This is a genomic window from Undibacterium sp. Di27W (assembly GCF_049340345.1).
Lineage (GTDB): Bacteria > Pseudomonadota > Gammaproteobacteria > Burkholderiales > Burkholderiaceae_D > Undibacterium.
Map to the genome: position 1 here is coordinate 1 of NZ_JBMPOS010000015.1, position 53,477 is coordinate 53,477.

The following is a 53,477-nucleotide window of genomic DNA, read 5'->3' on the forward strand; positions in this document are numbered from 1 at the left end:
TAGTAATGCCACGTCAATCACTCCTGCTCCCTACTCATCAAGATAAGTAGGATTGTGTGCTAAACGTGGGTCAATTTTAGATGCAATTTATCCAGCAAAGTGGGTCAATTTTCAGTGCAAATCAACACACGTAACACCTCAGTCAATTTTTAAGCTCTCGTAGGGCGATTAGCTGCGCATAATCGCCCGCCGGGTTGGAAATGTATGAATGTCAGACCCGCCCCCTCACCCTGCTTGCACCTACAATTGCGCGATCATCTCGCGAATGAACGTTTTAAAATCTGGGGCAACGATACTGACCCGTTGATCCAACGGGTCGATTTCAACTACACACCAATTTTCATCAATCTTGAAACCAGCGTTGAACCCTTGAAAATCATCACCAAACAAAACAATATTTTCAAGCTGCTGCTGACCATCCCCGTAAACAAAATCTGGATGAATCGGTCCAGAATACAAGGAATATTGACTATCTCCCATAGTCCCCGCACCAATTGAAGTTAAAAACTCCACATAGTCAGACGGCAATTTATTGTGCACAGGTTGCTTCGACTGTAATTCAATTAGATCAACAGGCTTCAATCTACTTAACAGCCCGCCCGCATTTACTAAGTAATGCAAATCAGAATATTGATTCATTTAATCCCTGCCTCATCAATCAACGTTCGCCCGGGCTCACCCATTCTTCGACAGGAATGCCATACTCTACTACTGTGGCGAGGAATGAGACAACCAAATCTAAATCCACCCTACTATTGAGCTTGTACCTAATGTACGAGACTGCCAAAATACCACTGCGGTCCAGCAATTGAAGAAAATCACTCAGGTCTTTTTCTGAAAACTCTGCAAATGACCCGACAGTGCTCTCCTCAATTGGCGAAATATCCCTCCCCATTACCAAACCAATTTTCTGAAGAGTATCCGCTGAAATAACTACTTTGCTCATTGCGTCTCCTTGACAAGAGGAATATACGGATTCAGCCAGTTAGGGAGATCAATTGCGCGTAATCGCCCGCCGGGTTGGAAATGTATTAATGTCAGACCTGCCCCCTAGCCTGCTATTTACTACAGAGTTATCCATTCAATAGTACTACTAACCTCTCCCAATTCAGTTTCGCCAACTTTAAATCCAAGTATTTCTGTTGCTTCTTTTTTGAAACGTAAAAGCCATAAATTCCATTTTTCTTCATCAATATTATTCACAAGAAACTGGAGCCCTGACGGCTCAATTGAAGCAGAAATGAAAGCCTGTTCTTCATCAAAGCTATACCAATACGGAATACCATTCATGCCGTTAGTACCGTCACCAAAACCGAGCCACCCTTCCATTCGTTTATAGAGATCAGGGAGTTTATTCATAATTTCTTTTGGTAAGTCATGTCGAATATTCACGTTTCGGGTTTCACTGATTTGCTTAGTCATGTTTGTTGCCTATACTTGAATGTTTTGAAGCATGTTAGCCAGAATTTGTAATCCAAGTAATTCACTAATTAAACGAGCCTTACGCTTGGGCATGTTGAAATTGACGGGCCGTAGCCGTGAAATTGGCTTTTTTGTTGATGGAAACCTCTTTTCCGTAATGGTCGAAGGCCTCACCTACTGTTTTTTGTATTTATTCCCTCAGAGATCTCGCGCCGGATCTGAGTTTCGCGCTCTGGGGCCCAGGCTACGGTCTCTGCCTTGGTGGAAGAGGACGGAGATTCGCGCACACCTTTGATAACAATTTGGACGCGCCACCTAGCTTCACGCTTACTATAGTTCACCATAGACCACCCACGAAAAATTTGTTGGTGTAATTATGGTGTAATGACTTAAATAACTATTCGGGTTTTATCGGTGTTTTGCGGGTTGCAGATGCGCTACAATAAGCGCGTAACCCTTTGATTTAACTAAATTTTCTACTGCTTTTGGCTATTTACTGTTTGTACAACTGGTCCCGCCGACAGGAATATATTTTTCTTTTAAATCAATACGTTGCATTCTAAGTGTGTAAATTTTGCGTAATACGAAGTGAGGTCCCGGACTTTGGAATCCAAGGAGCATACGCCAATAATACTCAAATAGAGACATCATTAGATACCACAATTTGTCTAGATTCTTTGCAACTCTAAAATAAAGTACCCCTCCGGAAAATGGTAACCGAGGTGATGAAATTTTTAGAAAGCGTGGAAACCGTTGATACATAAGGCTTTCAAGCGAATAGCAAAAGGTAAGAATAAAGTATTTGAAAAGGAATTTGATTACCTGTATGTATAGTATTTTTCACTTTTCAAAATGTCTTTTACTATCAAAGACTTAGATTTTCATTACCTTTTGAGTTACTTTAAATCACTTTAGAAAGTAACTGAATATATCTATATAAATCAGATACTTAGCCATGCTGTTCCGTCCCGCATTCCTTTGGTTACCTTTTCCCCTAGCCACCCCTAAAAATCCCATATGAATATATGCCGGTAGATACGACACCTGGCACCTGTAATTCATGAAAATTTGCGTCAAATTGCGTCATCATTTGAGGCTATCCGGGTGGCCGCAAACGTAAGCTGGACTTGATTCTAAATGGTGACGCATATTTGAGTAAAAAGCGAACTATTTAGCGGGCAGGCGTGGTGGGGGGATGTCTGCGCGCCAAGGGTTCAAACTGCAAAATATTGCAAATAGACAACAATGCCAACATGGTGTGCATGCTTTCGCGTGATATAACTGATTTGGGGTAGAGATGTGAATTAATTGTTATTAAATTACTTTTTACGCATTCTCTAGTCGAAAGAATAATATATTTTCAATGAAACTTGCATTACCCCACGAAGTCGTCAATGATGGATCTGTCGCAATAACTGAGATAACCGCAGTAGGGAAATACGCTGCATTCATTCTGGCCATTTATGAACAACCAATTGACTTCAATTAAACAGGCAAGCCCAGCACCCAAGAAGAGATCCCTCAATTTGCTGGCAATGGGATTTGTTATCTTTGTTTGCGTGTCGCTTATATGCATGGATGGCTGGCGTAGCTGGACAGCAAGAAGGACCCAATTGCGTGAGATGGAAGTTTCCACTGCCAACACGGCACGCGCAATAGCACAACATGCAGACGATACGATAAAAGCAGCGGACACTGCACTATTAGGAATTACCGAACGAATCCAAGTAGATGGTACTAGCCCTGCTGCTTTGGAACGCCTCCACAATTTATTAGTACTCAGGACAGCGGAACTTTCCCAGCTCAAAGGCTTATTTGTTTTAGACGAAAATGGACGGTGGTTAGTCAACTCACTCCCTACCATGCCATCAAATGTCAACAATGCAGATCGTGACTATTTCATTTATCACCGTACTCACGAGGGCAATAGCACCTATTTAGGATCGCCAATCCTTAGTCGTTCTAGTGGCATATGGGTCATAACATTGTCACGTAGGATTAATCACGTAGATGGAAGTTTTGCTGGTGTTGCACTTGCATCGATAGATATTGACTATTTCAATAAATTCTACGACAGATTCAATATTGGCAAGGCAGGAGCAATCGTTCTGGTATCGAACAGCGGCACCATGATTACCCGTCGCCCACTTTTGCCCGATTCCATTGGCAAAAACATGAAGACAACACCCGTTTTTAAAGAAAGCTCGACTAAGGCAACAGGGTCATTCACTGTAAAATCGTCCCAGGATGGTGTCAAACGGTTAAACAGTTTTCAGCGCCTGGATAAATACCCTCTGTTTGTTTCTGCAGCTGTATCAGAAGATGAAATTCTTGCCGATTGGATGACAGATACATATTGGCACTCAGCAGGCGTCGGCTTGCTCGTCATCATATTGAGTTCCGTAGGTTTCTATCTGATTGGTCAGATGAAATTGCGCTTCAATGCTGAAGCTGAGCTCATTAGGGCACGGGACGCAATGATTGATCTCAATAAGACACTAGAGCGCTTGTCTCTTCAGGATGCGCTTACTGAGCTTGCCAATCGGCGTAATTTCGATCTCACTTTAGAAGAAGAGTTTAGCCGGGCGATCAGAAATGCCAGTTCGCTGGCACTCATCATGATTGATGTCGATCACTTTAAACAATATAACGATCTCTACGGCCATGCTGCTGGCGACGAGTGCCTGAGGAAAATCAGTCAGGCGGTTAAATCTTGCCAGAACCGTGCTGGCGACCTGACGGCTCGATATGGCGGTGAAGAACTGGCGGTGATTCTTCCTACCACTGACGTCGAAGGTGCCATATTAATTGCTGAGAAAATACGCCAGGCAATACACAACTTGGGTATTGCGCATGCGGGTAACGAGGCTGGAATTGTTACCGTTAGTGCAGGTGTTGAAGCCGTAACCCCGGTAAGGAACTTGCATAATCCAGTAGAGTTAATAGAAGCAGCAGACAATGCACTCTATGCTGCAAAAAAGAGCGGACGAGATCGTGTCTGCAGCAATATTAATTTGGTACGCGTGGCCAGCTAGGCAAGGCGAGAAACCGTGCAAAAACGACTTCTCGCATTAATTTCTTTTATCCTGTCTGGCGTTAATAAGAAATATTACCTCCATTTCTTTTGATTGCAGCTTGCAACTTCTGATAGTCGTTACGACATTCAATATTGCAGAATAGCTTGCCATGCCCGACTGCCTCATCACAAAACAGGCAATGCATGTCCGGTTCATGCTCTGGGGCGCGTTGCATGTTTTTAAGGGCGTAATCAATATCCAGCTTGATTCTTGCATCTGCGCTGTCAGCTAAATCACTCATTTTGTGGTGCCTCCCGCGTCACCTAAAGAATATGGGGTAAATCGGATTACTTCCTGGCCTATCCACTCGTTGCACTCTCTGAAGCGCGCCTGCAGCGGCTCCAGCTCATGCATAGAAAACACCTTGGCCGCTTTCTCAACATCCCCGAAACCGCCCGTATTGTTCGGCACCAAACCAAGCAACTGGGGAGGTACCCGGTGCGCGGCCAGCATGTCGTCCCGTGTAACGTTCTTGATACTGAAAAACTCATCCTTGGCCGCCACCTCTGACACCGGCAATATTTGGATACCGTCCTTCTTGCCGTTCGGTGCGTACATGAACACATTGCGGAAATTGCCCGGCCCCTTGCTGTCGCGCAGCGCCTGGCGCATGTTGTCCACGTCACTTTGATTCTGTGCCGGGTCTGTCATGTACAGGATGAAACCTGCGTGTGAGCCATTCTTGTAATACTTGCGCCTGAACAGCGTCGCCGCCTCATTCAACCAGGCAGAATGCAAGGCACTCAAATACTCTGGCAGCCCGTACACTTCCTGGTTAATGTCGGGCTCCATCAAATGGAAAATCGCCCCAGACTCAAACACATGATCTTCCTGCCAGCCACGCACGAAGGCGTACTTGTTCAGGTCATCACTGCACCGGCGCATGTACTTGGCCAGCGCAGGTTCAAGCTGCAAAGGCTTGCCGGTGCGGCTCTTACGGTTTTCCAGATAGGCATTGCCAAAGACAAGGAAATCCAGCGCAAAGCGGCTAAACGCCTCGCGTGATAACAAGGCATGAGGCACAAAGGTGGCCGCCAGCAGATTGCGTTTTACGTAGATGGCCGTCGAATGGTGCACGCTGGCCCGGAATGATTTAGCCAGGCCGTCCCAACTGATAGGCGGCTCGTAATACCGCCCATTTGTCCAGCACTCGATATAGTCCAGAATTTCAGACCTGTCTAATACCGGCGTAGGATCGCCAAAGCTGAACACCTCAGCACCCGGCGAGAGGGGCAAAGCCGGTACCTCTTCAGCCTGACTACTTGGCCCAGCATTGAAACTGCCGCGCTGCTTTTTCCTGCTCATGAATACACCTCCATAAATGATTGATTACTGTTTATGCCGCCGTCCAATGGCTCATGGTCCAGCGCGTGCATACACGCCCAGGCAAGGTCTGCATGTCCGGTTTCTTCGCTACGGTCTGCCACATAGGTCACATGCTGGCCGCTGGCCGTCAGCGTCTTTTTAATCGTCATGAATGCTTGCGCCAGATCCGTGGCCCCGGCATCAAATTCCAGACGGCCCTTGCTGATCACATCGCGGGCCTTGATGACCATGCGGCTTTTCACAGCCGGGTCATAGTTGATCTTGGTCACATTGGGATAGAAGTTTTTAACGAGCTGGTGCACACCCTCACCCATGCCAGTGGCATCAATGCCAATAAAGGCAACGTGGTAGCGAATCGTGGATTGCCGTATCTGCTCTGCCTGGGCCGCAAAGTCCATACCCCTGAACTGCATACGCTCCAACACCCGGAATTTGCCGCCAGGCGTGCGCGGCGGCGCAAGGATGACCAGCCCGGCGCTGTCACCCGTAAATGCTGGGTCATAACCTATCCAGACCGGGTTATCACCATAAGGCCGCGTGGTAAATGGCTTAAAGTCTGTCCAATCTACCCAGGCATCGACCATGCACTTTTGCAGCTCCTGCAGCGGGAACACTGAAGCCGTGTCGTCAATAAATTGACACATCAACAGGTTTTCAAACTGATCCGGGCTATATTCGTATGTGCGCAGCTCGTCAATGTCGAACAGATCACAGCCACCGGCCTGGGCGTCCAAGATGGTGACAATTTGCCGCCACATCTTGTCTTCGCCGGTGAAACCAGAGGCAAGCCGCTTGTGGCTGACATCAATATTGACCTGGTCTTTTTTAGGCCGCCGCTTGTTGAACAACTCCCCCGTCCAGAATGGATACGCCTCATGCGTGATGCTTGAAGGCGTAGAAAAGTAAGTTTTGCGCCATTGCTTATGCAGCGCCATGCCTGACGCCACTTTGTTCAATTCCTGAAATTTATGCGTCCAGAAAAATTCATCAAAATAGAAATTGCCGTGATAACCCTGCGCTGTCCTGGCATTGGTACCCAAGAAGTAAAGATGTGCGCCATTCGGCAAGACAATAGGATCACCGGCCAGCTCGATGCCCGCCGCCTCCTTGGCAAACTGAATGATGTATTGCTTAAAAACGTGTGCCTGCGCCTTGGATGCTGACAAAAATATCTGATTGCGCCCGGTCTCCATGGCATCAGCCAAAGCCTCCCGCGCAAAGTACCAGGTAGCGCCAATTTGCCGCGACTTGAGAATTACCCGCGTGCGCTCATGCCCATTGCGCAGCCATCCTTTTTGATAATCAAACAGTGAGTCCCTGAAGGCCTCTAACAACTGGTCGCGCTGATCATCGCTGTAATCATTGCGTGTCGGCTTCTTCTTAGGCCCGGCATTGCGATTAGCCAGCTTAGGATTGAGATCCACTTCATTCCCGCCCGGTGCCTCATAACGCCGCACCCGCGCTGTCTGCACTGCCTGGCGCATCAGCAAATCTATCTCTTTAAAGTCGCCGCCGGTCTTGACTTCCTTGGCAATCAGTTGAACCAGGCGCGTTTCAAGGCTGGCTTCTATCTTTTCTATAAACGGGGTGTCGTCCCACTTCTCACGGTCGCACCAGCTCTGCACGGTTGTGCGTGCAATCTCTAGATGCCGGGCAATGGATGAAATGCGCCAGCCCTGCCAGTACAAGGCCTGGGCGTGTTTCTTCAGGTCGTAAGTAGGCGCAACAGTCGCTCCATCTGTTGGCGCTTCTGTGTCGTTTTCGGGGAAGGTTTCAGACGTGTCATCGTCGGCAAGATCAATCATGTCGCCAGAGTACGGGCATCGCGCCCGCGCAGGCAGTCCGAGCAAGTTGATATAAATCTTATCAACTCCCTGCTGATTGAAGGGAAAACCCACAGAGCAGACTATGCCAACTGCACAGCCAGAAATCAATTCTTGAAACAGACAACCTACACCATCAAACCATGAGCACAAAAAAATTCAAATCAAAATTTTTCCGCGTCGCAGTTGAAGGCGCAACCACTGACGGCCGCAAGATTGAACGCAGTTGGATTCAACAGATGGCTAAAAACTTCGACCCGCAAAAATACGGCGCACGCATCTGGATGGAACACATACGCGGCACGCTGGCAGATAGCCCGTTCCGTGCTTATGGTGACGTAACCGCAGTCAAGGCCGAAGAAGTCACCATAGACGGCAATAAAAAACTGGCGCTGTTCGCCCAAATAGAACCAACCCCTGACCTGGTCGCCATGACCAAGGCCAAGCAAAAAATCTACACCAGCATAGAAGTCAATGACAAGTTTGCGGACACCGGCGAAGCCTATCTCGTCGGCCTGGGCGTCACTGACAGCCCGGCAAGTTTGGGTACAGAAATACTTGCCTTTGCCGCACAAAACCCCACCAATCCCTTTGCCAGCCGCAAAGCCAGCCCCGGCAATCTGTTCTCAGAAGCCACAGAAGCACAACTCGAATTTGAAGAAACCGATACCGAAGCCAGCACCCTGGCTGCCAAAGTCAAAGGCTTGCTCAACAGTTTCAGCAGCAAAAAAACAGGTGACGATGCCCGCTTTGCCGATATCGGCCAGGCTGTAGAAAGCCTGCTCAATCACGCCAGCGAACAAGAAACACGCTTCAGCGAAGCCAGCAAACGTATTTCAGAGCTGGAGAAGGAACTGAAATCTGTCACTGACAATTTCAACAGCCTGAAAGAAAAACTCGACAAAGAACCCGGCAGCCAGACCACCAGACCCACTGCTACAGGCGGCAACGGCGCAGAACAAACCGACTGCTAAATCTGGCACGCCATAGCAAAACACACCACACCAACGCATTCAAAACAACGGAGTAAGCACGCATGAGAAACGAAACCCGCATTGCCTATAACACCTTGGTGAAGCGCCTGGGCGAACTTAACGGCGTAGAAGACGCCTCAAAAAAATTCAACGTTACCCCCAGCGTGCAGCAAAAGCTGGAAACCAAGATACAAGAATCCAGCGAGTTCTTGAAAAAAATCAACATTACCCCCGTCACAGAAATGCAAGGGGAAAAGCTGAACCTCGGTATATCTGGCCCCGTTGCCGGGCGCACCAATACTAAGCTGGCAGAACGCCAAACCCGTGACCTGACTGGCCTCGATGCAAACGGATACAAGTGCACAAAAACTGATTTTGATACGCATATTGGTTATGGAACCCTGGACATGTGGGCAAAATTTCCTGACTTCCAGACCCGCGTCCGTGACACCGTCGTGCAACGTCAGGCGCTAGACCGAATGATGATAGGCTTTCATGGTGTCAGCATCGCTGAAACAACCGATATCAATGCGCACCCGATGCTGGAAGACGTGAATAAGGGCTGGCTCCAGCACATGCGCGAAGATGCACCAGAGCGCGTCCTGAATCATGTCAGTACACCGGGTAAAGTCAAAATCGGTACGGCTGCTGGCTGCGACTATGCCAATCTGGACGCCGCTGTCTATGACGCCATTACCTTGCTCGACCCATGGTTCCGCGAAGATGCCGGTCTTGTCTGCATCGTCGGTCGTGAACTCTTGCACGACAAGTATTTCCCTCTAGTGAATACCAAGCAGGCACCGACAGAAACACTGGCCGCCGATATCGTGATCAGCCAAAAGCGCATCGGCGGTTTGACAGCGGTCAGCGTGCCATATTTCCCGGCGAAGTCATTCTTAATAACTCGCCTCGATAACCTGTCCATTTACTATCAAGAGAGCGGACGCCGCCGTCAGGTCGTTGACAATGCCAAACGTGACCGCATTGAAAACTATGAATCTTCCAATGATGCCTACGTAGTTGAACGCTATGGCATGGCTGCCCTGGTAGAAAACATTGAATTGGTGGCCTGAGCATGAGCAATCATCTCAGCCCAGCCCTGCGCCACGCTGCCCGCGTACTGGCGGCCAAAGCAGCAGCCCAATCCAAGCATGGCGAACATGTGCAAGGCAACGCCTACGAGCTGATGCTTGCCAAGCTCATCAATGACAAGCAGCGCTTAAAGGCCATTAAGTCCATCCAGCGCAAAATCGAACTCAAGCGCGAAATTCTGCCTGAATACGATGACTGGATAAACGGCGCACTAGAGAGCGGCAACGGTGCGCAAGACCAGGTATTAACCACAGTCCTGGTCTGGCATATCGATGCGGGCACCTATGCACGCGCCCTGGACATCGCGCAATACTGTCTGGTTCATAACCTGAGTCTGCCAGACCAGTATGCCCGTGATGTGTCCACACTGCTGCTGGACGAAATCCCAGGCGCATATCTCGAAGGCAGATTTGAAAGCCCGGCCGCAGCCGTGGAGACGCTCAGAGCCGTGCAACTGCTGACCGTCAATGCAGACGTACCAGACCAGGCCAGCGCCAAGCTGTACAAGGCGCTGGGCTATGCCCAGGTAGGCAAGATGGGTAACGGTGACATTGACTTTGACCAGTTGCCGGAAGAAGCGGCCAGCAAGTCACTGGACAACCTGCGGCGCGCCCTGGACCTGTTCCAAAACATCGGCGTCAAGAAAGACATTGAACGGCTTGAACGCCGTCTCAAGAACATCGTAGGCGATAGCGGCACACCGCCTACGTAACCAGGCACCCTCCGGCGCCGGGCGGCGTGGGCCGATCAGGGATTTCTAGCCATTTACCCTGTGAAAGCCCACCCACCGCCCACTTGATTGACCCTATGTAGATCCAGACCCATGCCCTCATTTATTGCCAACGCACCAGGCGGCCCGGCCAACCCAAGCCAGCCAGACAACATCATTACCAATGATGGATTTTTCCCTGACCTCAATGTTGCCGCCATGCGCGACGCCATCAGACTGGATGGCACCGTCACGGATGCCCGCCTGATCGCGGCCACGGTGGACGCAATCATCTTTGTGAATGACCAGGTCAAGGAATTGAAGGCTTCAGCCCTTGGCGCTGGTCATGCCAGTCTGGTGGCTATACCTGCCGACCAGGTCAACCGGCAAAGCGTCCTAATATCCCATTACCTGCGTGCTGTTTATTGCACGGCAAAAGCAGATCTGATTGAACGCTACAAGGACTACGACACCACCGCCACGTCACTGGATGACAAGAAGCTGGTCGGCTTTCTGGCAAATGGCCCAGATGAAGAACGCAGGAATGCACAGTGGGCAATTTCAAACTTGCTGGGCCGCCATCACGTCACGGTAGAGCTGATCTAACAATGATAGTGCGCGCCCAACAGAACGACACCCTTGACTTGCTGATCTGGCGTTACCTGGGCAGCACAACGGGCATTGCTGCAGTGCTGGACCTCAATCCCGGAATTACCAGCTTGGGCGCATTCCTGCCTATGGGTAAAGCCATTACTTTGCCAGACCGCGCACCTGCAGCGCCAACGGTGCAAATGATTAACTTGTGGGACTAACCATGAACGACTACCCCATGGAAACAGTGAAAACTATGCCGCCAATCGCCATCAGTGCAATCACCTTGCTGGGCATTCCCCTCAATGAATGGGTATACATCCTTACCCTTATCTACATCGTGCTGCAGATCACCTTCTTCGTGCGTGAGAAAGTGATTAAGCCATGGTTACACCGCAGAGTTAATGCTCGGAAAAGCAAGGCCCAAGCATGAGCGATATCAAACAAAAGCTCGTCGCTGCTGGCATAGCAGCAGCCTTGCCCATCATCGTCCTATTTGAAGGCACTCGGCAAACCGCCTACCTTGACCCTGTCAGCATCCCCACGATTTGCCGGGGCCACACTGGTGGCGTCAAGCTGGGCCAGACTGCCACCATAGAGCAATGTGACGACATGACGGTACAAGACCTCCTCAAAGCCAAGGCGTCAATGGAAAGCTGTCTTAAAGTCCCACTCAACGACAACCAGCGCGCCGCCTTCACAAGCTTTGTGTTCAACGTGGGACCGGGCCGCAAAGGCGTTAAGGACGGTTTTTGCGTGCTGGACACCGGCAAGCCATCCACCATGATCACAATGCTAAATAGAGGCGACTACACCGGCGCATGCAATCAAATGCAGTTTTGGAACAAAGCCGGTGGTGTGGTGTACGCAGGCCTGACCAAGCGCCGGGCCGCAGAGCGTGCACTCTGTCTGAAACCAGTATAAGGAAGCTACCGCCATGCCCGACTTCATCAAACTGCTGGACCCACGCCCATGGCTTGCCCTGGCCGTGGCCGCAGCCGTCCTGTTCTGTGTCGTCAAATACAAAGACGCCATACACCAGGTAGATAAACTCACCGCCCAGATTGATAAAGACAAAGCAGAAGCCACCGCCACTGCACGTGAAAATGAAAAGCTCATGTCCCGCAGCCTGGCCGCCATCGCCACCACCCATCAAAAGGAAATGCAAGATGAAAAAGACAAACGCGACAAGTTTATTGCTGACGTGCGCACTGGTGCTGTGCGCTTGTCAATCCCCGTCAAAGCTTGCACCGCCCGTACCGGCGCAAATACCACCACTGGACCCGGCAACAGCCCAGAAACGCGAGCCGAACTTACGCCAGAGGCTGGAACAGCTCTTGCAGCCATCGCCGCAGACGGTGACGACGCCATCAGGCAATTAAACGCCTGTATAGACAGCTACCAGGCCATCAAGGCCATTACCAACCGTCAGCAATAATGTACAAACCAAATAGCCTGCGCGCCCACTTAACGGCTGCCATACCCGATTTAAAGCGCAATCCAGACAAGCTGCTCGTCTTTGTGGACAAAGGCAGTTTGCGCACAACGCGCACGGCCTCAAGGTCTTTTGAATATTCTTATGTCTTGAATGTCATTGTGACCGACTACGGCGGCGATGAAGACGCGCTCATGGTTCCCTTGTTGGACTGGGTGACTGTGCACCAGGCAGACTTGCTGGGCAACGAAGACAAAAGCAACAAGGGCATACGCTTTATTGTTGACTTTAACAATCATGACAGCGTTGATATCAGTCTTGAGCTAGACATCACAGAGCGCGTCATAGTCAATCAGACCGGCAACAAGCTTGATATCACCCACGCAGGTGAGATAGCCGCCACGCCTGAATATACAGCGCCATTCTGGCAGCTCTACAACGGCAACAACCTGCTTGCAGAGTGGCAGGTACTCAACCCTGCGCAAGACAATGGCTGACGATCTCAAGGCGCTAGAACAATGGGCAAGCGTCCTGCTTGCCCAGCTTGATCCGTCCAACCGGCGCAAAATCAGTTTGAAAGTCGCCCAGGATTTGCGACGCTCACAGCAACAGCGCATCAAAGCGCAAATGACACCGGAAGGCATTCAATACACGCCCAGGAAGCCGCGCAAGGATTTGCGCCATAAGAAAGACCGAATAAAAAAGCAGAGGGCCGCCATGTTTGCCAAGCTGCGTAAAAACATACACCTGAAAGTGAAAGCCGACAGCAATGAAATCGCTGTCGGCTTCTTTGGACGTGTTGCGCGAATTGCGCGAGTTCATCAGTTTGGATTGAATGATCGAGTTACCAATTACGGGCCTGAAATTAAATACGAAACAAGACAGCTTTTAGGTTTTAGTAACGTTGACCGAGAACTGATAAAAGATGCACTGACTAGATATTTGTTTTAAAAGATTTCAAATTTATTTTTAGAACACTTAATCATGACTAGGTAATAATTCACCTAACAACCCACCTTTTTTTGCAGAATACGCTCTAATCGCTTCGGCAAGTAAATTTCTTTCATTAGCCGCGTACTGCTCCCAATTCCGCTTTGTTTCATAGCCAAAAAGAACCGTAAACCCACTATCACCAGATGCAAGTATCATTCGATTTACACACTCTTCAATAGGAAATGTTTTAAAAAAGAGGTGATAGAAAGTTATATACGCAACAGTCGCATCAGACCAATTTACTTCGCCGCTGTTTCCGACTAACGCCCAAAATGGCTTATCAGCATCTTCATGCATCACCATACGGCATCCGGCACTCCCAAAACAAGAAGACATGCAAATTAGCAACGTTCCATCCATTGCATTTGTTAGGGGTGTTAGTAATTTTCGCAAGTCCTCCCATTTTAAAAACAACCCGTTTGTAAGCGCAACACCTTCATTATTTCCATGCATACTTAAATGAATAATCGGACGACCATTAAATTTAGCCAGCGCATCAATAAGGCGAGATTGCAACGCATCCACTAAAGTTTCAGGGGTAGTGACAAGATTGTAGCAATGTGGAACCCCGGAGAGACTTAAGGCTTCACACAATGTTTTTCCCTCAGTTCGACCAGTCAAGAGGTCTTTATCATTAGGCGATTCAATTATGTGAACAAATCCGTTATTCATTGTCATAAAAGCCCTGGCAAAGTAAGTACGTTTAAGTGAATTAAAGATGTTTAGAAATCAGGTCCGCAATGCGGTCATTGCCCCTCTTTCGGAGTTCTTCAATAAATACTTCCCATGGCGGAATATTGCTTCGGTAAGGTTCTGTATCTGCACCACTGTACATGCCACCGCCCGGCCCGCTGTATAACCCGCCACCTGGTCCAGTGTACAAACCACCCCCTGGTCCAGTGTACAAACCACCACCAGGGCCAGTGTACAAGCCGCCATCCGGACCTGAGTATAGTCCTCCGCCTGGCCCAGAGTATCTGCCGCCGCCCACTCCCGTATACATTCCGCCGCCAACGCCGGTGTATGCACCACCGCCAACCCCTGTGTATAGTCCGCCTCCTACTCCGGTGTAACGCCCACCGCCAACCCCTGTGTGTTGATTGCGTGGCCATGTATTGATAGTCATGTTCAGAGCCTTAATAATAGTTGAAGGAACTTAAAGAAATGATCACAAAATCCATTGTAGAACCCAAATTGGTAAAATGAAGGGTCGAGAAAGACAACAAATGTTAATTTTTGGTCAATTCAATCGAGAATTAATCAATGCTGGTTCCCATGTAGATAATTTTTCGTCTTGTTCAGAACTGACAGGACTCAATGATTCAAAATTCGTCAGTACAATTTCAAATAAAATCAGACCCATTGGCCCCAATTCTCGCCGCCATAAACTATCTGCAGTGTCATCTTTCCTTATAAAGCACCAGTCCTGTGCAATGATCGGCCCTGCATCAGCTCTGTCATCCATCTGATAAACGGTCCCACCTGTCACCGGCTCATGCATGCGTATAGCCCATTTGATCGCATCACGGCCTCGATGCAAGGGTAGCAGGCTGGGGTGATACCCGATTGCCCCGTCCCGCGCCTTTTGCCGTGCTTCAGACGTGATAAAGCAATGTGCGTGTGCCGCGATAATTAAATCAGTACCGTCAAGAACATGATGCCCTTCAAGACGTCCAGCAACGGCAACAGCGTGCGTATCAGTTTCAATTGCCGTTTGAATCAGCCTGTCGTCTGCGGTCGGGGCCACCACTTTGACGACTGTATGCCCCAGGCGTAAGCAGAGTTTCAAAGTCTCTGCCGCAAGCCATTTTTGACCCACTATCATTATTCTCACTCTTCATCCCCTAAATATCTGAAACCTTGCACAGCACGGAAATGGCCGCCGTAACCAGCATTGCCGGTGCTTTCTGTACCTTTGCGCTGCGCTGATCTATTCACCGATTCGATGCACCTGGCTCGGCTTTCGCCTACCAGCTTGCCGGACACTTGTGTCCATTTCAGGCTTCTGCGCAAAGCGGAAGCTAGGCCGGGGTGACTAGTATGAAAAAGCGTGCGCATAGGTTTGGTGTATCTGTTTTGCCCCTGCAGCCACAATTCACAAACAGCATCCATAAAACGCATGCCCACACCAGCGCCTTGCCATTCAGGCATAACCACCAGGCGGCAAGCGCGGGCTTCGATCAAGCCTGGCCGCGTTGATACACCCAAATGCGCGACCAGTTGGCCGTCCACTGTGGCGACGTAGTTGGTGGCCGCAATCATCTTGGGTAATTTCAAATAATGATGTGGCTCAAAGAACGGCCAATGCTGCCAGTTGGTTTCCCACAATTCGACATCGATACGCGGGCGGGGCCGGTCCCACCCCCGTAGAAATTTGCCTGTCGCGGTATCGAATACCCAATCAGGCTGCACCCAATCAAGAATATCGTAGTGGCAAGACAGTAGGACAACCTGTCCGGATGTTCGCCGCCAGGCTTTGGCAAATGCGCCCGCGCCTATCTTGGCAATTTGGCGGTCGACCACACTAGAAAATTCGTCCAGTACGGCCCGCGCCGGTGCTTCAACCACCAGGCGGGCCAGGTTGGCGCGGAACTGTTCGCCGTTTGACAGGACGTGATAAGGGCGCAACCAGGTAGGCACACTACCCAGGCCGACCGACGACAAGGCCGCCGTTACTTCATCAAATTTACCCTTGGGCGCTATCGCATCAACCAGCGGCTTGCGTGATGGCCAGGCGGGGTTATAGATAGCTTCTTCACCCCACAGTTTCTTACCCATGCTTGATTTGCCGCTACCGCTGGGGCCAACGACTACGCCTATTTTCCAGTCGTTACCATCAATGGGTAAGTCAGCATCAAGCGTGAAATTTGCGCCTGACTCGACATTAAAAAGGGATTTGACGCGCTCGGCGCGGTAGCTGCTGAAGTCACTGCACTGATGGTGAATGGCGATTTTCATACCTTCACCACCTTGAGCTTTAAGCCTTGTTGCTTCAGTGTGTTGAATACTTCTTGTTGATGGTTTTCGTCTTTACAAACAACAACGATCCCAAATTGTTCACGGTATTGATAACCGTTCTTTGCTGGTGCTGCTTTGAGTGTTTCGGCCATAGGCGCTTTCTATCCTTGTCGCTCGATGGCGATCAGGTTCGGGGCGCGTGGCTCTCAAGTGGTTCATTGTTTTGCAACGTGTGCATTTGATAGTGAGGGTGACAAATTCACCCTCGCCCAATTTACGGGAGCATGTCCCACAGCGGATATCCTGCATTTTAAAATCACCAAAAACGTGGTAGCCTTGGCGCGCCTGTCGACAGGTGACGCGGTCATCGGCCAATCTGGCAGGTCCTCACTGCTGGTGCGGTGGCGTATTTGATGTTGACGCATCAGGTACGTCGCCGCGTCCTAAAAAGAACTATGCCATATCACGCGTACGCGAGACTGAATCGCCAAGTTGATAAGCCAGATAGCAACCCTAAAATTTTCCTCTACCGCAATCAATGCACATTTTTCAATTGAAATAATTGAAATATTTGCAAATCAATTTGGCATGTGATTGAATGAAATAGTGCATTTTGCACAATTTCATTCAATACACAAAACAGAAAGGAATGCAAAATGCTTAAAGCGATAAAAGTGCTTCTTCTTACCTCATTCGCTGTACTTCACATTGGTGCCATGGCGCAGCAGTGCAACCCACGTGATTTCACTATTGAGGACATAAATAGTTACTCTCTTTCAGACAGCGTAAAGTACTCCGCATATAGCATTTTTAACGAAAATTCAAGCAGCTCTGCGAACCGTCGGGCTGACGCGACAATTCCAATTGCAAACATCCCTGTCAATATCAGCGTAAGTGATGCAAAAGCGATGGCTAATAGCATTTATAGTTCAAGCGGGGTTACTCTTGATAGAGACTATCACCTAAATATTGTCAACAGTGCGTTGTCAGCTGTGGGTGCAAATATGTATAGCAATTGCCTCGCTGCTGAAACAATCAAAGTAACTATCCCACAGGAGGCCTATCAGACCGACGAATTCTTTCTTACAGTTAAGTGGGCTCCCTCAGGAAATATTAGCAGTATTAATTCCAAAATAAAAATTCGAGTTGTTAAGGGATTGATTGAATCAAGTGACATTTTTGAGGGTGACATTAATGTTAATCAAAGCCGAATTTTCAAAATAAAAAATCAAAGCAAATGGAACGAAAACCAGTTTTTGCAAATTGCGATTGAAGTAGACAATCAAGCTCATCCCTCCATTGCTATCCCGCCAGTTGCTCAACTACCAAAGCTTAATTTCGTTCAGCGCCAAGGAAAATCTAAATTTGATGTCAATCTAAAAGGGAATGTTTGTACAAATCAAGCTTACTTGGTAAGTGCTGTCGGCAGTAGCGCAAGCAACAATGCTAAAAGTTGTACTCTATGCGTACAACCATCTGCAAACGGTGTTTTGCTCCAAAGTACAGCGAGAATAACAGCGGGGCTTTCAGCAAAGGGCGCAGCGGCAACACTATCATCAGGAAACTCGGCTTTGGAAATGTGTGCAAAATTTGAAGTGTCGGGAGCTGGGATTGGAAGTGGCAGATTTGAGGTCGGTGAGGGTTCAAATTTCACCGTATATGAAGCCATTTCAAAAAAATAATTTTACAGCCAATTTAAAATAAACTCAGTACGGAAATCGTAATAAATCAGGGGTTACTATCTGACATAGCAACCCCTCCCCACGTGACTGGTTAGCCCGGTTACGTCACCATAGACGGCATGGAATTCACTCTTGCCGACCTCTCTCGCCGCCTGCAAAATCTCCTTCGCCTCGGCACCATCGCCGAAGTAAAGCACGGCCGCGTACCACAAGTACGCCTGCAAATTGGCGATATCAAAACCGGTTTCTTGCCCATGGCAACGGCCCGCGCAGGTAAAACAAAGACATGGAACCCACCCACGGTGGGCGAACAATGCGTTTTGCTTTCTCCCTCCGGTGAATTTGCAGGCGGCGTGGTCTTGCCAGGCATTGCCAGCAACCACAACCCGGCACCAGACACCAACCCAGATAACACCCGCACCGAATACCCAGACGGCGCGACGGCTGATTACAACCACGCCGACCACCACTACATCATCACGCTACCTACAGAGGGCAAGTTTAGTTTTGTCGTCGGTGCGACCACGTTGGAACTGCGCAATGATGGCGTTACCTTACGCACGCCTAAATTTGAGGGCGTCAAATCATGAGCCACGGTATTGCCGTTAAAGCCCTGGACTTTGCAGGCGGCGCGCATCTCGCTGGTGGGCAAAACTTCTTCGCTGTCGATGGCGCGCCTGTCGTCGTCAAGGGTGACCGTGTCACGCCGCATGGCCCGGTACCACATGCTAACCCGGTGATGGTCGAGGGTTCCTCCTGGATGACATTGAACGGCATACCGGCATGCCGCCAGGGCCATCATGCAAGCTGTTCTCATCCCAGCACAGGCCGCGCCTGGTTCGCTATTCCAGATTAAGGAACAGATATGGCAGGCATGAATATCAATACAGGTGAACGTTTGTCAGGCCTGGCGCATCTGCGCCAGAGCATTGCCGACATCCTGACTACGCCTATAGGCACCCGCGTCATGCGCCGCGACTATGGCAGCCTGCTGTTTGAGCTGATAGACCAGCCTTTAAACGGCTTCACACAAGTGCGCCTGTATGTCGCCACGGCTGAAGCCCTGCTTAAGTGGGAGCCACGCATCAAGCTCACGCATGTAAAGCTGTACCGCGCAGACGCGCCGGGCAAAGTCATCATTGAACTCAAAGGCCAACTTGTCAGCGCTTCCAAGGCATTTAACTTGTCCTTGCCGCTGACGATCAAGGGGCAAGCATGATGGACTTGACCAAGTTACCTGCGCCTGCAGTCGTTGAAGAGCTGGATTTTGAAGCCCTGGTCACTGCGCACAAACAAGACTTGCTGCAGCGATACCCGGCAGCCGCCAATGTGCTGGGCTTGCCGTCTGAGCCCTTGGTCAAGCAAGTAGAAGCCTTTGCCTACCGCGAAATGCTGCTGCGTGACCGTATCAACCAGGCAGCCCGCGCCAATCTTTTGGCCTTTGCCACTGGCACGGATCTGGACCACAAAGGCGCGTTCTATAACCTGGCGCGCATGCCTGGCGAAGCAGACGAGCGTTACCGCAGCCGTATTCAGTTGCGCATTGCTGCCCTGGCTGGCAATGGCACAGCAGAGCAATACCGCTTGCTTGCGCTGTCTGCCAGCCTGAATGTCCGTGATGCCAATGTTAGCAGCACCACGCCCGGCACTATCGCCGTGGTGCTGTGGCTGATTGACGCCAGCCAGACACAAACCACCAGCGCCGCCGTGCTGGCGGCCATGAACGCGCCAAACGCCCGCCCGCTGGGTGTGGCTGTCAAAGTGGTTGCAGGTCGGCCGGTGGCTCTGGATGTCACGGCAACCCTGTGGCGCGAAGCCAGCGCCCCGGCGGATATCGTCACGCAAATTCAGGCACGCTTTATCACAGCCATCGCCAGCTATGCCAGCCTGGGCCGGTCAGTGCCACTGTCCTGGGTGACGGCACAACTACAACAGCCAGGCATTGCCCGCGTTGAATTCCCCATTGCAGGCCAGCCCGCTAACAATACTGTGCTGGCTGAAGATAAATACGCGGTCGCTGGTGCTATCAACCTGAATGATGGCGGTGTGGCATGACTGACCTTGCGCAACTGCTGCCACCCAACGCCAGCGAGCTGGAACGCAATCTGGTACGCATAGCGCCGCGTGCGGATCTGGACACGGCAGCAGACGCACCGGCCAACATTGCCAGCAACTTGCCCGCAGCCTTCCAGCCCTGGCTAGCCGCTGAATGGAACCTGGCGCAATTCTCGTTGCACTTCGCCAGCAATGCCGCACTGATCGCCGCTGGCTTGCCCTGGCTGCTGGAACGCGGCAGCGCCGCCAGTGTAGTGCGTGCCTTGTCCTGGCTGACCTATGACCACGTGACGCTGGAAGAAGATGAATTCTTGCTGCACATAGACCCAGGCACGACAGCAGCGGCCCTGGATCTGGCCCGGATACGCGAGGTGGTGAATGCATCCTTGCCAGCACATAGCCGTTTCTATCGCCTGTACCACGGCCTGGACCTGCGTGCGGGCCGCTTGGACGCCACCAGCTTTGATAACTGCCTGTTTGATGATGATTCTGGTATCTGGTCTGGTGACCCAGCAACAGACGGCGTTAAGTTGTCGTTTGGTGAGACGCATACCGGCCTGGTCGATGCGCCGCCAACACTAGCACCCATTACTGCCCACCGTCCGCGCCAACTCAATACCGTCACTGACGATGCCTTGATGCAGTTAGATAGCTGGGTGCTCGATAGTGAGATCCGCTTAAACAGTGTTGTCAGCATCAATGACATCTACACCGGCCAAGTGAATCAACCGGCATTGCAGGCTGTGCGTGGCAATCATCGCGCCACTTACAGCGCCTTGCTGGCTGTACAAAAAGCACCAGCACCCATCAAAGCAATTGCACCAGGCAACGCCACCACCGTCACCAATCCGGCTTTGCCTGTTTATGGCTGGGCTGACCAATGGGCCAGCGGCTGGGCTGTTTGTTACCCATTAATTGCCATTCCACCGACTACACCATAAGGATATTCAAATGGCTGTATTACAAGACCAAGGCCGCATCGAGCTGGCCGAACAGTTTAAAAACCGCCCCCTGCATCTCGCCTGGGGCCATGGCTTGCCCGCATGGGATGCCGCGCCATCTTCTGAGCCCGTCACCGCTACTACCCTCGTGGATGAGATAGGCCGCCGCGTGTCCAGCCAAAAGCAATTCGTGGTACCAGAAACAGATCCTAATGCCCCCAACACCATTCGCGTGCCAGGTGGTGACCTTTACAGGATCGTGGCAACCCCATCCCGCTGGGTATTCATTGAATTTGTCTTTGACTATGGCGACGGCGCAGGCCAAGACATCCGCGAGCTGGGCTTGTTTGTTGGCACTGAGGTGGCCGCAGGCCTGCCAGCCGGGCAGCGTTACTTCACACCAGCGCAAATCACTACGCCAGGCCGTCTTTATATGCTGGACCGTATCCCGCGCCTGATCCGCTCTGGCGCGACTGAGCAAGTCTATCGCTACGTATTGCCATTCTGAACAGGACCCCCATGGATCAAAATATCAACTTACCCGGCTACCTGAACCGGCACAACCCGGCAAAGCAGTTTGATACGGTGCTGTACCGTTCAGACAAAGTTATCCAGTCTGACGAACTCAACGAGGCGCAAAGCCTGCTGCAAGGCCGTATCAAAGGCGTGGCAGACGTGTTGCTGGCCGATGGCGCGGTTATCCGTGATGCCCGCATTGTCGTCAATGCCAGCACCGGCGCGACGACTTGCGAATCTGGCGCGCTGTATGTCGATGGCGCAGTACGTGGCGTGCCGCCTGCAAACCTCACTATTGCCGTGGTGGGTATCGTCATCGTCGGCGTGTACATGCAAGCCCACATTGTCACCGAGCTGGAAGACCCCAGCCTGCGTAACCGTGCGCAAAACACCCGTGGCTTTGACAAAGCCGGTGCAGGCCGCTTACAAAAGCTTTTAGCCTGGGGCTTTGCCGGCGACGGCCAGGAGGGTAATTTTTACCCTGTCTATACAGTAGAAGACGGCACAGTACGCAGCAAAGAACCACCGCCCCAGCTGGATGGCGTCACGCAGGCCATCGCACGCTATGACCGCGATTCGTCAGGCGGTAGCTATACCGTCAACGGCTTAAACGTCACAGCAGCAGACAACCTGCCCACAGGTGAACAGGTGTATACCGTCAGCGAAGGCCGCGCCAGGGTATCGGGCTTTGCGGTGGAACTGCCCACCAGTCGCCGCCTGGTAAGAGCCGTCACACCAGACTTGCGCTATATTGAGAATGAACCGCACCAATCCACAGGCCCTGCAGCCCAGCGCGTGAACTTTGATCGTGCGCCTGCTGCCAATGTTTTAAAAGTTACGATCACCGCGCAAAAGACTATTGATGTAGCGCACGGCGGCTTTACTGGCGCACTCGACCCACTGGAAGATGGTTCTGTACTGGCAGTGCTGTCTGTGAAACAAGGTGCCACCACCTACACCAAGGACGTGGACTGGAAATTCACCGCCCAGCAAATAGACTGGTCTTTGCCAGGTGCAGAGCCGCAGCCAGGCAGCACTTACAAGGTTACTTACCAATACCTTGCCTCTGTGCCTGCAACAGCCATAGATGCCGATGGTTGCACAGTGACCGGCGCTGTGCTGGGTACGGCTATCCTACTCAGTTATAACCGCATGCTGCCCCGCATAGACCGTTTGTGCATGGATAGCGCCGGTGCGCTGGTCTGGCTGCCAGGTGTGGCGGCAGATCGCAACCCAAAATCGCCCAGCGTACCGGCCAATTTGTTGGCGCTGGCGTCTGTCGTACAGAACTGGCGCGCTGGCCCACGCACTGTCATTAACGATAGCGTGCGCGTGGTTCCTATGGATACATTGGCAGCCTACGCCAGGCGCATGGACTTGCTGACCGAATTAATGGCGCAGCAGCGTCTTGAATCCAGTACGCAACTGCGTGACGCCACCGCCAAGCGTGGCTTGTTTGTAGACCCCTTCATGTCTGATGCTGTGCGTGACCAGGGCTTAACGCAGACCGGCGCTATCTATGGTGGTGAACTAAGCTTGCCGGTTACCGTGCAACCTAAATTGCTGTCTGTCACTCTGACAGCACCGGCGACACTGCCTTACAACGTGGTGACGCTATTAGAGCAACCATTGCGCACTGGCAGCATGCGTATCAACCCTTACGACGCATTTGACCCATTGCCGTCTGATGTGGTCTTGAACCCGGCAATAGATCGCTGGACAGATGTTGACACCACTTGGTTAAGCCCCGTCACAAAAAGCGTGACAGAAAACCTGTCCAAGACTGTGCAACGCTCATCAGTCCAGGCAGATGGCGAAGCCTATGAGCGGGTAAATGTCTTGACCAATGAAGTGAGCACGACCAGCAAACCTGCTGAATTCATTCGCCAGATTAGTGTCAGCTTTACTGTTAAGGGCTTTGCTCCAGGTGAGTCTATCCAGATCTTGCGCTTTGACGGTATGGCTGTTGTGCCGGGCAATCTGGCAGCACCGATACCCGGCACCATCAGCGGCACATTCCAGATCCCGGCCAAAGTGCCAGCGGGCAGCAAGCGTGTGGAATTTTTGGGTAACCAAGGTAGCTACGGTGTCGCCATCTATAGCGGCATTGGTCTGGAAGTGCAGGATGTCAGGCAACTGGTTTCTGTTCATACCTCGGGCTGGGTAAGCTATTTTAAAGTGGACCCGCTGGCGCAAACCTTTACCCTGGCCGCTGATAGGCAAATTGCCGGGCTGGACCTGTGGTTCACCGCCAAGGGCAATTCTTTGCTGGCGGTGCAAATCAGGGAAACAACAACGGGCATCCCTAACCAAAAGGTCATCGCCCAGGCGCGTATTCCGGCTGCCTCCATCAATGTGGATGGCCAGGCTACCCGCATTAATTTCGATTACCCGGTAAGTCTGTCCGGTGGTGTGGACTATGCCCTGGTGATTTTATGTGACGACGCCACCACAGCGGCCAGCATTGCCGAGCTGGGAAAGTATGACGACCATAAGGGCCAATGGGTTGCCAGCCAGCCCTATACCGTGGGCGTGCTGCTGTCATCCTCTAATGCCACCACCTGGACCCCACATCAAGACCGCGACCTGGCTTTCCGGCTGCTAGCGGCTGAATACCAGGTCACCACGCGCACCATCGAGCTGGGCAATACCAACCTGGCTAACGTCACTGATTTGATGCTGCTAGGCCTGGTAGAAGCCCCCAGCGCACAAACCCGCGTTGAATATCAAATCACCTTACCCGGTGGCAGCGTATTGAACGTGGATGACGGCCAGCCGGTGCGCCTGGCTGCGCCTATGTCCGGGCAATTCAGTGTGACGGCCAAGCTGACGGGTACAGCCAGCCTGTCACCCGTGCTGTACCCAGGCGTCACGCTACTGGCTGGCACAGTCAGTAACCAGGGCAGCTATATCAGCCCGCTGGTGCCTGCAGGGCAAAACGTGCGCGCCCGCATTGTGGTGGATTGTTATTTGCCTGCAGGTACAAGCCTGGTTGTGAGTGTTGCGCCAGAAGCAGGCGGCGCACCGGTCTACACACCCGCACCCTTTGTATCAAGCCGGGATATTGCCGCTGAATGGCATGAGCTCACTTATGAATTGAACGGCATCAATGCCGATCGTCTACGGGCAAAACTGGATATATCCGGCAATACCGCTGCCAGGCCACGTCACCGCAATTTGCGCGTCATTGTTATTTGAGGATCGCCATGCAAGATCAAAAGACAGCAAACCGGCAATACAAGCTGCCCCACATCCAGAATACCGGCGCGGAAGAAGTAACGCGCCTGCGCGACACCATCACGGCCATCGATGCAGACATCAACACCCTGGGCATGGTGCAAGCGGGCAAGGCAGACAAAACCACTACCGCCAACCTGCAAGCGCAGATTGACGACTTGACCACCCTCATTTACGCAGGATTGATTTGATATGAGCGCAAGTAACTTAAGCGATTTCCGCGACCAATACATAGCCCGAGCCCGCGCTTTATTGCAAAGCGCGGATCTGGCGCAAGCTAATACCAATGCCATGGTGATCAATGGCGCATTGTTTGGCGCACTGGACAAGGTTATTAATGCAGCCTTGATAGGCCGCGACACCTTGGCCTTGTTTGATGCCATGACCAGCGCAGATATCGACATCTGGCTGACAGACGCTAGCCACCGCAGCACCTGGCAACGCCTGTGCACGGACGAAGCACGCACCCTACAAGTGGCCCTGCAGGATGATTTGCTACGCCCTAAGCTCATGGGCAGCACGCTGGCATGGACAGATATCCTTGCATCCAGCGTCATGCAGACATGGATACAAACAAAAGCCGCCTATCTGGCACCGTACATTGCCGCGATACCTGGTTGCCTGGCATTGACAGCGGCCAGCCGCACGACGATGGACAAGTTTGCATCTGTTCAAGCGGCTATGACGCTGATCTATGCAAACACCAACTGGCTAAACGCCATCGCAGCCAATACCCAGGCACAAGACGCCATAGCGGCCAGCCTGATTGCCTTGCGCGAGCTGGGCAAGTCTGGTGTTGGTATGACGGCGCTGTACACCAAACTGACCAGCATCATGGTCTATCTGTTTGCAGATGCCACAGCCTCGGTCGATGCCTGGAACTTTGTATCGAGCGAAATTGCAGCAGGCCGCACTGTCATGCCCGTGACCTTATTTGCTGACGCTGGCATACGCAATGCCTTGCATGGCAATACTGGCATCGCATCTGCACTCACCAGCACGGCAACTGCCCTATATCAATGGCTGTTCGCCAACAAAATGACCGTGGTCCAGCGCAACTACAACGCATCAACCACACAAGCGGGTTCCGGTATAGGCGGCAAATTCCTGACGCTGGCGATGGCTGGTACTTACAACAGCACCGCAGGCAATTTTTACCTGATCAGCACAACCAGCCAATTCGCCGCGACCTCGAACGGTGGCAGCGCACCCACCTTGACCACCGCGCATAAACAAGTCGGCAGCCAAAACGGTGCGATGTACTACACCGACGTCAGCACCGGCATTTTTTATATGTCTATCGGCTATCTCGCAATCTAAGGCACACCATGACACTACTCATTATTGACAGCGGCAATCAAATCACCGGCTATACACAAGACGACTACCTGCAAGCCTGGGAAGGCGTGCGCCTGGCACCAGCTCCGGACGGCTTCAATCCGGCATTGCTGGCTCACTACATGGTCAAAGTATCCAAGGGTAAGACCACCATCACCCTGAACACTGACAGCGCCCTGGCAGCCGCCAAAGCTGCCCGCTGCAGCCAGATCAAGGAAGAAGCAGCCAGGCTGATTGCCGCTACCGACTGGAAAAAGCAAAGAGCCAACGAACGCGACGCCGCAGGCTGGGGCAGCCTGGCTGATATCGATGCAGTCTTGGCTGAACGCGAAAGCATACGCCGCAGCAGCGACGCCGCGGAATTGGCAGTGAATGCCCTGACAGATATCAATGCGGTACAAGCCTTTACCTGGTCGGTGGACGCGGCAGTCCCCGTCCCCAACCGTCTGACACGCGGCCAATTCCTTGACCGCTTCACCAAGGAAGAACGCGCCGCCATTCTGGCCGCAGCAGAAGCTAACGCCAGCTTAAAAGATTGGGTGATGCGTTTAGAAAACTCAGACTGGATCAAACCCATAGAAGCAACACCAGGCCTGCAAGCCCTGGAAATTGCCGGACTGATCCAGCCTGGCCGCGCAGCAGCCATCCTTGCCTGAATTTTAAATTTAGCCTTTGTTCAACAACCACAGGAGCAAAACACAATGCCCGCAACAACTTACCATCATGGCGTGCGCGTCGTCGAAATCAACGCAGGTACGCGCCCTATACGTACCGTATCCACAGCTGTCATAGGCCTGGTGGCCACGGCTGACGATGCAGACGTAACAGTATTCCCCTTGAATACGCCGGTGTTGCTGACCAACATCCAGGCAGCCATCGCCAAAGCAGGCCATAACGGCACATTGGCCCGCGCACTGGATGCAATTGCACAGCAAACCAACCCCGTCACCATCGTCGTGCGCGTCGCCAGTGATGTGGATGAGGCAGCACAAACTGCCAATGTCGTAGGTACCGTAACGCCCAGCGGTCAATATACAGGCGCAAAAGCCTTGTTGGCGGCACAAACAAAGCTCGGTATTAAACCCCGCATTCTGGGTGCGCCTGGTCTTGATACCCAAGCCGTCACCACCGAGCTGGCCGCCATTGCCCAAAAGCTGCGCGCCTTTGTCTATGCCTCTGCCTGGGGCGCACAAACCAAAGAAGCCGCCATCGCCTACCGTCAGCACTTCGGCCAGCGTGAGGTCATGATTATCTGGCCTGACTTTGTGCACTTTGATACTGCCACCAATGCCAGCGCATCTATACCGGCTGTTGCTTACGCCCTGGGCCTGCGTGCCAAGATTGACAATGACATTGGCTGGCACAAGTCTTTATCGAATGTCGTGGTGAATGGCCCCACCGGCATTGCCCGCGACGTGTTTTGGGATCTGCAAAGCAGCGCCACGGATGCCGGTGTGTTGAATGCCGCAGGCGTCACCACACTGATTAACAAAACCGGGTACCGCTTCTGGGGTTCCCGTACTGCAGAAGAAGCCGAGTTTTTCTTTTTTGAGAACTACACCCGCACAGCCCAGGTACTGGCCGACACCATTGCAGAAGTACATTTCAGCTATGTAGACAAGCCCATGCACCCATCCCTGGTGCGTGACTTGATTGAATCGATTAACGCCAAGTTCCGCGCTCTTAAAACGGCCGGGCTGATTATTGATGGTAAAGCCTGGTTCGACCCAGCCGCAAACAGCAAGGACAGTCTCAAGATAGGTTCTCTGGTCATTGACTATGACTACACGCCAGTGCCACCCGTTGAAGATCTGGTCCTGCAGCAACGCATCACAGATAAATACCTGGCTGACTTTGCCAAACAAATCAGCCTCTAATCCACAACAACCAGGAGTAAATGATGGGATTACCCAGCAAATTAAAAGACTTCAACCTGTTCAATGACGGCCAAAGTTATCTCGGCCTGGTGCCTGAACTGACCCTGCCCAAGTTGGGCCGCAAGATGGAAGACTACATCGCTGGGGGTATGTCTGGCCCTATCGAAGTGGACTACCACAGCGAAAAAGTCGAATTCGACTGGACCGCAGGCGGCTTGCTGTATGACGCCTTGCTGCAGTACGGCGCTGTCACCCACAACGCCGTCCAGTTGCGCTTTGCCGGTGCGTACCAGAATGACGACACCGCCCAGGTGGATGCTGTAGAAATCGTTATCCGTGGCCGCCATAAGGAAATCGAAATGGGTAACGCCAAGATGGGCGACAAGAACGACCACAAGTACAAAACCACCTGCAGCTATTACAAGCTGATCATCAACGGCCAGGACATCATCGAGCTGGACTTTATCAACGGCATAGAAATGGTCGGTGGCATAGACCGCCGCGCCGAGCTGCGCGCTGCCATAGGCATGTAAAGACAGATTAACAAATAAGCATTTTTTTAACCAACGTTTAAGAAAGTAACACTATGACAACAGCAAATAACGAAATCGTATTCATCACCAGCAAAACCATCACGCTGGATGAACCCATCAAGCGCGGCGACAGCCTCATTACAGAAATCACGCTGCGCAAGCCCAAGGCGGGCGAGCTGCGCGGGGTCTCTCTGGTCGAGCTGGGCCAAATGAATGTCGCCGCCTTACAGCAAGTGTTGCCGCGCATCACCACACCTATCTTGACAGCGCAGGATGTGGCGAATCTGGATGTGGCTGACTTGGTCGAAATTGGCGCGGAGGTGTCGCTTTTTTTGGTCAAGAAAGCGGACCGCACGGCATTCCAGCGCACGTAGAAGATGCCATGGCGGATTTGGCGATTGTGTTTCATTGGCCACCTTCTGCCATGGATGATTTGAGTATTGTAGAGCTGATGGACTGGCGCGAACGTGCCAGGGTGAGAAACACAGCAGAGTAAACAAGTGGAGCGGTTAAGCGATGTCAGAACGCGATTTAAAGTTACAGGTAGTCTTCAACATGATAGAGCGTGTGACCGCTCCCCTTAAACGTATCATTGGCGAATCCACCGCCAGCGGCAAAGCCCTCAAGGCTTTACGCGACAAGTTAAAAGACCTGGACGCGCAACAAAAGCATATTGCTGGCTTCAGGCAAATGCATACCGGCTTACGGGAGACTGGCGGGCGACTGGATGCGGCGCGCCTTAAGGTCAAAGAGCTGGCCGAACAAATGGCCGCCACAGAAAAGCCCACGCGCACCATGACGCGAGAACTAAACCGCGCCACCACAGCTGCCCGTTTGATCAAACAACAGCACCAGCAAGAAAGCCAGCAATTGCAGGTACTGCGCGACAAGCTCAACGCTGCAGGCATTAGCACCAGCAATTTAACCGGGCATGACCGCAGTTTGCGCAATAGCATCGCCTCGACCAATAGCCAGATAGACGCGCAAAAGCTGAAGCTGGCTGAACTGGCAAAGCGGCATGAACACGTGTCAGCGGCCAAAGCTCATATGGAAAAGACCCGCGCTACTGGCAGCAATATGGTCTCCAGCGGTATGGGCATGACCATGACAGGCGCTGCCATGAGCGTGCCTTTAGTCAAGGGCGTGAGTGAATCCAAGCACTATGAAACCGAAGTCCAGCGCCTTAAAGGCCTGGGCATGAGCGCGCATGACTCGAATGATGCCGTCAAATTCGCCGCCGAAATGAAAACATTTGGCACCAGCCAAACAGAAAATCTGGAACTGATGCGCGATGCCCTGTCTGTATTTGGAGACCTGCATCATGCCGAAATGGTGACACCACTGCTGGCAAAAATGAAGTTTTTGAATGCCACGCTCTACGACGAAGGCGAGGCCGGGCAAAAGAATGAAGCCTTTATGGACATGCTCAAAGTCATCGAGCTGCGCGGCGGCCTGGCAAGCAAAGAGAGATTCGAGCATGAAGCCAATATGGTGCAAAAGGTTATTGCCGCCACTGGTGGCCGTGTAGGCTCCAATGAATGGCTGAACTTTATCAAAACAGGCGGCCTGGCAGCCAAGGCGCTGGACGACAAGGCATTTTTTTACCAAATGGAACCGCTGATACAAGAGATGGGCGGCAACCGCGTGGGGACAGCGCTGCAGTCTGCCTATCAAAACCTGTACCAGGGCAAGACCACCAACCGCGCCGCGTCTGAACTCATGCGCCTGGGCCTGGTCGATAAAAACAAAGTCATCTATGACAAGGTGGGCAACGTCAATGAAGTCAAAGAAAAAGCTCTGGTGGAAGGTGAACTGTTCAAAGCCAACCCCTTTGAATGGATAGAAAAGGTCTTGCTGCCCAAGCTGGCCGCCCATGGCATCACAGAAAAGTCGCAAATCGAAGACACCATAGGCACCATCATGACCAATCGCACCGGCTCAGGCCTGTACGCCACCGTGGTCAACCAGATGGCACAAATCAAAAAGAATGCCCACAACAATGAGCGCGCCGCCGATATTGATACCGGCCTGGGCCTGGCCATAGATTCAGCCAAGGGCCGAGAAATTGCCGCCTTGAAGAAACTACACGACCTGCAACTAGAAATCGGTAATAAAGTCTTGCCCATCTATGCCAGTGCGCTGGAAATTGTTGCAGACAAATTGCAGTCTGTCGTCAATGTCATGAAAGAGTACCCAGGCGTCACAAAAACCGCGGTCATTGGCCTGGGTGCACTGGCTGGGCTGGTCTCCGTGTTGGGCGTTGTTGCGATTGTGGTCGGTTCAATCCTGGGGCCATTTGCAATCATGCGTTTCCTATTGAGGTCGCTAGGCATTGCCGCCGCTTCAAATGGGGCGAAGGTCGGATTGTTTGCGCGTGCCTGGCAATGGTTAGCCAGTGCCTTTGCCCGTATTGGTCCATTTTTTACCCGCGTGGGTGCCTGGCTGCGTGGCCTTGGGCCTGCTATACGTGCTGCGGGTAGTGGCTTCATGTGGCTAATGCGCTCGTTAGTACTGGTAGGACGTTCCTTTTTGCTCAATCCCATAGTCTTGGCTATCGCCACCATTGCCGGGGCCGCATACCTGATCTACCGTAACTGGGCGCAGGTGAGTGCCTTCTTTAGCGGGCTATGGGCTTCTATCAAACAAAGCTTTGATAATGGCGTTGCAGCTCTTAGCGGGTTTATCTCTGCATGGAACCCGGTAGAGCGATTCCGCAATGCTATCGCCTCAGTGTATGGCTTCTTTACCATGGAGTTGCCTACCAAGTTTAGCGAGTTTGGGTCCTACATGATGCAAGGCCTGGTGAATGGCATCACCAGTGCCGCTGCCACCGTGCGCGAAACCATCAGCAACATGGCCGACAATGTGGTGTCCTGGTTCAAAGAAAAGCTGGGCATACATAGCCCCAGCGTGGTGTTTGCAGAGCTGGGCCAATTCACCATGCAAGGCCTGGCAATAGGCATAGACAAGGCTCAGGCGCTGCCGCTGGACAAACTCAATGGCGTGACCAGGCAAATGACCGCCATAAGTGCTGGCGTGGCCCTGGGTATGTCTGGTGCCGCCATGACACCGGCCTTTGCTCAACTGCCGCCACCCTTGTTCAACCAGCAACCTGCTGCCCTGGTGCAGTTTGCGGCATTACCACAGCCGCAACAGTCCACGCAATTGCAAGCCACCTCAAAATGGCCAATACCACAACAAACAAGCCAGGCAGCCCCCTTAAAGTTTGATCGCCGCCCACCAGTGGCGCCGCAAGCCAATACACCTGGCAGCAGCTACCACAGCGCGGACACCATCCAGATAGTGATCAACCCACCCGCAGGCAGCGACCCACAAGCCATTGCCAAAGCCGTGGCCGCCGAGCTGGACAGGCGCGAACGACAAAAGAGCCAGGCTAAACGCTCTGCCATGCATGACTATGATGAATTTTAAGGAACCAGCACCATGATGATGAGCTTAGGCCAGTTCGTATTCAGCTTGCCCACCGTGGCCTACCAAGAACTACAGCGACAGACAGAATGGAAGCATCCGGCCACCTCCCGCGTGGGGGAACGTGATGCGCACCAGTACATAGGTCCAGGTGACGACACCATCACCCTGACGGGCTGGATGGCACCCTCCTTAACCGGCGACCCGGCTGCGCTTGATGACCTGCGCGCCATGGGCGACGCTGGGGATGCTTTTGTCCTGGTAGAAGGAACCGGCCGCATTTACGGGCAGTTTTTAATCACTAACCTGACACAGGGTGGATCTATTTTTTTAGAAGATGGCGCGGCATTGCGGGTAGATTTTACTGTCAACCTTAAGCGCGCTGACCTGGGCAACCAGGTAGACCCGCACACAGGCGGCCCGGATCTGGATGACGATGTCATTGATTGGGAAGACATAGACTTAGCATGAGCCACAATAAACCAATTTTTGCGATAACACTGGATGGCCAGGACATCACCAGCAAGATTTACCCGCGCCTGGTGAGCCTGACACTGACCGAGGCCAGAGAAAACGCCGTTGATGAATTGAACATCACCATAGACGACAGTGACGGCCGCGTGGCGATACCGCGTAAAGGCGTCAAGATCACCCTGCAGCTAGGCTGGGAACATTCGGGCATGGTGGATAAAGGCACGTTCGTGGTGGATGAAGTAGAACACGAAGGTGCGCCCGACATGCTGGTCCTGCGCGCCCGTAGTGCCGAGATGGCAAAGCCAGTACGCACCCGCAAAGACCGCAGCTTTGATCAAAAGACAGTTGCCGACATCGTGGGCCAGATCGCCAAAGACAATGGTTTAGCGCCCAAGGTGAGCCAAAGCCTACAAGGGGAAGCCATCGACCACATAGACCAGACCAATGAGTCAGATATTAATTTCTTGAACCGGCTGGGCAAGCGATTTGATGCCGTCGCCACCGTGAAAAAAGACAGTTTGCTGTTTTTGCGCATTGATGAAGGCAGTAACAGCAAAGGCGAAACCCTGCCCACTATCACCCTGGAACGCCGCGACGGCGACAAACACCGCTACCACACCGCCAGCCGCGACGCATACAACGGCGTTCGTGCGCAATGGCATGATCCTAACGACGCGAAGGAAAAAAGCGAACTGATAGGCGAAGACGACAACCCAAAACGCCTACGGCACACCTACCCCAATCAAGATGCTGCAGCGCAAGCAGCAAAAGCAGAAATGAACCGGGTAAAGCGTGGCAAGGCAACATTGCAATTTACCTTGGCCTTGGGTAGGCCAGACATTACGCCAATGATGGGCGTCATCATCCCGACCTTAAAAGCGCCAATAGGAGATACAGAATGGTTTATCGTCAAGACGATGCACAGCGTCACAGCTCAGGGCTTTACTACGCAATTGGAGATGGAGACTAGGAAGGGGCAGGAGGAAAATGACGCAGTGGCTGTAGAAGATCTAGAGAAATAATGATACCCCCATACCGGGCTGAAAGCATCTGAATCATGAATCTGCCTCTACGCCCGCCATTCAAGGTTAGTCAGATTTCTTCTCGGAATGCCACGGCCGGTTAGCTTTTGGAAGGAGAATCGGAACAGCGAACTGAATACGACTGACGTGGGTTTCTTTTGATGCCACATCACCCTCTATCTTTCCTCCTATCCCAAACACTGTCAAGGCGCCACTTGCTCCCTTCTTTGAAGAGTCTTCCGCTGTTACAGCAATATCAAAATCGACTATAGTTGACTTGAGCCGTGATGCATTCGAGAACCTAGGATGTTGTGCATATTCATGTCCGCCGTCAAAATCGGCAACAATATATGCCCCAACTTCTTCTCGCTCCTGAGCTGCCCTAATGCCAGAAAGTATTTGTGTAAGTGTCAAATCAATGAATTCGCTGAGTTCCATTTTTGTACCCCTATTAACGCCCGTGTTGAAGATCAGTTTTTTTACCAGATAAACAATATCTAAAAGCTATATGAAGCCGATTTTTTGAATATCAGCAGAGTAGAAAATACACTTAATAAAAGTATGCTGAAACTGCACGTCGAAGCTTGCTTCGTGGACTGTAGGTATGCTCGAATCTATTGTTATTTGAAAGTAAGGGCCATTTGGTTCAATGGACTTGCAATTGATGTATGTCCCAATTTCACTGCTTTTTAACCACTGAGATAACACTGGCCGCAACTCATTTATACCAAGCTCGTTAAAAACAACAGCATAAGTTTTTTTACTCATTGTGCCTCCAGTTAGTGTTACTTCGGATTAATGCTTAGCTTTACTCGGAATTTCCCAATACGACGGCGCATCACCTGGCGCATCCGTACACTGCCTGACAACACCATCAGCCATTCTTACCGTGCTGCCTATTGACTGCGCTTTGCCATCAAAATGACAGTTTTGATCTGCCACATGCTCAATTGCTACCTTTTCCGTGCTGGCTTTGGCGGGCGAGGCAAACAATACAACAACCGCTTCAGTTATTAACATCAGCACCATCAAACCGAACAGCACAAGTATTTTGAAATGAGCTTTCTTCAGTGACTGGGTATTCTCGTGGCAGGTTTTACACGGGATTTCTTTTACTTGAATTTGTGCGGCTGCAGTTGCTATTGGTACTTGGGGCGGTGCTAGTGTCTCTACCTGGTCATTCTTTATGCTAGACCCTGCATACTCAGCAATTCTTGTGTCCAGATGTTCGCAGGCAGCATTGAATTTGCTGCGCAAGAATTCATCCATAACTTCAGCACCAAACTTGTTAAGCAACTCCCGGTAAAAAACCTTCCAATTAATACCAGAAATCGCTTCCAATTCCCTTACTTTTTTATTGATTTCCGTGCGTTGCATCTTGGTGAGAAATTTTTCTTCTTTCTCACCTATGTTCAAGTGCATGACGTTACTGAGTGTTGGTCCTACAACTGAGTCACCTGCCACTATTTGTCCAACATCACCTTCGATATCGTTTTTATTTGCCATACCACGCCTACATTAATTTCCTATTGCTATTCACAAGACTTAATTGTGAAATTCATTTTGTTTTTCAAGCAGCCTATAATTTTTTCGATAGCAGAGAAATTTTGAGGTTCACTTTTAATAAAAAAATCAGCACGGCTAAGTTTGGTATCACGCAAATTATCTAATGGCAATCGCCAATCAGGAGCAAGACCAAAGTCCTTAGCTATTGAAGCACCGGCTTTTTTGTCTGCTTTATCGCCATTCATTCCGGCCTGTACATACTTGTTGTAAAGTTCGTGATATTGATTTGAAGCTAAAATCATTTGTTTGGATACGACATCCTCTGCGACAGCTATTTCCCAATTTCGATCAAATGCAATACTGCGCTTGAGGTCAGGAGCGTATGCAACGCGCACATAATGTTTATATCTGTTCTCTGTGGCGAGTTCGCCAAGGTCATTGCGATCTAATGTCACCTCAACCATGTCGATGCCTAGCTTAGCTACTTGCTCTGCCAATACTATTGCGGTGGACGTCAAATCATCTTTGTTACTGGCATCAACGGTACCAACAATTGTTGCCTTCGTTTTTTGATCTTGAAGCATGTTGGTAACAAAGCCGTGAGTTAGTTTGATAGGTAGGATATTCGCGGACTTGGCTGCTGAGGAAATGCCATCATTGCTGATGGCATTCTGTTCTTTATCACTGCCTGTACAAGCGACTAAGAGGAAGGGAAGTAATAAATATCGAATGGCCGTCATCGTAGCTATTTCTCTTTTTTACCGAACCTAAAATGCAAAGGCGATTCATTATTTTGATTGCCATGAATTACTTGTCCGACATTACCTTTAATGTTGTTTGTTGGCGCAGAAATTACAGGTTCTTGCGCCAATCCACTCACCAAAGTGACGACAACTTCTTTAAATCGCTGATCTAATTTTCTAAAACCAGACAACAAATCGTTTTCACTTCCTTGTAATCCTGCGGCTGCTTTTATTCCTGTGAGCACATACATAACATCAACACCTGCTTTAAGCAGCGCGGATAAATAGTCGGCATCTGGGCTTCTTTCGCCGCTCTCATAATTCATCTGGGCATTTTTTTTGACGCCCCCCAAATCCGCAAACTCAAGTTGGTTCAGCCCCAGACGTTTGCGCTCGTCCCGCAGCCTATCCCCTAAATCACTCATTTGAATCTCAAAATAGTTGACAAGTCCTCAATTGGGGACTATATTCACGTTACCACTAACGTAACACAATGATACATCATGTCTCTTGACACTCACACATCATTCCGTCGCGCCGCCCAAATAAAAGGGGCAATCCGAACCCCAATCAGTCTCTCTAAAGAGGAATACGACCAGGCTGCAGCTTATGCCCTGGCCGAGCAACGCTCCTTTGCTTCTTTCCTGCGCGTTACATACCTGCTTGGCCTGAAGGAATATGTACGCCAGCTCTCATCCAAGTAACCAGCCCAGAGGATACGACCATGTATGCAGACAAAAAACGCATCAAGGCAAACAAGCTGATGCTTCGTTTTGATGATTATGAGTTCGAGCTGATCAACGCCATGGCGGCTTATCAGGGCGAACAGCCATCTGTTTTTTTGCGTGAGCTGGTGCTACGCGAAGCTGCTTTGCTTAACCAAAATTGCAAGCAAATTTTATCGGCAAAGTGAACACTTTGACAGACACTGCTTAGCCACTCTTAAGCACTCTTAAGTTGACGAAAACAAGAACATGCCCTCATTAAATGCCGATTTCACGGACGACGAATTAGAAATGCTCGAAGGAATGCGCGTCCAGTGGGGGCTTAGTAGTCTTGAGGAAACAGCCCAATTTTTGGCAAAACGCTTTATACGCCAGAGCATGAAGTCAATGACCGGACGTGGTCGTGCAATGAATTTAGTATCGCTTGAAGATTTAGAAAGGACCACGGAATGAGAGTAATTGGAATGCCTTGCCCTCATTGCGCACAGCGCGTGCGTGCCATTAAAAGCCGCACTATGTCGCCCATGCTGAAGGAAATCACCTATCGCTGTAATAACGTGGAATGCGGCCATGTGTTTGTCGCAGGCCTTGAGGTATTACGCACTTTGTCTTTGTCTGCCACACCTGACTATACGATCAAGATTCCAATTTCAAGGCACGCCCGACAGTCGGCCTTAAATCAGCTATCGCTAAATTTATCAGTCGGGTAATGCTGATCTAGCAGAACTAATTTAACAACTATTGCAGTAGCCAACATGCCTGTTTTCAGGCGTGAGGGACTTTTTTTACCTAAAACTTTTGGAGGCCTACATGCGTTTGACATTTGCATCCCGTTTTGTATTGGCGCGAGAGATACACAAGCTGCTGGCGTCTTCACGTCGCGGCCCAACGATGAGCCGTTTGTATTGCCGGAGCCTGCTTGGGGAAGTTATCCACGATCTTGGCGGCATTGCCGGGGAGTGGTAAGCATGAAACAACCTGGTGATGACTATACCCGCGACATTTTTAATAAGCCTGGCCGGGGCCGCCCACGCAAGCCAAATGCTAAGAGTGCAGCCCAGCGCGCCAAGGAATACCGTGATCGTGAAAGAGAACGGAAATTCAACTTTCTAAGGGGACAGCGAAATGAGATTGCCTAATCAAGTGTACGTCGCCCTGATGGGCGCTATCAGCCTGGGCGTTACAGAAAACGAACGCCTGCAGGGCATTGCAGAGCGTTTGGGAGACGTAGAAGCCGAGCAAGAATATTCCCGCAATGTGCGGCTGCTGCAAGAAGGTCGCCAGTTGCTGATTGAAGAACAGCACAAATTTTCGTGACGCGTCACAAAAAATCATGCCTATTCCAGCAACCACAGACGACGAACTGCGCAAGGTGCATGCCGCCCTGCGCATCACAGTCCCTTTTGAGCAATTACCGCCACTGATGCGCCATAGCCTTGCCATGGTGGCGCATTGCTGGCGTGGGCGGGTACCGCCTCACCTATTTGGAAAGCCTGCAGCAAGAAAAGGCCAGACACAGCCCGGCAAGGCTGCTGTAACCGATTTTAAACGCCGCGCAAGCGGTGACTTTGATTGAATGACTATGAACACTACATCCAACACCTTAAACCTGCCTGAGCGTCACCGCCAGCCTATCATCAAGATGATGACGATGCTGTATCCCAGCGAGTTGTACGCATTAAGAGATTACCTTGACAGCGCGTCAAAGGAACTTGATTCAAGCAAGCCAGACCATGAAGAAATCTGGGGCGGCTTGTGCATGCTGAAGCACAGCATCAAGCACGCAATCATTGAAATTGAATCAGCGAACAGCAAGGCGGGCGCGTAATGGATGATTCGCTTCGTCACGAAATCTTGCAGCGCCTGGCTGAGTTCAAGTTCAAGCCAGAGCAAAACGGCATGCTGCGCGGGGGCATCTGCCCAGCCTGCCAGAAAAAAGAGCTGTACATCAATGCAGAGCACCCCTGGGTGATTCGCTGCGGCCGCCTGAACAATTGCGGTGAAACCAGACACGTCAAAGACCTGTACCCGGATCTGTTTGATAACTGGTCTGAGCGTTACAAGCCCACACCAGAAAAGCCAAACCCTAACGCGGCGGCAGATGCGTATATGCAGCATGGCCGGGGATTTGCGCTGGCGAAGGTGCAAGGGATGTATACGCAGGAGTATTACTTTGACCAGGAGCTAAAGATAGGCAGCGCGACGGTGCGCTTTCCTTTTGGGAATGGCTATTGGGAAAGGATCATTGACCAGCCGTACCGCTTTGGCAAAAAGAAGGCGCACTTCAAGTACGGTTCCAAGTATTACGGCCAATGGTGGAAACCTGACCCGGTTGTGATTCAGGACAAAGCGGAAATATGGCTGGTAGAAGGCGTTTTTGATGCGCTGGCACTGATGCACCATGATATCCCGGCAGTTGCCCTGGGTAGTTGCAATAACTACCCAGAGGAGGCATTGCGCAATCTGGCCGCCTCGCGTGGCAACATGGATTGCAGGCTGGTATGGGGGCTGGACGGCGACAATGCCGGGCGCAGCTATACCAAGAAGCATGTAGATAAAGCCAGGGCTGCAGGCTGGGAGTGTGTGGCGGCACAGATACCGCAGGACGGCAAGAATAAGCTGGATTGGAATGATGCCCACCAGCGTGATGCGCTGACTGAGAAGGATATCGAGGAATACCGTTATCACGGTGACTTGCTGCTGGCTAAATCCCCGGAGGAAAAAGCTTTGCTGCGCTACAAGCATGACGGTGGCCAGACTGAGTTTTATTTTGATTTTGGGAACCGGATGTTTTGGTTTCGCCTCGATCTGGAACGCTACAACAAGGCCAGAGAGCAGCAGGACAACAGCGAGGATTCAAAAACCTTGTCTGAGTATGCCTTGCGTGACCAGGCGCTGGTTACATCGAGCACGGTCTATGAAATTGCCAATTGCTTGCCGAAGGCTTTATATTTTCAGGAAAACTTGATCACTAACGAGAGCTGGTATTACTTCCGTGTGTCATTTCCGCATGACGGCAAGCCGGTGAAGAACACGTTTACTGCGTCTCAAATTGCATGCTCTGCGGAGTTCAATAAGCGCTTGCTAGGCATGGCTGGGGGCGCTATGTATAACGGCAGCAGCAACCAGTTAAAGCGCATTCTTGCAGATCAGCTTTACAACATCAAGCGTGTGGACACGATTGACTACATAGGCTACAGCCTTGAGCATGGCTGTTATGTGCTGGGTGATGTGGCGATGAAAGACGGTGTATTGAATGAGGTGAACAGCGAGGATTTCTTTGATATAGGCAAGCTGTCGATCAAGTCTTTGAATAAGTCTGTCAACCTGACCATTAACCGCGACCGTCATGAATACCGTACAGACTGGCTTGACCTGATCTGGACGGCCTTTGGTGCCAAAGGCCTGGTGGCGCTTACTTTCTGGTTTGGATCGCTGTTTGCGGAGCAGATCAGGTCTAAACAATCGTCCTACCCTTTTCTTGAGGTAGTGGGCGAAGCCGGGGCCGGCAAATCAACTTTGATTGAATTTTTGTGGAAGCTGTTCGGCCGCAATGGTTACGAAGGCTTCGACCCGGCAAAGTCTAGCCTGGCGGCGCGGGCGCGTAATTTTGGGCAAGTGTCTTGTCTGCCGGTGGTGCTGATTGAATCTGACCGCGAACGCATGGGGGAAGACAAAAGCCATGTGAAGTCATTTGATTGGGACGAGCTGAAGACGGCCTATAACGGCCGCAGCATGCGCGCCAGGGGCATGGCGACGGGTGGCAATGAGACTTACGAGCCACCTTTCCGGGGTTCTATCGTGATATCTCAAAACAACCCGGTGAATGCGTCTGAGGCGATTTTGTCGCGGATCGTGCATTTGTATTTTGACCGTTCGACGCAGACAGCGGCGTCTGGAGAGGCGGCCGACAAACTCAAATATATGTCTGTAGAACAGGTGTCAGGCTTCATCCTGGCGGCCACCAAGCGCGAGAAGGCCATCATGGAGCTGGTGGGCACGAATACGCCCCTGTACCTGAAAGAGCTGCGCCAAAATAAGAATATCAAGATGCCGCGCCTGGTAGAAACGCACGCGCAAATGCTTGCCCTGGCTGATGCGTTGGCGCTGGTGGTAAAGCTGCCAGAATCGCAACAGGCCGCACTAAAAGCCCAGATCGTGACCATGGCCGAAGAACGTCAGCAGGTTATCAACAGCGACCATGTGCTTGTGCAGGAATTCTGGGAGGCATTTGATTATCTGGATAACGGCGATATGTCGATCTTGAATCATTCCCGCGACCCCAACCTGATTGCAGTCAATCTGAACCATTTCCTGCAGGTGGCAACAGAGAAACGTCAGCAAGTGCCACCGTTGCGCGACCTGAAAAAGGTCCTGAAGACAAGCGCCCGCCGCAAGTTTATCGAAGCTAACAAGACGGTGAACAGTGTAGTGCGTAGCACTCTATCACCGATCGCTACACCGTCAACATCCGTTAAATGCTGGATTTTCCAGCGCGACAAATAACCATTGAAAGGACCGAATATGAGCTTTCGAGTCAAAGTAAAAACAGAGCTGGGCGAGTTTCAATACTTCGCCATCGCCCAGGAGGCCTGCGCAGTGTTTGACGCTGCCTATGATTTTTTTGGTGCCTGTGGTGTGACGGTGAACCCGGTGAGAGGTGGCAAATGATAGTTGCAAAGCATCGCATTTTGCAGGCGTATGCCATCACATACGCACCTAAAAAAAACAATACGGCACGTTATCAAGAAGTAGCAGAAAAGCTGGGTATCGATGCTGAAACAGTAGCCGCAATTGTGGCTGAATCGATGGGTGAAATATGAGGATAATTAAACTGATATCGTATATGAATGAGGCAGAGGCGCGGGCATTGGCAGTCTTTTTGCGCTCTGACTCTTTGGCAAATTTTTGCCTGACGTTGCCAAGTGCTACTGATGTGGAACTTACCTTGAGTGCAGGCAATCAGCTTGCCCGCGCATTGGCTGATAACGGTTTTTTGCCAAAGTGAAAATTTGATATGTATTCAAAAGTGTCACGAAAATTACAAGCATTTCTCAGCATCGAAATAAATATGAATAACCAAATTAGGAATAATCCATGAGCGATGCAGACATCATCGAACGACTGGCTGCAGCTGTAGCAGAGCGCATCAAGCCAACAGTTCCTTTAAATATTGATCTTTGGGATATTGCCACCATTGCTTCGTACATGAAGCGCGATGTGACATCTGTTAGAGAACGGTTTGCTTGTCTGCCAGACTTCCCACCAGCAATTAGATTGCCGTCCGCTAAAGGGAACAGAGCCCAGCCACTATATAAGGCAACAGATGTTATAGCTTGGACATTGAAGTACCAAGAACGCCGTGCCTAATCTAAACGAGCCGCCATATTGGCGGCTGTCTCATTGTAGTATATCTGTAACATCCTCAAATCTTTGTGCCCAACCATCCGCGCCAGGTCAAGAACGTTTAGTTTCTTAGCCAGGCGCGTTATAGCTTCATGCCGGGTATCGTGAAAATTTAAACCTTCGACCAGACACTGATCCCGCGCTCGTCGGAATAATGTACTCAAACTGGCGGCCGTTAGCATGAATAAAGGTGCCTCTTTTGACTCTGGCTTAGGTAAGCAAGACAATACTTCAAGCGCTTTTTTTGACAGTGGCACATCCCGCTTTGATCCATTCTTTGTCAACCGCAGATGAGCGACAGCGCCATTAATGTCTTCTGCAGTCAAACTACAGATTTCTGATTCTCGCATCGCTGTTTCAATGGCAAATATGAATGCAGCACCGACTGCTTGTGTTTTTATTATGACTGGCTGAAAGTGAAAATCGAGGTTGACACAAAGCCTATCAATTTCATCCTGGCTTATCAATCTGTCACGTGGTAAAGCATTTTTTGGCCGACGGACGTTTTTTGTCGGGCTTTCCGGTATCCATTTCCATTCTCTGGCCGCAGTCCGTAAGACATGACTAAGCAAATTCAGGTCCCGGTTAAATGATGCGCCGGTTACAGCCCGCCATTCGTCAGTACCCTTTAAACGCTGATCGCGGAAGCGCCCTAAGAGATCAGCAGTCACCTGGGCCAGTTCTCTATCCCCCAGTTTGACGCCATCAATCTTATATTCACACATCCAGTTAAGGCGTTTTACCTCCCATTGATGGCCGCGTTTATGAACAGAAACTTCTTTTTCATATCTACGGCATGCATGATCTAGTGTTTTTCCATCAACTACACCAGTTGCAATATTATTACGAAATTCGGTTTCACGAATAGCTGCCCACGCTATCGCCTGGCTTTTTGTAGCAAAAACTTGTGAATCTCTTGTGCCTTTGACATAAACTTGCGCACGCCAGCCCGAAGCCCTTTTTTCAAAACTAGCCAAACTCTATCTCCCGTGGGTAATTGGTGGGTAAATCGTGGGGAGATACTAGCAGAAATTTACTGTTTTTTACGGGGCTTTGATGTTTTTGAAAGTGTACCAATCGGCTGGAAAGCCTTACTGCGCTTGGCTTTACGAGGATATGCGAGAATTCGCATTTAGGTGCCTGGTCCCGCCGACAGGAATCGAACCTGTATCTTACGCTTAGGAGGCATACGTTCTATCCATTGAACTACGGCGAGACACGGTGAAAAATGGCAAGTTTTGCTTGTGCATTTCTCAATCAGCCCGCCATCTTACCTGAGCTTGGGCCAACAATCAATTCAGCAGATGAGTTTAGCTGCCTAGCTAGCGTACAATACTGCTTTTCTCTAATTTATGTCCGCGCATCTCCTGATGCCGGTTACACAGGGTTTTATGGCAGTTATCTCATTAAGCGATGCCCAATTGGCATTCGGTCACGTTGCTCTGCTTGATCATGCAGAGTTTTCCATAGAAGCAGGCGAGCGTGTAGGCCTGATCGGGCGCAATGGTACGGGCAAGTCTTCTTTGCTGAAGATCATTGCTCGCACGTCCAAGATTGATGATGGCCTGCTGGTCATGCAGCAAGGTATCAAGATCGCCTATGTCGAGCAAGAGCCACAATTTGACATGGAGCTCAGCGTATTTGATGCGGTTGCATCTGGCTTGGGTGAATTGCCTGCCCTGCTGCAGGAATATGAAGCGCTGACTGGCCAGTTTGGTGGCGACAATGATGATGCTCTGATGGAGCGCATGCATGACATACAGGTGAAACTGGATGCCGCTGATGCCTGGAGCCTGGGTAACAAGGTAGAAACCACGCTGGACAAGTTGAACCTGGCGAAAGATGCCATCATGGGCACGCTGTCGGGCGGTATGAAAAAGCGCGTGGCGCTGGCATGTGCCCTGGTCAGTGCGCCTGATGTCTTGTTGCTGGATGAACCAACCAATCACCTGGATTTTTCATCGATACAATGGCTGGAAGCCCTGCTGAAAGACTTTAAAGGCAGCGTACTGTTCATTACCCATGACCGTAGCTTTTTGGACAATGTAGCGACCCGTATCATAGAACTGGATCGCGGCAAGCTGACTTCTTTCCCTGGCAATTTCACGACTTACCAAACCCGCAAAGCAGATTTGCTGGAAAATGAGGAAGTAGAAAACGCCAAGTTCGACAAATTTTTGGCGCAGGAAGAAATCTGGATACGCAAAGGCGTCAAAGCCCGCCGCGTGCGTGATGAAGGCCGTGTCAAACGCCTGGAACAATTACGACTGCAACGCAGTGCCCGTCGTGACCAGCAAGGTCAGGTCAAGCTGGATGTAGGCTCCAGCGAACGTTCGGGCAAGATCGTGGCCGAACTGGAAAATGTCAGCAAACGCTTTGGCGAAAAAGTCATCATCGATGATTTCTCCAGCATTATTTTGCGTGGCGACAAAGTTGGTCTCATCGGTCAAAATGGTGCCGGTAAAACCACTCTGTTGAAACTGATTTTGGGTCAGGATGAGCCAGACAGCGGCACCATCAAACAAGGCAGCAAATTGCAGATCGCTTACTTTGACCAGATGCGCGCGCAACTGGATGAAGAAGCCAGCCTGGCAGACACGATAGCCCCGGGTAGTGACTGGGTAGAAGTGAATGGTCAGCGCAAGCATGTGATGTCTTACCTGGGCGACTTTTTGTTTGCACCAGAACGCGCCCGCTCACCAGTTAAATCGCTCTCAGGTGGTGAACGCAACCGCCTGTTGCTGGCCCGCTTGTTCGCCAAACCAGCCAACGCTCTGGTGCTGGATGAACCGACCAATGATCTGGATATCGATACGCTGGAATTGCTGGAAGAATTGCTGGAAGAATATACTGGCACTGTCTTCCTGGTCAGCCATGACCGTACCTTCCTCGACAATGTAGTGACTCAGGTGATCGTTGCTGAAGGCGAAGGCCAATGGCGTGAATTTATCGGTGGTTATAGTGACTGGGAACGCTATCGCAGCACAGTGCCAGTCACCAAAGCAGCAAAGACTGAGCAAAAACCAGCCGTAGCAGCAGTATCGACCATGAGTGCGCCAGCAGCAGCCAAGCCGAAAAAGCTCAGCTACAAAGAGCAGCGTGAACTGGAAGAATTGCCCAAGCTGATCGCCGCACTGGAGGCCGAGCAGGCATCCATCACAGCAAAACTGGCCGATGCCAATCTGTATAAGAATGGTCCAGAGCAAGCCAATCTCTTGAATGCTCGCCATGCCGAGATTGATGAGCAATTGCTGGAAGCGCTGGAAAAATGGGAAGTGATAGAAGCCAGAAGTAACGCTTAATTATTAAGCTTAATTTCCCACAGCATCCCCTCTCAATTGCAGGGGATGCATAGTAGGGTGCGCCATGCGCACCACTCTCCCCTCCTCAAAAAAACATCAATCCAACTCCATCTGCGAAAAATCTTCACTCCGGTTAATATACCGTGACGATGTATTTTCCATATTTTTGATCCATGATTCCATGCATCAAATCAGAAGGAGTAGTCATGGCAACAGTTGCGAAGGTAGCTAAGGTCGCTAAAGTCGCATTAGTCACAGGTGGCAGCCGCGGTATAGGTGCAGCCACAGCAAAACAACTGGCTGCTGCTGGCTATGCGGTCTGCATCAACTACCTGCACAACCACGCTGCCGCACAACAAGTTGTGCAAGACATACTGGCACAAGGTGGTCAGGCCATAGCCATACAGGCCGACGTCGCAATAGAATCAGAAGTCCAGCGCCTGTTTATAGAGCTGGACCAGCAACTGGGCAGGCTGGATGCACTGGTGAACAATGCTGGCATACTCTTGCCACAAAGTCGCCTTGAAGACCTGACGGCAGAGCGCATCAATCGCCTGTTCAATACCAATGTCTGCAGTTATTTTTTGTGTTGTCGCGAAGCGGTACTGCGCATGTCAACCAGGCATGGCGGCCAGGGTGGTGCGATCGTGAATGTCTCGTCTGCAGCTTCTCGTCTGGGTTCGCCGAATGAATACATTGATTATGCAGCAACCAAAGGGGCGATAGATACTCTCAGCAAAGGCTTGTCACTGGAAGTGGCAGAAGAAGGCATACGTGTCAATTGCGTGCGGCCCGGCTTTATCGATACCGATATGCATACCGATGGGGGTGAGCCTGATCGCTTGCAAAGAGTCAAAGCAAATATCCCGCTCAAGCGTGGTGGCGAGGCAAGTGAAGTGGCTGCAGCCATTAGTTTCTTGCTCAGCGATGCGGCATCTTATATCACCGGGTCTTTCCTGGATGTGGCGGGCGGACGTTAATTTCTGTGTTTGAAATGGTGTTCAGCCTTGCTGGTTTCACTGCGCTTCCTCAATCTTGAAGATCACGCCCTTGTCATAAGTAAGGCGAACATATTGCCCTTCACGGATGACGCCACCTTTGGAGGCGAGGACTTTATAACCATCGCTGCTATCAAATTCAGAAATTTTAAAACAAGTATCGGTAACGCAAAAACTATCGAACTTTTGCCCATTGCCAGCCTGGCGAAATTGGCTGACCTTCCCTTCTACTGTGGGCAGTGTGCCCAGTTCTTTTAGTTTTTGCAGGCGTTGGCCATCACGCCAGGCAAATAGAATCACGACAGCAACAATGGCGTTGAGTGTGCCAGCAATCCAGACTGTCTTTTTTATTGACCATTTCTGTTGGTGACCATGCAGAGCAAGTATCGCCAAGCCGCCCAGACCCACCAGGACTGACCACATGAGGATGAAACGCAGGCTTTCTGTATTGCTGATCGCCCCTTCAAATAGAACTCTGAAATTCACGGAATTTATTGCCAACATACTAATATTTTTGTTTTTACCCCGCCAATTCTAGCATTGAGAATGGTAAAGTGCTGGTTTAAAGCATTTCTTCATGAGCATAGTTACCATGTTTGCACTCCCTCACTTTTCGATACCCATGCGTGTATCTGTATTTTTATTCGCATGTGCTGGTCTTGGTTTTGCCTCCGGCACTCAGGCCCAAAATTTATATCGCTGCGGCAGCACTTATCAGGATAAACCTTGTGACAATGGCCAGGCTGGCCAGATCATTAAAAAGAACCCCAGCCCTTCCCTTTCGGATAAACCACCTCTGGATGCGACTTGTATACGACGTGGCGAAGAAGCTAAAAAGATCATCTGGATGAAAGAAGCCGGTGCCTTCCAGGATAAATTAATTGCTGACGCAAAAACAAGTGAGCAGCGCAAAATCATTGCCGATGTCTACGCCCAGCGTGGTAATTCCAATGACATTCGCCTCAAGATAGAAAGCGATTGCATGGCGGACAAAGACAGCGACCGCAAACTCGGTGTTCGTCCAAGCGACGACGATCTCAAGCGCCAGGAGGCCGCTGAACGCAAAGCAAGCAATGGCGACAAGGCAAAAGACAATACCAAACCGGACCCTGAAGATGCTGCTCGCTTGCAAAAATTATGTGAAAGCTCCCGTAAGAAACTAAATGCGGCAAGCAATAGTCAACGAACTGGCGGAACTGCGCAGGAAATGGATATCCTGGCTGAACATAAACGTGAAATTGAGAAAATGCTCAAAGAAATGGGTTGCAGCAGGTAAGACTCGCACCTGACAAGATCTTATGAAATATAGAATCGGTGCAGGCACCTATCTTATCTGCATGTCGTCTTTAATGATCGCCTGGTCGCAAGCGACGCTATATACCTGCCAGACCTTGGTACAGCAACAGTCATTAAATAGTACGGAGTTGGCATACTATGTCTCGGGTTTTAGCACGTTTGTAGGTCTGGCTTTTTATCCGCTATCTGCCGGACGCATGCGGGATTTGAATTTTCCTGGCTGGGCTGCCACAGTCCTGGCATTGCCGTTTTTGGGCGTAATCTTGCTACCCTTGATGTGTTTTATGTCCGGGCCACGCTGGAGTAATAACTTTGGCGATCCGCCTGCTCCCTCAGGATTTGCCAGGCGTTGCCTGGCATTACTCTTGTCTCTTGCTGCAATTGCCCAGGTAGCAACTACGCTGCCGCAGTTCCATAAGACGCGTTATCTCTTGAAGAGCAAGCTGGTCCAGGCCAGCTGACTCCACCATCAATCACCAAACACTTCATGCGTAGTACGTACCATGATGCGGCTATTGACTGGGGTCGAGATATTTGCCCATACCCAGTTATGATGTTCAACGATTTTATCTGCGCGTATATGTGGCCGGTCGCCTGTCGTGTGCGCATCGGATAGTGCAATCACATCAAAGCCATGCGAGGCGGCAGAGCGTATTGTCGTATCAACGCAAAATTCGGTTGCCAGACCGCATAAAATCAAATTGCGCGCCCCGGTGATTTTTAAATGCGCCAGCAAGCCTGTCTCTGCGAATGAGTCGCAAGCGGTTTTATCAACAAACACATCACCTGGGGTAAACGGTAATTCTGGTATCACTTCCCAACCGCCCGACCCTGCCAGGGCATCATCATTGGCATGACGTACAAAGATGACTTGTCCCCCATGCTTGCGGGTATATTCGGCAGCATGGCGGATACGGGCAATGACATTTGTCTTGTCAAAACGTGGAGTCGGGCCATGCAACCACGCGTTTTGCATATCGATAATAATCAGGGTATTCATTTGACAACGCCTCAATAGGCCAGGATGACAGGCTAAAATTGTATGATACCGCTTTATGCTTGCTTGCGTGCACTGCAGCATCATTGGGCTAACAGCGCTTTGGGAGATTGGCTAGTACTTACGCCAAACTTGACACTAGCTCTGCTGTCCTGTCCAGCACTTGCAAAGCCTCATCAATAATTTTGTCTGCATTCGTAGCTGGATATGCGGTTGCAGCAACAATGAGCCTGGCACTCAGGCACAGGCGCAAGGCGCTGACCGGTTTCTGCTGGTGCGCGCCATAAGCAACTGGCTGGCCCAGCTGTATATGCTGTTCTTTTTGCAAGCGCTTATATACCTGCATGGTTTGCTCGCGCCTCAGCAATTGCTGGCCACTGGCATCATTCAGTAAAAACGAGAAAATCGTCGGCAACTGATCCCATGTTGTGCCAGTTTTCGGGGCACTGCGATCTGGGATGCTACTGGGCAGTAAAGTGAGTATGCGCTGGTGCTGAAAATAAGCTTGCACGGCCTGCCCAAACTGCAGAACAAAATCGCTGATGGCAGCATCTGGCAACTGGCGGAATGCACGTAATTCTGCCAGGGCAGCCACCCAGCGCAACAGCAAACCTATATTCGCATGCTTGTGCAAGTGCGCGGCCCCAGGCCAATGAGACGGCCAATCCGCACGGCTGCAGTAGGCTTGCAATGCCTGTGGCAGTGGTAACTGCCTGAGTTCGCTGGCAATACGTTGAGGAATAAGCAGCGCACCAGAAAAACTGGGGCCACTGACAAATTTGGAACCAGTCACGGCAACCATGCAGCCCTGACGCAAATAGCCATGCACGCTGGCATTCGAAAGACGGAACTGACAGGCATCAACCAGCACCTTGAATTGTGTCGGGTATTGTTGTTGCAAGCCCAGGGCAAGATTGATGGAGGGTGCCAGCATGCCAGTCTTGCTGACATCTGCCAGCACCAGCATGACTTGCTTCTGCTGGGAAATAGCAGTGTCGACCAGGGCCTTGATTTCTGCATCCACCTCAGTTGCATTGCGCGCCCTGCCCTGCACATCCCGGATGGCGATGCTCCCCAGTTCTGTGGGCCTGGCCCCAAGCATTTTATCGCCCGCACTGACCGTCACACCCAATGCAGTACGCTGGCTGAAATGATGCCCGCTCAGAGCGGCAGGCACTGAACTGCCGGTCTCGCCGGGCTCCACCATGATGATCAGCATGGGTGTATCTTGCTTGCCCGGCAGTGCCAGCAATTGCGCGGCAATCAAGTGCAAATCCGTGCCCGAAGCAGCGAATACAATATCTGTTTCCGCCAAAGCTGCATCCGCTTTATCACCAGTCAAGCCGCATAATTGCCTGAGTTCTTGCCTGGCTCGTTCAAATTCATTTTCTACCAGCACATACAGGCTGGCCTGGTCATGCGCTGATTCCAGTTGTTGATAAACTTCGCTGGCAGCTGATCTGGCCATGGCTGAGATCGTCGAAGCTGTCGCTGAACCATAGGCCAGCGCTATGCTATCCGGCACGATGCCGCAACCGTATTTGTTATAGCCCTCATTATCCAGCGCAATGCGTGCATCACCACCCTGGGTCAATAGCTGCTCCAGGGGAGATAAATTGATGCCTGTGTGAATTAACATATAATCTCGTCGCTGGCCTGCTTATCCTTGGTAAGCAGGTGACATCGAGGCGGTCTTGATGAGCAGATCACGGAAGGCGGCAAACAGTTTTTTCATGGGCTCTTGTTTATAGGGGAACATATCGACAGGGTCCATGGCATGCACGATCATGTCGCTGTCCGCTTCAAATATCAACAGTTTTCCATCCTGGGTTTCGCCACAGTCTATACCCACGTAGTCGAGATCAAGGCGCTTGAATATTTCAGCAAAGGCAGTGGCATGGCGTGGGGCAAAGTCTGCATCAAAGCTCTCCATGAAGCACGCCTCTTCTGCCCGTTTCTCTGCACTGTCTGTCATGCCGGCATTCAGGTAATGGATCATCCAGTGTTTGGAAATGCCCATGTGCGAGATGAAAGGCTTGCCATCTATGAGGATGATGCGATACTTCCTGAACTGGCCGTCGGCACTACGGTAATCAACAAAACGCGCGATATAAAACTCTTCACTGGGAACAGCTTGCAGATAATCCGGCACATCCTCTGCAGATAATATTTTGCGCAAACCCTGGCCAGCATGTGAACCCAAAGGGCGGGCAATGATAGGAAAATCATCTCCATCCAAAATACTGCTGACAGCAACTTGACCACTGGCTATCTGCTCCATTGTTTGCCGGCTGATACGTGCGGAGGTCGGCATGGCGACTCCTGGCGCGTCTTGCAGCAAGGCGCAGGCACGGTCACGGCCCAGATGAGTGATGCGCTCAGGGGCATTCAATACCGGTGTTGGCCAGGTCTGGATAATTTCTTGCAGGTCAAGCAGCAAGTCGTTCTTGTCATCGGCCTCACCGACTGCAACAAACATCACATCATGCGGTGGCACTTCAGGGATGGCTGGTATGCCCAAGCCTACATACAGCATTTCCAGCGCGATGTCAGAATCTTCCACCAAAAATTCCAGAGGCGTATTGGCCATCAGATCGCCCTCCGCCATGAGGGCCAGCAAACGCAACTTGGGTTTGCCAATCGCAGGAATCGAATATAGTGGCTGTAACTTCAGTGCTTCCATCTGGGTGGACAGGGCGGCATCGCGATGTCCCAGCAAAAGCAATACGGTCGCCAGATTCATTAAGGCATGGGCGTCGTCGGGATGTTCCTGGGAATAGGCGATCAATTCTGTCCCCAGTGGTTTCAAGTCACCGCCGGAAAATGCCTTTCGCATCAAAGGAGCAAGACCAATTAATTTGCTTTGTGCTTTTTTGCTGCCGTCTTCACTGAGATTATTGTCCATATGAGTAGTCGCCTTAGTAGTCGCCTGAAATGTGAATTTGTTCAGCAATGCTGAGGGTGATCTCCAGCAAAGCATCGATGTCAGCAGCCGTGGTCCTGTGATTGACGATGGCTGCGCGTATGGCCAGCTGCTGATGAATGATGGTGGTGGATGGTGCTGCGATACCTGACTCCTGCACCAGCACCGCGACTCTGGCATTGAGAGCGTCACGCGCTTGCGCACTCAAGCCCTCGGCACGATAACGGAAGCAGACTATATTCAAGGCGACTGGCGCCAGCAATTCCAGCCTGGGGTTGGCCAGGATACAGTCTTTGAGATACTGGCCCAGCTCGCAAGTATGACTAATCATTTGCCCCAGCTGCTTAGTGCCATACACTTGCAAGGTGAACCAGGTCTTGAGGGCACGAAAGCCACGCGACAGATCAGGGCCAAAATCACAAGGCCAGGGTGAACCACCTGCCAAACCCTGGTCTTCACGACGCAGGTAGCTGGCAGGCGTGGCAAAAGTCGCATAATGCGCTGCACTATCACGCACCAGGATAAACCCGGCATCGTAGGGTACTTGCAACCATTTATGAAAATCAAAGGCAATCGAGTCAGCACGTTCTATACCGGCCAGACGCGGTGCAACCGCAGCAGACAAGATACCCATTGCACCAAATGCACCATCTATGTGGAACCATAATTTTTCGGCACTGGCAATGTCTGCCAGGCCTTGCAAATCATCAATGGCCCCTACATCAACAGAGCCTGCTGTGCCTACCAGCATGAAGGGGGTCAGGCCTGCAGCACGGTCAGCCTCAATTGCCACCTGCAATTGACTGGTATCCATTTCAAAATTCGCATTCATGGGTATCACACGCAAGGCATTCCTGCCCAAACCTGCGATATCCATGGCTTGCGCTATGCAGCCATGTGCACCGGCCGAAGTGTAAGCGACCAGTTTTTGCGGAACAGCCCCCAGCCCCTGCTGCCTGACCTCTGTCCCCAGGGCGCGCACCCGGGCCACCAGAACGGCGATGAAATTTGCCATGGAGGTGCCGGTCACAAACAAGCCGCTTGCGGTATCGGGAAAATGAAACAGGCTACTCATCCAGCGTGTGATCTGGCGCTCGACTTCTATGGGCATATGGTCACGACCACCCAGGTTGGCATTCAAGCCTGCTGCCAGCATCTCTGCCAGCGTCCCCACCGGGTTACCTCCGCCCTGCACCCAGCCCATGAAACCGGGATGACTATTCCCGACTGAATAGGGCAAGATGTTATCCATGAATTGCTGGTGCACCTCTTGCAATTCTGCTGGAGCAGTTGGCACTTCAGACTGGAATTTCGCCCGGACCTCGGCCGGTATGGTTTGCCATACCGGCCTCACACGTATCTGCTGGGCATAATCAAGGATATCGTCCAGCATGCGATGTCCCTGCGCACGCAATGCCTGCCAGTCTTCGGGGTCCAGCGAATTGTGGGAGTTTTCTGTCATTCAAAGATCCATCTTTCATCATTACGGATACAGAGTGACATAGACCTTTACTGTCTATGCTTATGCGTATTATGGATGAGGGTATGGTGTATCAAGCGCCGAATAAAGCTTATTTTGCAGCTTTATTGCAGCAAACGAAGACTTCAACTCTCAGGAGTGGCGGGCGGGCAACAAACTGACAGGGCTTTAGCTGTGAAGAGTACAAAATAAGTTTCAGTCGCAAGCTTCAGTCGCCCAGGTATTCGGCAAAGAGCTGCTTCTTTGCCCTGGCGCGCGGGCTGGACCAGTAATCGCCTATATCCATGATAATTTGATCACCCGAAGCTACCGTCAGATGGTAAGGTTTACCCATGATGACAGCATGTACATACATGGCAAAGGATTCGGCAAAATCATCGTAGGCATTGGTCGCGGCATAAAGACTGGGGAAACCGGTTTTTTCCAGTGCCTGGTAGATCGCCAGTATCAAGTCACCAGAAACTTGCTGCTTGCTATAAAAACGCAGCTCTTTGCGATGCGCGAAATCATGTCTGAGTAAGGGGATGATGTCGCCATTCATGGCTATCTGCCAACACAGACTTAGAAAAGTATATTCCTCACTAGCCTTGAATTTCT

Annotated in this window: 69 protein-coding genes and 1 tRNA gene (1 of these 70 running past the window's edge); 46 read left to right on the forward strand and 24 right to left on the reverse strand. The window is 51.1% G+C overall.

Annotated elements, in window-relative coordinates:
* Nucleotides 1-240: 240 nt before the first annotated feature.
* The 3 genes from ACO0LF_RS24985 to ACO0LF_RS24995 form a co-directional block, all read right to left on the reverse strand.
* Entirely contained in the window at nt 241-639 is a 399-nt protein-coding gene (locus ACO0LF_RS24985; RefSeq protein ID WP_423018984.1) for an SMI1/KNR4 family protein, read from the reverse strand.
* Nucleotides 640-658: 19 nt separating this feature from the next.
* Complete coding sequence (locus ACO0LF_RS24990; RefSeq protein WP_423018986.1) at nt 659-946, reverse strand: hypothetical protein; 288 nt, start codon at nt 944-946, stop codon at nt 659-661.
* Between the two features lie 119 nt (nt 947-1,065).
* Complete coding sequence (locus tag ACO0LF_RS24995; protein WP_423018988.1) at nt 1,066-1,422, reverse strand: hypothetical protein; 357 nt, start codon at nt 1,420-1,422, stop codon at nt 1,066-1,068.
* Between the two features lie 1,463 nt (nt 1,423-2,885).
* On the opposite strand from ACO0LF_RS24995, the gene ACO0LF_RS25000 reads away from it, so the two are divergent.
* Nucleotides 2,886-4,457, forward strand: coding sequence for a sensor domain-containing diguanylate cyclase (locus ACO0LF_RS25000; protein WP_423018990.1), 1,572 nt, complete (start codon nt 2,886-2,888; stop codon nt 4,455-4,457).
* A 61-nt stretch (nt 4,458-4,518) separates the two neighbouring features.
* Here the strand turns inward: ACO0LF_RS25000 and ACO0LF_RS25005 are convergent, their stop codons facing one another.
* Genes ACO0LF_RS25005 through ACO0LF_RS25015 form a run of 3 tightly spaced genes read right to left on the reverse strand, consistent with a single transcriptional unit; the run spans nt 4,519 to nt 7,630 of the window.
* Nucleotides 4,519-4,740 (reverse strand): hypothetical protein, encoded by a 222-nt coding sequence (locus ACO0LF_RS25005; protein ID WP_423018992.1) that lies wholly within the window; start codon nt 4,738-4,740, stop codon nt 4,519-4,521.
* Nucleotides 4,737-5,804 (reverse strand): phage portal protein, encoded by a 1,068-nt coding sequence (locus ACO0LF_RS25010; RefSeq protein WP_423018994.1) that lies wholly within the window; start codon nt 5,802-5,804, stop codon nt 4,737-4,739. Before ACO0LF_RS25010 ends, ACO0LF_RS25005 begins: the two co-directional genes overlap by 4 nt.
* Complete coding sequence (locus ACO0LF_RS25015) at nt 5,801-7,630, reverse strand: terminase ATPase subunit family protein (RefSeq protein WP_423018996.1); 1,830 nt, start codon at nt 7,628-7,630, stop codon at nt 5,801-5,803. The genes ACO0LF_RS25010 and ACO0LF_RS25015 overlap by 4 nt, the downstream gene beginning before the upstream one ends.
* A gap of 161 nt (nt 7,631-7,791) precedes the next feature.
* Between ACO0LF_RS25015 and ACO0LF_RS25020 the strand changes: the two genes are divergently transcribed.
* From ACO0LF_RS25020 to ACO0LF_RS25065, 10 genes are all read left to right on the forward strand, one after another.
* On the forward strand, nt 7,792-8,622 hold the full coding sequence (locus tag ACO0LF_RS25020; protein WP_423018998.1) for a GPO family capsid scaffolding protein: 831 nt from the start codon (nt 7,792-7,794) through the stop codon (nt 8,620-8,622).
* A gap of 62 nt (nt 8,623-8,684) precedes the next feature.
* The gene (locus tag ACO0LF_RS25025) at nt 8,685-9,695 is read left to right on the forward strand and encodes a phage major capsid protein, P2 family (protein WP_423019000.1); all 1,011 of its coding nucleotides are present in this window, start codon (nt 8,685-8,687) and stop codon (nt 9,693-9,695) included.
* 2 nt (nt 9,696-9,697) lie between these two features.
* Nucleotides 9,698-10,426 (forward strand): phage terminase small subunit, encoded by a 729-nt coding sequence (gpM, locus tag ACO0LF_RS25030; protein WP_423019002.1) that lies wholly within the window; start codon nt 9,698-9,700, stop codon nt 10,424-10,426.
* 111 nt (nt 10,427-10,537) lie between these two features.
* On the forward strand, nt 10,538-11,029 hold the full coding sequence (locus ACO0LF_RS25035; protein ID WP_423019004.1) for a head completion/stabilization protein: 492 nt from the start codon (nt 10,538-10,540) through the stop codon (nt 11,027-11,029).
* Between the two features lie 2 nt (nt 11,030-11,031).
* Nucleotides 11,032-11,235: a tail protein X gene (locus tag ACO0LF_RS25040; protein WP_423019006.1), complete on the forward strand. Its 204-nt coding sequence runs from the start codon at nt 11,032-11,034 to the stop codon at nt 11,233-11,235.
* Nucleotides 11,236-11,237: 2 nt separating this feature from the next.
* Nucleotides 11,238-11,447 carry a hypothetical protein gene (locus tag ACO0LF_RS25045; protein ID WP_423019008.1) on the forward strand — a complete coding sequence of 70 codons (210 nt, stop codon included), beginning with the start codon at nt 11,238-11,240 and terminating at the stop codon, nt 11,445-11,447.
* The gene (locus ACO0LF_RS25050) at nt 11,444-11,938 is read left to right on the forward strand and encodes a lysozyme (RefSeq protein ID WP_423019010.1); all 495 of its coding nucleotides are present in this window, start codon (nt 11,444-11,446) and stop codon (nt 11,936-11,938) included. Before ACO0LF_RS25045 ends, ACO0LF_RS25050 begins: the two co-directional genes overlap by 4 nt.
* 13 nt (nt 11,939-11,951) lie before the next feature.
* On the forward strand, nt 11,952-12,452 hold the full coding sequence (locus ACO0LF_RS25055) for a lysis system i-spanin subunit Rz (protein WP_423019012.1): 501 nt from the start codon (nt 11,952-11,954) through the stop codon (nt 12,450-12,452).
* On the forward strand, nt 12,452-12,946 hold the full coding sequence (locus ACO0LF_RS25060; RefSeq protein WP_423019014.1) for a phage tail protein: 495 nt from the start codon (nt 12,452-12,454) through the stop codon (nt 12,944-12,946). The genes ACO0LF_RS25055 and ACO0LF_RS25060 overlap by 1 nt, the downstream gene beginning before the upstream one ends.
* The gene (locus ACO0LF_RS25065) at nt 12,939-13,400 is read left to right on the forward strand and encodes a phage virion morphogenesis protein (RefSeq protein WP_423019016.1); all 462 of its coding nucleotides are present in this window, start codon (nt 12,939-12,941) and stop codon (nt 13,398-13,400) included. Before ACO0LF_RS25060 ends, ACO0LF_RS25065 begins: the two co-directional genes overlap by 8 nt.
* Before the next feature lie 27 nt (nt 13,401-13,427).
* Here the strand turns inward: ACO0LF_RS25065 and ACO0LF_RS25070 are convergent, their stop codons facing one another.
* The 6 genes from ACO0LF_RS25070 to ACO0LF_RS25095 form a co-directional block, all read right to left on the reverse strand.
* Nucleotides 13,428-14,120 carry a hypothetical protein gene (locus tag ACO0LF_RS25070; protein WP_423019018.1) on the reverse strand — a complete coding sequence of 231 codons (693 nt, stop codon included), beginning with the start codon at nt 14,118-14,120 and terminating at the stop codon, nt 13,428-13,430.
* Nucleotides 14,121-14,171: 51 nt separating this feature from the next.
* Entirely contained in the window at nt 14,172-14,471 is a 300-nt protein-coding gene (locus ACO0LF_RS25075) for a hypothetical protein (RefSeq protein WP_423019020.1), read from the reverse strand.
* Nucleotides 14,472-14,682: 211 nt separating this feature from the next.
* Nucleotides 14,683-15,267 carry a formyltransferase family protein gene (locus ACO0LF_RS25080; protein WP_423019022.1) on the reverse strand — a complete coding sequence of 195 codons (585 nt, stop codon included), beginning with the start codon at nt 15,265-15,267 and terminating at the stop codon, nt 14,683-14,685.
* 5 nt (nt 15,268-15,272) lie between these two features.
* Entirely contained in the window at nt 15,273-16,400 is a 1,128-nt protein-coding gene (locus ACO0LF_RS25085) for a GNAT family N-acetyltransferase (protein WP_423019025.1), read from the reverse strand.
* A complete protein-coding gene (locus tag ACO0LF_RS25090) occupies nt 16,397-16,552 on the reverse strand; it encodes a hypothetical protein (protein WP_423019027.1) in 156 nt (51 codons plus the stop codon). The genes ACO0LF_RS25085 and ACO0LF_RS25090 overlap by 4 nt, the downstream gene beginning before the upstream one ends.
* Nucleotides 16,500-16,709: a Com family DNA-binding transcriptional regulator gene (locus ACO0LF_RS25095; RefSeq protein WP_423019275.1), complete on the reverse strand. Its 210-nt coding sequence runs from the start codon at nt 16,707-16,709 to the stop codon at nt 16,500-16,502. Before ACO0LF_RS25095 ends, ACO0LF_RS25090 begins: the two co-directional genes overlap by 53 nt.
* A 347-nt stretch (nt 16,710-17,056) precedes the next feature.
* Here ACO0LF_RS25095 and ACO0LF_RS25100 point away from each other — a divergent pair, with 347 nt between their 5' ends.
* The 18 genes from ACO0LF_RS25100 (at nt 17,057) to ACO0LF_RS25185 (ending at nt 33,504) form a co-directional block, all read left to right on the forward strand.
* Nucleotides 17,057-18,082 (forward strand): hypothetical protein, encoded by a 1,026-nt coding sequence (locus ACO0LF_RS25100; protein ID WP_423019029.1) that lies wholly within the window; start codon nt 17,057-17,059, stop codon nt 18,080-18,082.
* Nucleotides 18,083-18,201: 119 nt separating this feature from the next.
* Nucleotides 18,202-18,672: a phage baseplate assembly protein V gene (locus tag ACO0LF_RS25105; RefSeq protein ID WP_423019031.1), complete on the forward strand. Its 471-nt coding sequence runs from the start codon at nt 18,202-18,204 to the stop codon at nt 18,670-18,672.
* Entirely contained in the window at nt 18,669-18,938 is a 270-nt protein-coding gene (locus ACO0LF_RS25110) for a PAAR domain-containing protein (protein ID WP_423019033.1), read from the forward strand. Before ACO0LF_RS25105 ends, ACO0LF_RS25110 begins: the two co-directional genes overlap by 4 nt.
* Nucleotides 18,939-18,956: 18 nt before the next feature.
* On the forward strand, nt 18,957-19,301 hold the full coding sequence (locus ACO0LF_RS25115) for a GPW/gp25 family protein (RefSeq protein WP_423019035.1): 345 nt from the start codon (nt 18,957-18,959) through the stop codon (nt 19,299-19,301).
* Nucleotides 19,298-20,137: a baseplate assembly protein gene (locus tag ACO0LF_RS25120; RefSeq protein ID WP_423019037.1), complete on the forward strand. Its 840-nt coding sequence runs from the start codon at nt 19,298-19,300 to the stop codon at nt 20,135-20,137. Before ACO0LF_RS25115 ends, ACO0LF_RS25120 begins: the two co-directional genes overlap by 4 nt.
* Nucleotides 20,134-21,078 carry a phage tail protein gene (locus tag ACO0LF_RS25125; protein WP_423019039.1) on the forward strand — a complete coding sequence of 315 codons (945 nt, stop codon included), beginning with the start codon at nt 20,134-20,136 and terminating at the stop codon, nt 21,076-21,078. The genes ACO0LF_RS25120 and ACO0LF_RS25125 overlap by 4 nt, the downstream gene beginning before the upstream one ends.
* Before the next feature lie 10 nt (nt 21,079-21,088).
* Nucleotides 21,089-21,586, forward strand: coding sequence for a hypothetical protein (locus ACO0LF_RS25130; protein ID WP_423019041.1), 498 nt, complete (start codon nt 21,089-21,091; stop codon nt 21,584-21,586).
* Between the two features lie 11 nt (nt 21,587-21,597).
* Nucleotides 21,598-24,792, forward strand: coding sequence for a DUF4815 domain-containing protein (locus tag ACO0LF_RS25135; RefSeq protein WP_423019043.1), 3,195 nt, complete (start codon nt 21,598-21,600; stop codon nt 24,790-24,792).
* An 8-nt stretch (nt 24,793-24,800) separates the two neighbouring features.
* Nucleotides 24,801-25,022 (forward strand): hypothetical protein, encoded by a 222-nt coding sequence (locus tag ACO0LF_RS25140; RefSeq protein ID WP_423019045.1) that lies wholly within the window; start codon nt 24,801-24,803, stop codon nt 25,020-25,022.
* Between the two features lies 1 nt (nt 25,023).
* Nucleotides 25,024-26,151 carry a hypothetical protein gene (locus ACO0LF_RS25145; protein WP_423019047.1) on the forward strand — a complete coding sequence of 376 codons (1,128 nt, stop codon included), beginning with the start codon at nt 25,024-25,026 and terminating at the stop codon, nt 26,149-26,151.
* Nucleotides 26,152-26,159: 8 nt separating this feature from the next.
* Nucleotides 26,160-26,825, forward strand: coding sequence for a hypothetical protein (locus ACO0LF_RS25150; protein ID WP_423019049.1), 666 nt, complete (start codon nt 26,160-26,162; stop codon nt 26,823-26,825).
* 45 nt (nt 26,826-26,870) lie between these two features.
* Nucleotides 26,871-28,046, forward strand: a complete 1,176-nt coding sequence (locus tag ACO0LF_RS25155) for a phage tail sheath protein (protein ID WP_423019051.1) — start codon at nt 26,871-26,873, stop codon at nt 28,044-28,046.
* A 23-nt stretch (nt 28,047-28,069) separates the two neighbouring features.
* A complete protein-coding gene (locus ACO0LF_RS25160) occupies nt 28,070-28,579 on the forward strand; it encodes a phage major tail tube protein (RefSeq protein WP_423019277.1) in 510 nt (169 codons plus the stop codon).
* 53 nt (nt 28,580-28,632) lie between these two features.
* Nucleotides 28,633-28,953: a phage tail assembly protein gene (locus tag ACO0LF_RS25165; RefSeq protein ID WP_423019053.1), complete on the forward strand. Its 321-nt coding sequence runs from the start codon at nt 28,633-28,635 to the stop codon at nt 28,951-28,953.
* Between the two features lie 8 nt (nt 28,954-28,961).
* A complete protein-coding gene (locus ACO0LF_RS25170) occupies nt 28,962-29,075 on the forward strand; it encodes a GpE family phage tail protein (protein ID WP_423004731.1) in 114 nt (37 codons plus the stop codon).
* A gap of 20 nt (nt 29,076-29,095) precedes the next feature.
* Nucleotides 29,096-32,011, forward strand: a complete 2,916-nt coding sequence (locus ACO0LF_RS25175) for a phage tail protein (RefSeq protein WP_423019055.1) — start codon at nt 29,096-29,098, stop codon at nt 32,009-32,011.
* Nucleotides 32,012-32,023: 12 nt separating this feature from the next.
* Entirely contained in the window at nt 32,024-32,479 is a 456-nt protein-coding gene (locus ACO0LF_RS25180; protein ID WP_423019057.1) for a phage tail protein, read from the forward strand.
* Entirely contained in the window at nt 32,476-33,504 is a 1,029-nt protein-coding gene (locus ACO0LF_RS25185) for a contractile injection system protein, VgrG/Pvc8 family (RefSeq protein ID WP_423019059.1), read from the forward strand. The genes ACO0LF_RS25180 and ACO0LF_RS25185 overlap by 4 nt, the downstream gene beginning before the upstream one ends.
* Nucleotides 33,505-33,570: 66 nt before the next feature.
* Here the strand turns inward: ACO0LF_RS25185 and ACO0LF_RS25190 are convergent, their stop codons facing one another.
* The 4 genes from ACO0LF_RS25190 to ACO0LF_RS25205 form a co-directional block, all read right to left on the reverse strand.
* A complete protein-coding gene (locus ACO0LF_RS25190; protein WP_423019061.1) occupies nt 33,571-33,942 on the reverse strand; it encodes a hypothetical protein in 372 nt (123 codons plus the stop codon).
* 357 nt (nt 33,943-34,299) lie between these two features.
* Nucleotides 34,300-35,010 (reverse strand): hypothetical protein, encoded by a 711-nt coding sequence (locus tag ACO0LF_RS25195; protein ID WP_423019063.1) that lies wholly within the window; start codon nt 35,008-35,010, stop codon nt 34,300-34,302.
* Between the two features lie 26 nt (nt 35,011-35,036).
* The gene (locus ACO0LF_RS25200; protein ID WP_423019065.1) at nt 35,037-35,750 is read right to left on the reverse strand and encodes a hypothetical protein; all 714 of its coding nucleotides are present in this window, start codon (nt 35,748-35,750) and stop codon (nt 35,037-35,039) included.
* 5 nt (nt 35,751-35,755) lie between these two features.
* Nucleotides 35,756-36,178 (reverse strand): helix-turn-helix domain-containing protein, encoded by a 423-nt coding sequence (locus ACO0LF_RS25205; RefSeq protein ID WP_423019067.1) that lies wholly within the window; start codon nt 36,176-36,178, stop codon nt 35,756-35,758.
* Between the two features lie 78 nt (nt 36,179-36,256).
* On the opposite strand from ACO0LF_RS25205, the gene ACO0LF_RS25210 reads away from it, so the two are divergent.
* From ACO0LF_RS25210 to ACO0LF_RS25270, 13 genes are all read left to right on the forward strand, one after another.
* Nucleotides 36,257-36,457 carry a hypothetical protein gene (locus ACO0LF_RS25210; protein WP_423003628.1) on the forward strand — a complete coding sequence of 67 codons (201 nt, stop codon included), beginning with the start codon at nt 36,257-36,259 and terminating at the stop codon, nt 36,455-36,457.
* Nucleotides 36,458-36,477: 20 nt separating this feature from the next.
* Nucleotides 36,478-36,666 carry a hypothetical protein gene (locus ACO0LF_RS25215; RefSeq protein WP_423019069.1) on the forward strand — a complete coding sequence of 63 codons (189 nt, stop codon included), beginning with the start codon at nt 36,478-36,480 and terminating at the stop codon, nt 36,664-36,666.
* A 61-nt stretch (nt 36,667-36,727) separates the two neighbouring features.
* On the forward strand, nt 36,728-36,931 hold the full coding sequence (locus ACO0LF_RS25220; protein WP_423019071.1) for a hypothetical protein: 204 nt from the start codon (nt 36,728-36,730) through the stop codon (nt 36,929-36,931).
* Between the two features lie 11 nt (nt 36,932-36,942).
* On the forward strand, nt 36,943-37,188 hold the full coding sequence (locus ACO0LF_RS25225; RefSeq protein WP_423019279.1) for an ogr/Delta-like zinc finger family protein: 246 nt from the start codon (nt 36,943-36,945) through the stop codon (nt 37,186-37,188).
* A 100-nt stretch (nt 37,189-37,288) separates the two neighbouring features.
* Nucleotides 37,289-37,444 (forward strand): hypothetical protein, encoded by a 156-nt coding sequence (locus ACO0LF_RS25230; protein WP_423019073.1) that lies wholly within the window; start codon nt 37,289-37,291, stop codon nt 37,442-37,444.
* Nucleotides 37,445-37,446: 2 nt separating this feature from the next.
* The gene (locus ACO0LF_RS25235; protein WP_423019075.1) at nt 37,447-37,617 is read left to right on the forward strand and encodes a hypothetical protein; all 171 of its coding nucleotides are present in this window, start codon (nt 37,447-37,449) and stop codon (nt 37,615-37,617) included.
* Nucleotides 37,604-37,795 (forward strand): hypothetical protein, encoded by a 192-nt coding sequence (locus ACO0LF_RS25240; RefSeq protein WP_423003640.1) that lies wholly within the window; start codon nt 37,604-37,606, stop codon nt 37,793-37,795. Before ACO0LF_RS25235 ends, ACO0LF_RS25240 begins: the two co-directional genes overlap by 14 nt.
* A gap of 16 nt (nt 37,796-37,811) precedes the next feature.
* Nucleotides 37,812-38,054: a hypothetical protein gene (locus ACO0LF_RS25245; RefSeq protein ID WP_423019077.1), complete on the forward strand. Its 243-nt coding sequence runs from the start codon at nt 37,812-37,814 to the stop codon at nt 38,052-38,054.
* Between the two features lie 6 nt (nt 38,055-38,060).
* Nucleotides 38,061-38,306, forward strand: coding sequence for a hypothetical protein (locus ACO0LF_RS25250; protein WP_423019079.1), 246 nt, complete (start codon nt 38,061-38,063; stop codon nt 38,304-38,306).
* Nucleotides 38,306-40,984, forward strand: a complete 2,679-nt coding sequence (locus tag ACO0LF_RS25255) for a toprim domain-containing protein (protein ID WP_423019081.1) — start codon at nt 38,306-38,308, stop codon at nt 40,982-40,984. Before ACO0LF_RS25250 ends, ACO0LF_RS25255 begins: the two co-directional genes overlap by 1 nt.
* 18 nt (nt 40,985-41,002) lie before the next feature.
* Nucleotides 41,003-41,149, forward strand: a complete 147-nt coding sequence (locus ACO0LF_RS25260) for a hypothetical protein (protein WP_423019083.1) — start codon at nt 41,003-41,005, stop codon at nt 41,147-41,149.
* Nucleotides 41,146-41,301, forward strand: coding sequence for a hypothetical protein (locus ACO0LF_RS25265; RefSeq protein ID WP_423019085.1), 156 nt, complete (start codon nt 41,146-41,148; stop codon nt 41,299-41,301). The genes ACO0LF_RS25260 and ACO0LF_RS25265 overlap by 4 nt, the downstream gene beginning before the upstream one ends.
* Before the next feature lie 274 nt (nt 41,302-41,575).
* Complete coding sequence (locus tag ACO0LF_RS25270; protein ID WP_423019087.1) at nt 41,576-41,848, forward strand: hypothetical protein; 273 nt, start codon at nt 41,576-41,578, stop codon at nt 41,846-41,848.
* Here the strand turns inward: ACO0LF_RS25270 and ACO0LF_RS25275 are convergent.
* Both ACO0LF_RS25275 and ACO0LF_RS25280 read right to left on the reverse strand, forming a co-directional pair.
* A complete protein-coding gene (locus tag ACO0LF_RS25275) occupies nt 41,845-42,861 on the reverse strand; it encodes a tyrosine-type recombinase/integrase (protein WP_423019089.1) in 1,017 nt (338 codons plus the stop codon). The genes ACO0LF_RS25270 and ACO0LF_RS25275 overlap by 4 nt on opposite strands.
* A gap of 164 nt (nt 42,862-43,025) precedes the next feature.
* Nucleotides 43,026-43,100 (reverse strand) — tRNA-Arg (locus ACO0LF_RS25280).
* A 175-nt stretch (nt 43,101-43,275) separates the two neighbouring features.
* Here ACO0LF_RS25280 and ACO0LF_RS25285 point away from each other — a divergent pair.
* Both ACO0LF_RS25285 and ACO0LF_RS25290 read left to right on the forward strand, forming a co-directional pair.
* Entirely contained in the window at nt 43,276-45,186 is a 1,911-nt protein-coding gene (locus ACO0LF_RS25285) for an ATP-binding cassette domain-containing protein (protein ID WP_423019091.1), read from the forward strand.
* A gap of 206 nt (nt 45,187-45,392) precedes the next feature.
* Nucleotides 45,393-46,166, forward strand: coding sequence for an SDR family oxidoreductase (locus ACO0LF_RS25290; protein WP_423019093.1), 774 nt, complete (start codon nt 45,393-45,395; stop codon nt 46,164-46,166).
* A gap of 36 nt (nt 46,167-46,202) precedes the next feature.
* Here ACO0LF_RS25290 and ACO0LF_RS25295 read toward each other — a convergent pair whose 3' ends face one another.
* Entirely contained in the window at nt 46,203-46,670 is a 468-nt protein-coding gene (locus ACO0LF_RS25295; RefSeq protein ID WP_423019095.1) for a hypothetical protein, read from the reverse strand.
* Nucleotides 46,671-46,761: 91 nt separating this feature from the next.
* Here ACO0LF_RS25295 and ACO0LF_RS25300 point away from each other — a divergent pair, with 91 nt between their 5' ends.
* Together ACO0LF_RS25300 and ACO0LF_RS25305 are read left to right on the forward strand one after the other, a co-directional pair.
* Nucleotides 46,762-47,460, forward strand: a complete 699-nt coding sequence (locus tag ACO0LF_RS25300; RefSeq protein WP_423019097.1) for a hypothetical protein — start codon at nt 46,762-46,764, stop codon at nt 47,458-47,460.
* A gap of 22 nt (nt 47,461-47,482) precedes the next feature.
* Entirely contained in the window at nt 47,483-47,941 is a 459-nt protein-coding gene (locus ACO0LF_RS25305) for a DUF805 domain-containing protein (RefSeq protein ID WP_423019099.1), read from the forward strand.
* 8 nt (nt 47,942-47,949) lie between these two features.
* Here the strand turns inward: ACO0LF_RS25305 and ACO0LF_RS25310 are convergent, their stop codons facing one another.
* From ACO0LF_RS25310 to ACO0LF_RS25330, 5 genes are all read right to left on the reverse strand, one after another.
* The gene (locus ACO0LF_RS25310) at nt 47,950-48,480 is read right to left on the reverse strand and encodes an isochorismatase family protein (protein ID WP_423019101.1); all 531 of its coding nucleotides are present in this window, start codon (nt 48,478-48,480) and stop codon (nt 47,950-47,952) included.
* Nucleotides 48,481-48,598: 118 nt separating this feature from the next.
* Nucleotides 48,599-50,116, reverse strand: a complete 1,518-nt coding sequence (locus tag ACO0LF_RS25315; protein WP_423019103.1) for a hypothetical protein — start codon at nt 50,114-50,116, stop codon at nt 48,599-48,601.
* 21 nt (nt 50,117-50,137) lie between these two features.
* Nucleotides 50,138-51,382, reverse strand: coding sequence for an ATP-grasp domain-containing protein (locus tag ACO0LF_RS25320; RefSeq protein ID WP_423019105.1), 1,245 nt, complete (start codon nt 51,380-51,382; stop codon nt 50,138-50,140).
* 13 nt (nt 51,383-51,395) lie between these two features.
* On the reverse strand, nt 51,396-52,862 hold the full coding sequence (locus tag ACO0LF_RS25325; RefSeq protein WP_423019107.1) for a pyridoxal phosphate-dependent decarboxylase family protein: 1,467 nt from the start codon (nt 52,860-52,862) through the stop codon (nt 51,396-51,398).
* Nucleotides 52,863-53,088: 226 nt separating this feature from the next.
* Nucleotides 53,089-53,477, reverse strand: the 3' portion of a protein-coding gene (locus ACO0LF_RS25330; RefSeq protein WP_423019109.1) for a hypothetical protein. It continues 538 nt past the right edge of the window; the window shows 389 of its 927 coding nt (coding positions 539-927); the start codon falls outside the window, past its right edge; its stop codon occupies nt 53,089-53,091.

Coding starts and splice junctions, on each gene's coding strand:
- ACO0LF_RS24985 (WP_423018984.1), bottom strand. CDS start 639: ATGAATCAATATTCTGATTTGCATTACTTAGTAAATGCGGGCGGGCTG.
- ACO0LF_RS24990 (WP_423018986.1), bottom strand. CDS start 946: ATGAGCAAAGTAGTTATTTCAGCGGATACTCTTCAGAAAATTGGTTTG.
- ACO0LF_RS24995 (WP_423018988.1), bottom strand. CDS start 1,422: ATGACTAAGCAAATCAGTGAAACCCGAAACGTGAATATTCGACATGAC.
- ACO0LF_RS25000 (WP_423018990.1), top strand. CDS start 2,886: ATGAACAACCAATTGACTTCAATTAAACAGGCAAGCCCAGCACCCAAG.
- ACO0LF_RS25005 (WP_423018992.1), bottom strand. CDS start 4,740: ATGAGTGATTTAGCTGACAGCGCAGATGCAAGAATCAAGCTGGATATT.
- ACO0LF_RS25010 (WP_423018994.1), bottom strand. CDS start 5,804: ATGAGCAGGAAAAAGCAGCGCGGCAGTTTCAATGCTGGGCCAAGTAGT.
- ACO0LF_RS25015 (WP_423018996.1), bottom strand. CDS start 7,630: ATGATTGATCTTGCCGACGATGACACGTCTGAAACCTTCCCCGAAAAC.
- ACO0LF_RS25020 (WP_423018998.1), top strand. CDS start 7,792: ATGAGCACAAAAAAATTCAAATCAAAATTTTTCCGCGTCGCAGTTGAA.
- ACO0LF_RS25025 (WP_423019000.1), top strand. CDS start 8,685: ATGAGAAACGAAACCCGCATTGCCTATAACACCTTGGTGAAGCGCCTG.
- gpM (WP_423019002.1), top strand. CDS start 9,698: ATGAGCAATCATCTCAGCCCAGCCCTGCGCCACGCTGCCCGCGTACTG.
- ACO0LF_RS25035 (WP_423019004.1), top strand. CDS start 10,538: ATGCCCTCATTTATTGCCAACGCACCAGGCGGCCCGGCCAACCCAAGC.
- ACO0LF_RS25040 (WP_423019006.1), top strand. CDS start 11,032: ATGATAGTGCGCGCCCAACAGAACGACACCCTTGACTTGCTGATCTGG.
- ACO0LF_RS25045 (WP_423019008.1), top strand. CDS start 11,238: ATGAACGACTACCCCATGGAAACAGTGAAAACTATGCCGCCAATCGCC.
- ACO0LF_RS25050 (WP_423019010.1), top strand. CDS start 11,444: ATGAGCGATATCAAACAAAAGCTCGTCGCTGCTGGCATAGCAGCAGCC.
- ACO0LF_RS25055 (WP_423019012.1), top strand. CDS start 11,952: ATGCCCGACTTCATCAAACTGCTGGACCCACGCCCATGGCTTGCCCTG.
- ACO0LF_RS25060 (WP_423019014.1), top strand. CDS start 12,452: ATGTACAAACCAAATAGCCTGCGCGCCCACTTAACGGCTGCCATACCC.
- ACO0LF_RS25065 (WP_423019016.1), top strand. CDS start 12,939: ATGGCTGACGATCTCAAGGCGCTAGAACAATGGGCAAGCGTCCTGCTT.
- ACO0LF_RS25070 (WP_423019018.1), bottom strand. CDS start 14,120: ATGACAATGAATAACGGATTTGTTCACATAATTGAATCGCCTAATGAT.
- ACO0LF_RS25080 (WP_423019022.1), bottom strand. CDS start 15,267: ATGATAGTGGGTCAAAAATGGCTTGCGGCAGAGACTTTGAAACTCTGC.
- ACO0LF_RS25085 (WP_423019025.1), bottom strand. CDS start 16,400: ATGAAAATCGCCATTCACCATCAGTGCAGTGACTTCAGCAGCTACCGC.
- ACO0LF_RS25090 (WP_423019027.1), bottom strand. CDS start 16,552: ATGGCCGAAACACTCAAAGCAGCACCAGCAAAGAACGGTTATCAATAC.
- ACO0LF_RS25095 (WP_423019275.1), bottom strand. CDS start 16,709: ATGCAGGATATCCGCTGTGGGACATGCTCCCGTAAATTGGGCGAGGGT.
- ACO0LF_RS25100 (WP_423019029.1), top strand. CDS start 17,057: ATGCTTAAAGCGATAAAAGTGCTTCTTCTTACCTCATTCGCTGTACTT.
- ACO0LF_RS25105 (WP_423019031.1), top strand. CDS start 18,202: ATGGAATTCACTCTTGCCGACCTCTCTCGCCGCCTGCAAAATCTCCTT.
- ACO0LF_RS25110 (WP_423019033.1), top strand. CDS start 18,669: ATGAGCCACGGTATTGCCGTTAAAGCCCTGGACTTTGCAGGCGGCGCG.
- ACO0LF_RS25115 (WP_423019035.1), top strand. CDS start 18,957: ATGAATATCAATACAGGTGAACGTTTGTCAGGCCTGGCGCATCTGCGC.
- ACO0LF_RS25120 (WP_423019037.1), top strand. CDS start 19,298: ATGATGGACTTGACCAAGTTACCTGCGCCTGCAGTCGTTGAAGAGCTG.
- ACO0LF_RS25125 (WP_423019039.1), top strand. CDS start 20,134: ATGACTGACCTTGCGCAACTGCTGCCACCCAACGCCAGCGAGCTGGAA.
- ACO0LF_RS25130 (WP_423019041.1), top strand. CDS start 21,089: ATGGCTGTATTACAAGACCAAGGCCGCATCGAGCTGGCCGAACAGTTT.
- ACO0LF_RS25135 (WP_423019043.1), top strand. CDS start 21,598: ATGGATCAAAATATCAACTTACCCGGCTACCTGAACCGGCACAACCCG.
- ACO0LF_RS25140 (WP_423019045.1), top strand. CDS start 24,801: ATGCAAGATCAAAAGACAGCAAACCGGCAATACAAGCTGCCCCACATC.
- ACO0LF_RS25145 (WP_423019047.1), top strand. CDS start 25,024: ATGAGCGCAAGTAACTTAAGCGATTTCCGCGACCAATACATAGCCCGA.
- ACO0LF_RS25150 (WP_423019049.1), top strand. CDS start 26,160: ATGACACTACTCATTATTGACAGCGGCAATCAAATCACCGGCTATACA.
- ACO0LF_RS25155 (WP_423019051.1), top strand. CDS start 26,871: ATGCCCGCAACAACTTACCATCATGGCGTGCGCGTCGTCGAAATCAAC.
- ACO0LF_RS25160 (WP_423019277.1), top strand. CDS start 28,070: ATGGGATTACCCAGCAAATTAAAAGACTTCAACCTGTTCAATGACGGC.
- ACO0LF_RS25165 (WP_423019053.1), top strand. CDS start 28,633: ATGACAACAGCAAATAACGAAATCGTATTCATCACCAGCAAAACCATC.
- ACO0LF_RS25170 (WP_423004731.1), top strand. CDS start 28,962: ATGGCGGATTTGGCGATTGTGTTTCATTGGCCACCTTCTGCCATGGAT.
- ACO0LF_RS25175 (WP_423019055.1), top strand. CDS start 29,096: ATGTCAGAACGCGATTTAAAGTTACAGGTAGTCTTCAACATGATAGAG.
- ACO0LF_RS25180 (WP_423019057.1), top strand. CDS start 32,024: ATGATGATGAGCTTAGGCCAGTTCGTATTCAGCTTGCCCACCGTGGCC.
- ACO0LF_RS25185 (WP_423019059.1), top strand. CDS start 32,476: ATGAGCCACAATAAACCAATTTTTGCGATAACACTGGATGGCCAGGAC.
- ACO0LF_RS25190 (WP_423019061.1), bottom strand. CDS start 33,942: ATGGAACTCAGCGAATTCATTGATTTGACACTTACACAAATACTTTCT.
- ACO0LF_RS25195 (WP_423019063.1), bottom strand. CDS start 35,010: ATGGCAAATAAAAACGATATCGAAGGTGATGTTGGACAAATAGTGGCA.
- ACO0LF_RS25200 (WP_423019065.1), bottom strand. CDS start 35,750: ATGACGGCCATTCGATATTTATTACTTCCCTTCCTCTTAGTCGCTTGT.
- ACO0LF_RS25205 (WP_423019067.1), bottom strand. CDS start 36,178: ATGAGTGATTTAGGGGATAGGCTGCGGGACGAGCGCAAACGTCTGGGG.
- ACO0LF_RS25210 (WP_423003628.1), top strand. CDS start 36,257: ATGTCTCTTGACACTCACACATCATTCCGTCGCGCCGCCCAAATAAAA.
- ACO0LF_RS25215 (WP_423019069.1), top strand. CDS start 36,478: ATGTATGCAGACAAAAAACGCATCAAGGCAAACAAGCTGATGCTTCGT.
- ACO0LF_RS25220 (WP_423019071.1), top strand. CDS start 36,728: ATGCCCTCATTAAATGCCGATTTCACGGACGACGAATTAGAAATGCTC.
- ACO0LF_RS25225 (WP_423019279.1), top strand. CDS start 36,943: ATGCCTTGCCCTCATTGCGCACAGCGCGTGCGTGCCATTAAAAGCCGC.
- ACO0LF_RS25230 (WP_423019073.1), top strand. CDS start 37,289: ATGCGTTTGACATTTGCATCCCGTTTTGTATTGGCGCGAGAGATACAC.
- ACO0LF_RS25235 (WP_423019075.1), top strand. CDS start 37,447: ATGAAACAACCTGGTGATGACTATACCCGCGACATTTTTAATAAGCCT.
- ACO0LF_RS25240 (WP_423003640.1), top strand. CDS start 37,604: ATGAGATTGCCTAATCAAGTGTACGTCGCCCTGATGGGCGCTATCAGC.
- ACO0LF_RS25245 (WP_423019077.1), top strand. CDS start 37,812: ATGCCTATTCCAGCAACCACAGACGACGAACTGCGCAAGGTGCATGCC.
- ACO0LF_RS25250 (WP_423019079.1), top strand. CDS start 38,061: ATGAACACTACATCCAACACCTTAAACCTGCCTGAGCGTCACCGCCAG.
- ACO0LF_RS25255 (WP_423019081.1), top strand. CDS start 38,306: ATGGATGATTCGCTTCGTCACGAAATCTTGCAGCGCCTGGCTGAGTTC.
- ACO0LF_RS25260 (WP_423019083.1), top strand. CDS start 41,003: ATGAGCTTTCGAGTCAAAGTAAAAACAGAGCTGGGCGAGTTTCAATAC.
- ACO0LF_RS25265 (WP_423019085.1), top strand. CDS start 41,146: ATGATAGTTGCAAAGCATCGCATTTTGCAGGCGTATGCCATCACATAC.
- ACO0LF_RS25270 (WP_423019087.1), top strand. CDS start 41,576: ATGAGCGATGCAGACATCATCGAACGACTGGCTGCAGCTGTAGCAGAG.
- ACO0LF_RS25285 (WP_423019091.1), top strand. CDS start 43,276: ATGGCAGTTATCTCATTAAGCGATGCCCAATTGGCATTCGGTCACGTT.
- ACO0LF_RS25290 (WP_423019093.1), top strand. CDS start 45,393: ATGGCAACAGTTGCGAAGGTAGCTAAGGTCGCTAAAGTCGCATTAGTC.
- ACO0LF_RS25300 (WP_423019097.1), top strand. CDS start 46,762: ATGAGCATAGTTACCATGTTTGCACTCCCTCACTTTTCGATACCCATG.
- ACO0LF_RS25305 (WP_423019099.1), top strand. CDS start 47,483: ATGAAATATAGAATCGGTGCAGGCACCTATCTTATCTGCATGTCGTCT.
- ACO0LF_RS25310 (WP_423019101.1), bottom strand. CDS start 48,480: ATGAATACCCTGATTATTATCGATATGCAAAACGCGTGGTTGCATGGC.
- ACO0LF_RS25315 (WP_423019103.1), bottom strand. CDS start 50,116: ATGTTAATTCACACAGGCATCAATTTATCTCCCCTGGAGCAGCTATTG.
- ACO0LF_RS25320 (WP_423019105.1), bottom strand. CDS start 51,382: ATGGACAATAATCTCAGTGAAGACGGCAGCAAAAAAGCACAAAGCAAA.
- ACO0LF_RS25325 (WP_423019107.1), bottom strand. CDS start 52,862: ATGACAGAAAACTCCCACAATTCGCTGGACCCCGAAGACTGGCAGGCA.